Origin of the sequence: Acinetobacter sp. CFCC 11171 (assembly GCF_003268405.1) — a bacterium.
Classification (GTDB): Bacteria; Pseudomonadota; Gammaproteobacteria; order Pseudomonadales; family Moraxellaceae; genus Acinetobacter; species Acinetobacter amyesii.
In genome coordinates this window covers 1-45210 of record NZ_LQXP01000031.1, presented here as the reverse complement: position 1 = coordinate 45210, position 45210 = coordinate 1, and the positions used below count along the sequence as shown (strand labels likewise).

Here is a 45210-nt window from a genome sequence, read left to right as displayed (position 1 = left end):
GGAAGATCAATTGGTACCAGCCGCACCAGTAATTACAATCGGTTATGATGATGTAGGGGCTACAACAGGATTGATTAACTCAGGCGCTACAACAGATGATTCGACTCCAACATTGTATGGAACGGCTGAAGCGGGTAGTGTTGTTTCTGTCTATGTTGACGGAGGTGCAACAGCAGATGGGACGGTTACTGCAAATGCAGATGGAACTTGGGTATATACGTTGTCAACACCGTTGGCAATTGGTTCACACTCAATTCAGGCAAAAGCAGCAGATCAAGCTGATAACGAGAGTGAACTTTCAAATAGCTTTGCAATTACGGTAAATGCTCAGCAAACAGTTAATGTTGCCCCTGTAGTTGCGCTCAAAGATTCAAGCTTATTAGGATTGATTGGCGCAGATATTGCAGGATTAATTGTACTTGATCAGCAACCGTTATTAGCAGCCGATGCTAATAATAATATTACGAAGTTAACACTTAGTACGAGTAATGGGGTAACACTGTTAAGCACTCTAAAATTTGTATGGGGTGGAGACAGTTATGCTGCTACAACAACTGGTGGATCATTTCCTATTCCTGTGGCTGATGCAGCTAATGGTCCTAACGGTTCAGCTTTGTTAGAAGAGCTAGGTCTTAAAATCAGTACTGGAAGTACAAATACTTCGTCGGGATTAATGCAACTGCAAACCTAGTCATTGAGTCAGCATCTGGCGGTACGATCAGTAATGATGTGTTGAATGAATTCTTGGCAGCAGTACAGATCCAAAGTGGAGGATTGGGAACACTTCTTGATTTATCAGTGCTAGGATCATTATCAATTAGTGCAACAGATTCAAATGGGTTAACTGGAACGGCGAATCAAGCCCAGCTGGTGAGTTTGGGTGTGTTGCCAGGATTGTTGGATGGAGGGAATACCTTTATCAATTATGGTTCATCTTCTGGTGATATTATTGACAAGTCTGGAGTATTGACTAATCAGCGTCTGTATGGTTTTGACGGTGATGATACGTTGAAGGGGGGAGCTGCTGGCGACATTATTCGAGGTGGTGATGGTAACGACACACTTCAGGGTAATGGTGGAAATGATCAGCTCTACGGTGGTTCTGGTTCAGATACTGCAATATATACATTGTTAAATAATGCAGATAAAACTGGTGGAAATGGTATGGATACATGGGAAGATTTCCATTTTGGAAATGTAACCACTGATCAGCAGGCTGATAAAATAGATGTATCTAGTTTGTTAGCTAACCAAAATGTAACATCGGCGAATATCAGTCAGTATGTATCTGTACTTTATGATGCTAATAATAAGGTGGCAATAATAAGTATTGATAAAGATGGTACGGGTAATACTTTTGAAACAACACCTTTGTTGGTTTTAACTAATCAGCCAAGTACAATGACTTTGGATGATTTAATCCAAAATCAGCAACTTATTTTCAAGTAAAATCAGTTTGTAAATAAAAAAGAGCCTCCTCGGAGGCTCTTTTTTTATTTCCTTCATAAACACCACTAGATCAAAATAAAATGTGAAACTCATCAAAATAAATCATACAACCTTTATTTATATCTCAAAACTACACAATATAAGTGATTAAATTTATAAAAATAATGAATTAAATCAAAGTTATAAATTTGAGAATAAAGTTGAATTACGCTATTTTTTAATAGTAAATTTTTTGAGATTTTTTGCTGTGAATTTAAAGGCATTTTTATGGGTGGGGAGTATGGGACTCGCACTGCAAGGCTGTGCAACCATGCAAGGACTAAATCCAATATCATTAAAAAATTATTCATCACCACAAGAATGATCGATCAAAAAAATCTAAATGATAATAACGGTCGTGCACGTGAATATGTATACGATTGGGGGCCGCAAAAGAAAAATAGCGCACCTGAATCATTAACGCCCAAGCAGTACATGAGTGCTTACTGTCAAGCAAAAGATGGACGTTTTACACAGCTTAATACCAGTAACTTTAGTCAAGTGAAAAACACTTGGAGTAAAAAGTTACTTGCGACTTATAGCAGTGTGAAACAGGGTATCGGCGCATATCAATGTACCCAAGCCGATGGTCAAAAGTGGATGGTTTCAATTGAACCGACTGCGGAACGTAAAGCTGACCATGCTGAAACACGCTTGGTTAGTTTACAAACCAAAATTATAGGTCCAGAAGAGCGCCGAAAAATGTATGGAGTAGCCAATGAAAATACTTCAAAAAAATCTGAAACTAATAGAACCAAGTCATCGGCTGCTAAAAATACCAAAAAAGAGCTAGAAAATAAAAAAGAACCCGAGCCAAAAAAAGAAAAAAAAGCTGTAGAACCTGAGCAAAAACCTCAACCTAAAGCTGTTGCTGAAACACCGCAACAATTACAGATGCGCCTGTATGTAAATGCACGACGTGACCTAAATGCCGGAAAAAACCAAGTCGCGGCTTGTAATAACGCTCAGCGTGCTTACAGCTACGGTAAATTAAATGGTGCGAATGCCAATAGAGCCTATGCCGAGTCAGGGATGCTAGTAGCACGCTGCTTAACCTCGGTATCTGCCTATAGTAAAAGTTACCCGAATGCTAAAGCGCGAGCTAAAGGGATTTTGCAAAATTTAGCGATGAACTATAACCACGCTGGTGCAAAAAATATGTTGAACAATATGAAATAAGTTCATGCAGGAGAAAAGTTTTTGGGGAAATACTTTTATCCTGCTTAAATATTTCAAAAGCAAAAAATTAAATAATAATAAGGAAAAATATGAGCACGGTAAAAGATGTCTATTTTGATGCGCCTTTGTTTGATAGCGAATTAGCAGAAATCACTGTCAATATTTCAGAGACACCATTTTATTTTAATGATCAAGGTCAAGCACGTTATGTGAAGACATTGGACGCACACACCCAACTAATTGTTGAATCAAAAACCAGTGCACATTTCAGCAAGGGGAATGTGTATGAGGTTCCATCTGAAATAGCAACGCGTTACACAGTATGGGGTGAACAAACAGAACTTGAGTTTGCAGGACAGCATTTCGAATTTAAACCTTTGATTGCCACAAAAGAAACTGCGGCTGCTTTTGGCATGACACTTGTCCATGCAGGTGAGGCCATTGAAATACTTTCAGAGAAGAAAATTTTGTCTGAAATTCACTATGAATATGGAATGATGGCAGGGCATTATTTGCCTTATCAAAATGCAACATCAAATAAAAACGGCGCTAAGTCTTTAACGCCATTTGTTATCACAGATTTAGAACACCATGACTTTCCACACATTTTCACATCCAGCGATCAAGATCAGTTGCCACTGGTTATATCTGTAGGCCGGTATTTCCCCAATTTAGGCAAAATATATTTAGCGGATTTATGGGTGAAACCTAGTGATGCACTTTATATTCCTGCCAATCCTAAGCAATCAAATCCTGAATATATTGATTTACATAATAATCGTAGTGCAGCACTTGCCTGTTGGCGAGGCGAAAGCGCGAAAACAACCTTAACCACGCATAGCCTACTGGATACCAATGGTTATTTTTATTGGTATTGGAATCGTCAACCTACGACTCATCCATTGCTGTATGACCTTTAACCAATAATGTGAATGAAGATACAGTTTCGTTTTACACAGTTCTAACAGGTGATGGTCTGCTTCATGTGATACAACAGGGACAAATTCATGTTGGAAGATACGATGTATAAATTACAAATGTCAGCGCTAGGTCGCTGCACGAAAAAATCTCACAAGCTGCATTACTTACAACCGCTTTATTTGGTGCTTCGCAAATGACAATGGCGGGGCCAGCAGTAGATCAGCTCAGTCAATGTTTAGTTAAATCGACGACAGCAACGGATAAAACAGCGGTGCTGCAATGGACGTTCGTCGCGCTATCTTCACATCCTGACTTAAAAGCTTATAGCAATGTTAGTGCAGCGCAAAAAGAAGCCTTAGATAAAAACTTAGCGACCGTACTGCAACGGATATTGGTGGAACAGTGCTCGAGTCAAACCAAAGCGGTTGTACAAGCTGAAGGCTTACAAACAGTTGGAGAAAGTTTTCAGGAACTTGGAAGTATTACGGGTGAGGAAATTTTAAAAACACCTGAAGTGAAAGATCAACTCAAAGGCGTAGTGCGCTATATCGATTTAAACAAATTAGTGACTACATTTTTAACACCAGAGCTATGGAATAAGTTGGGTTCAATGCGTGGGAAATAATGTTCTTGAGTTTGAATGATCAAGCCTGTTTTTCTAGCTCAATTATTATTTCGATGAGTAATGGATATCTCGAGGAACTGCTATATAGACAGGCATTGTATTCGTAGATTTTTGAACAATCTATCTCGCTTTAATTATTGATATATCATAAATATCAAAAAAGTCTCGAAGGCTCGAGACTTTTTAAATTTCAAACTGGAATGATTTTGCTCTGAGAATACTCAAACTCGTAGTAAGTGGTTCTTAAATATAACAACCATTTAGATTGTAATCGTTGCACCTAATGCTTTCACAAATTGTGCCATCCATGCTGGATGTGCCGGCCATGCTGGGGCAGTAACTAAGTGTCCGTCGGTGACAGCATCTGTAACTGCAATATCGGCATAATTACCGCCTGCCAGTTTCACTTCCGCAGCACATGCAGGGTAGGCAGAACAGGTTTTACCTTTAAGCACATCGGCCGCGGCAAGCAGCTGAGCGCCGTGACATACGGCTGCAATCGGTTTTTGAACAGCATCAAACTCACACACAATCTCGACAACACGTGCATTCATGCGTAAGTATTCAGGTGCACGTCCGCCCGGAATCACCAGACCTACATAATTTTCAGTATTGACCGCATTAAAATCATAATTAATGGCAAAGTTATGACCACGCTTTTCGCTATAGGTTTGCTCGCCCTCAAAGTCATGAATGGCTGTAGCGATGCTGTCACCGGCTTTTTTATCCGGACAGACCGCGTGTACTGTATAGCCCAGACCTGTTAGAAACTGGAATGGCACCATCGTTTCATAGTCTTCAGCATAGTCGCCAACGAGCATCAAGATTTGTTTAGCCATGATTTTTCCCTCTGTTTGGATATGATTTATATAAAGTTTTGTTTTCATTTACCATAACATAATCAGATGTCAGTTTTAAGAATGAGGTGGCTTTCTTTAGTCGAAGCCATCAACCGTATACAAAATCATCAGGGGGAGATAGGCTGAAAAGAGATTTTATTTTTACAGAGCCATAACAGGCCGCACCCGGTAATTTATGATAAAAAGACAGCAGTTCAGAATGGAAATTCGAGTTATGTTGCACAATATTTTTACTGGTTTTAATCGTAGATTCTCCCGAATTGGTGGCTCTCTTTTGATGGCAGCTACCATTATGGGAACAACACAAGTCGCGGTGGCTGGGCCAACAGTGGATCAGCTGAGTAACTGTCTGATTAAATCTACCACGGCAGCAGATAAAACCGCCGTATTGCAATGGACTTTTGCAGCTTTGTCTGCACACCCAGATTTGAAGAAATTCAGCAATGTAAATGATGAGCAGAAAACTCAGTTAGATAAGAACTTGGCCACTGTGTTGCAACGTATATTGGTTGAGCAATGTTCAGCTCAGACCAAAGCAGTGATTCAGGCCGAAGGCATGCAGGCTGTGGGTGATAGTTTTCAGGAACTCGGCAGTATTACGGGTGAAGAAATTTTAAAAACGCCAGAAGTGAAAGACCAACTGAAAGGCGTGGTGCACTATGTAGATTTAAATAAATTGGTGATGACTTTTTTGACGCCGGATATTTGGAATAAGTTGGGTGAGATTCGTAAGTGATTTTTTCGGAGATGTTCTTCTTGTTTAGGAAGAACATCCCTTGTTTAATTGCAGCTACCTACAATATCTTGTTGTGTAGTTTCAACACTTGTGACGACTGCCTCAAAACTAACTTTTGGGTCGCTATATTCAGGGTTAGCATCTGCAAATGATTTTAGGCTATAGGCCATCATTGGTAGTTCTAAACACATAATCCGATATTTAGTATCAGCATCTTGTTCATAGATGGTTGACAATTTATCTTGAACCAACTGAATAATGTGGTGTGTTTCTTTATTATATTCTTCCTGTGAATTTACTTTGAAAGGAATTTCTTCTTGCTCGACTGATTGATCGGATGTTGAGTCTGAATGAGTTGTTTCCAGTTTAGCTAAATCAGCTGCTTGAGATGCTTCTTCTGTTGCGTGTTGTACTGACGAGTCGTCTGAAGTGGATGAAGAATTTGTACATGCAAATAAAAATGTAATTGCAATCATGCTTGCAAGCAAAGTAATTGATTTCCCGAAATTCATAATTTATGAACCGTATTTAAACAAAAAAACTAATTTAGCGTATTCTTTATAAATTTAATTAAATCATTTGCTTATGTGTTTTTAATTTAGCCATTTAGTTTTAAATTAGATCAGGATAAAACTTTTCATACTCCGCATTTACTGCTTCACCGCGTATTAAATAGCCTTTGGGTTGAATATAACTATAAATTTCCCGAGCAGGTTGTTCATGCCAACCAATATTGAATGCACACAGTTTTGGGAAAAATTGTAGGTGGCTGTAATTCAGACTGTTATGAATCCAATAGGCAAGCTGTTGCCAATTGGCTTGGTCTTTTTGATACAGTTCTAAAAATGATGGAATGACAATACACGCCGTTGCGCCATAACCTTTTGCATCGGGATAGTCCCCAATATGGCTTGCAAAGTTTTTCTCATTGCTGGCGCAGTTATGTCCTTTTTCATTGCCGAGTTGGTTCACGCTTGGAGAGCGATAAGCCGAGCGAATGGTGATGCGTCCAAATTTTTCTTGGAGTGGTTCGAGTAGTTGCTCGCACAGTTGTGTGCCTGTGTAGATGGCTTTTTCAGGATGGTCGGGGAAGTTGGGTACACCGTACCAATTGGCGATTTCACTATATAGGAAATCACGCATAAAAAAGGACTTAGATAGTTGAATGCGTCCTAAGTCTTCGAGTTTGGCGATGGAGGATACTTTTTTAATGGTCATGTTGTTTTTAGTGTGAAGTGTTTGATTGATTGTATTATTAAATTTTGAAAATTAAATGATTTACCTCTTATTTGTATTTTAAGACGTCTCCCTAACCCTCTCCTGAGAGGAGAGGGAACTTTCACTATAAACTTTATAGTGGAGTGAGATTCGCAATGATTTTTACTTTTCTCATTTTAGTGGATTGGCTTGTTCTTATTATCCTCAATAATATAAACCATTGGATAAGCCATAAATTCCACACCCAATGTATCTCTAACGTTGGCAATGCATAAATTTTCCGGATTTTTAATATATTTAAAGTTAACGTTGAATGGGCTAATCACTCCCCATTTTTTACCTGAGATTTTTTCACATCTAACTTGTAATTCTAAATCTTGCTGTGAAAAATCAAGAATCCCGCTTAGATCAGTAAATAGAAGATCAAAAATACGATCAAATGCATAAGTTGACACTTCATCAAAGCTATCTTCATCGATTTCAGTTATAGCTGAAAAGTGTTCACTTCTATAACGATACATTCGAGTTTTTTTATTAATATCCATTGCAATGGTGAAATCGATATAAAATTTAGTTTTATCCGATGAAACAAAAACATAAGGTATTAATTGAATATCTGTTTTCTCATTATTATTAAAAACAAAAGATGGGTTAGAAGTCATCAGTTTTATTTTTAATTTTTCAGTAACAAGTTGATCAAATTTTTTTTGTTGTAGGAACAACCCTCTATTAGCAGTTTTAGAATTGCTCACATTGTTATGTGCTATGGTTAATCCGATGACCTCGGCAAATGGTAAACCCATTGTTCCACCAACAGTTGGAGGAAGTCCAATTAAAACTTGAGCATTAGGTAATGATTTATCTCGCATCGCACCATAACGAAATTTAGAGATAGAATCACTAGAAACGCTAATCGTCATTTCATTATTAAGTTGAGGAAGTTTTGTTAAAGGACTCATGGCATAAGTTAGAGGAACAAAGCTTAGAAGTGATACAGAAAGTAAGATTTTTTTAAGCATTACAGTTCTCAATCAAAGTATAAATCAACGAAAAATTAAATAAATTGTGCAAGATTACCTTAAATATTTTAGTAAGTTTATGATCTAAAATTTAGGTGAATAAAAAACCCGCTCTAAAGCGGGTTTTCTTTATAAAAAAGATCAGATCAACCAATCAATTTCTTCATCAATTCATTTACTTGAGCAGGGTTCGCTTTACCCTTAGCCGCTTTCATCACTTGACCAACAAGACCGTTGAACGCTTTCTCTTTACCAGATTTATACTCTTCAACCATCTTCTCGTTCGCAGCAAGAACATCTTTAATGATTGCTTCAATTGCGCCTGTATCAGTTTCCTGTTTCAAGCCTTTCTCAGCAATAATTTCATCCGCAGTTTTGCCTTCATCCCACATAAAGCCGAACACTTGCTTCGCGATCTTACCGTTAATTGTGTTGTCCACAATACGTGCAATCATGCCACCAAGTTTTTGAGCCGATACAGGAGAGTCATGAAGCTCTAGGCCAGCTTTGTTTAAAGCACCAGAGAATTCACCCATCACCCAGTTTGCAGACACTTTACCTTGCGCAGCACCGCCCGCAGCCTTCACTACATCTTCATAAAACTCGGACATTTCACGCGTCAGTGTAAGCACATGAGCATCGTACTCAGTTACGCTAAAGTCCGCTACAAATCGAGCACGACGTGCAGCAGGAAGCTCAGGCAGGGCAGCACGTGCCGCTTCAATTTGCGCATCTGCAATGACTACAGGCAACAAGTCAGGGTCAGGGAAGTAGCGGTAATCGTTCGCTTCTTCTTTAGAACGCATAGAGCGCGTTTCCATCTTCACAGGGTCGAACAAACGCGTTTCTTGGTCAATCGTGCCATCCCAATCCAAGATTTCCATTTGACGTTCAATTTCAACATTGATCGCTTGCTCAATGAAACGGAATGAGTTCAAGTTTTTCAACTCGCAACGCGTACCAAACGGTTGACCCGGACGGCGCAGTGACACGTTACAGTCCGCACGGAACGAACCTTCTGCCATGTTACCGTCAGAAATGCCTAACCAACGCACAAGCGTGTGAATCGCTTTAATATAAGCAACCGCTTCTTCAACTGAACGCATATCTGGTTCAGATACGATTTCAAGTAAAGGCGTACCTGCACGGTTTAAGTCAATGCCTGACATGCCTTCAAATTGGTCATGGATTGATTTACCTGCATCTTCCTCAAGGTGCGCACGTGTTACGCCAATGCGTTTAACCGTGCCATCTTCAAGTTGAATGTCAATATGACCCAAGCCCACAATCGGGTTGTCCATTTGGCTGATTTGATAGCCTTTTGGAGAGTCAGGGTAGAAATAGTTTTTACGTGCAAACACAGATGCTTGGTCGATGTAAGCATCGATACCCAAACCAAAGCGAATCGCAAGATCAACCACTTCTTTGTTCAATACTGGCAATACACCCGGCATCGCCAAATCTACAAGGCTGGCTTGTGTATTTGGGTCTTGACCAAAAGTCGTTGAAGAACCTGAGAAAATTTTAGTGTTCGTGGCAAGCTGAGTGTGAATCTCAATACCAATCACTACTTCCCAACCATCAATCAGGTTAGATTTAGGTTTCGCAGCGTTTTTAGCCATTATACGTTCTCCTCAGCAATTGCAGCGCGTTTTGTATGCCAATCGGTTGCTTGCTGGTACTGATGCACCACAGACAACAATTGAGATTCTGACCAGTAGTTACCAATCAGCTGTAAGCCAACAGGCAAGTTGTCTTTGTCAAAACCAACAGGCGCGTTAATTGCAGGTAGACCTGCCAAGTTCACCGCGATGGTGTAAATGTCACCCAAGTACATTTCAACTGGAGACAGGTTTGCACCAATCTTGTAAGCCGTTGTTGGTGCAGCAGGGGCAGCAATCACGTCTACAGATTCAAATGCTTTTAAGAAATCTTGTTGAATTAAACGACGTACTTTTTGTGCTTTCACGTAGTATGCATCGTAATAACCAGCAGAAAGCGCGTATGTACCAATCAAGATACGACGTTGAACTTCTGCACCAAAACCTTCAGAACGTGAACGTTTGTACAAGTCCATTAAGTCCACAGGGTTTTCACAGCGGTAGCCATAACGCACGCCGTCAAAACGCTGTAAGTTTGAAGATGCTTCAGCAGGAGCAATCAGGTAGTAAGTCGGAACATAAGCATCAGTCATGGTGAGATCAATCTCAACCAAAGTTGCGCCCATTTCTTCTAACTTTTTCAGTGATTCTTCAACGCGTGCTTTTACGTCTGCATCTAAACCAGCAACATTAAAGTACTGCTTAGGAATACCAATACGTAAACCTTTTACAGAAGTACCGTTTAAGTTTGCTACGTAGTTGTCGACGTCTTTTTCAACCGAAGTCGAATCTTTTGCATCATGACCTGCCATCACGTTCATAAGATAAGCACAGTCTTCAGCCGAACGTGCCATTGGGCCGCCTTGGTCTAAAGATGATGCATAGGCAATCATACCGAAACGAGATACACGGCCGTATGTTGGCTTAAGACCAGTTAAACCACAAAAAGATGCAGGCTGACGAATAGAACCGCCTGTGTCTGTACCTGTAGCAAATGGTGCAAGGTCAGCAGCAACTGCCGCAGCAGAACCACCTGATGAACCACCCGGTACATGACTTAAATTCCACGGGTTAGCTGTTGCGCCGTAGTAAGAGTTCTCAGAAGTTGAACCCATGGCAAATTCGTCCATGTTCACTTTACCTAAAGTGACAAGGCCCGCAGCTTTACCTTTCGCTACAACGGTCGCGTCGTAAGGAGAGATAAAATTGTCCAGTATTTTAGAACCAGCAGTGGTCTTAATACCTTGGGTACAAAAAATGTCTTTATGTGCAATCGGCACACCCGTCAATGGAGTCGCATTACCGGCTTTTAGTGCCGCGTCAGCCGCATCAGCTTGTGCAAGTGCTTGTTCTGCTGTAACGGTCACATACGATTTTACTTGTGCATCGATTTTTTCAATGCGTTTTAAATAGTGTTCAGTCAATTCGCGAGAAGAAAATTTAGCACTAGCCAAACCTTCAGACAGTTCACGAATGGATAAGCGATGTAAATCAGTCATAAGAAATATTTCTTTACGTTTAATTTGAATAAATGGTTTATCTGAATGAAAATTATTCAATCACACGAGGAACAAGGTACAAACCGTCCTGAGTCGCAGGAGCAACTGCTTGATATTCTTCACGATGATTGCTTTCAGATACGCGGTCTTCACGTAAAGGCTGTGGATTGTCGAATGGGCTTTTGAGCGGTTCAACACCGTCGGTATTGATGCCTTTCAGGGTTTCCATCATGCCTAAAATTTTATTTAAACTTTGAGCATATTCAGCAGATTGCGTCTCATTCAGCGATAAACGTGCGAGATGTGCAATCCCTGAAACTGTTTGTGCATTTAGATCTGCAGAATGCTGTGCATCCGATGTAGACATAACATTACCTAATCAGTATTAAAAAAAATCAAAATATAGTGGCTTATAATAAGCGATTGACTTGTTCAAATCATCACATTTAGTTAAAGTTGCCACCTTGCGTCCATATAAAAGTTTAACTGAGAACGTCCCCGTGATTCTAAAACGACTAATTGGCTTGTTTTCGCCGGATCTTGCCATTGATTTAGGCACTGCAAATACACTTATTTATGCGCCAGGACGAGGCATTATATTAAATGAACCGACGGTGGTGGCAATTCGCCACAGTGGTTCACAAAAAATCGTTGCCGCAGTAGGTCTTGACGCGAAACAAATGCTAGGTCGTACACCTGCAAATATTTCTGCGATTCGCCCAATGAAAGATGGTGTGATTGCAGATTTTGAAGTCACTGAAACTATGTTGAATCAGTTTATTGGCAAAGTGCACGAAAAACGTCTATTTCCACCAGCGCCACGTGTTGTGGTATGCGTTCCTTGCAAATCAACATTGGTAGAACGTCGTGCGATTCGCGAAGCGGTTTATAACGCTGGCGCACGCGAAGTTCGCTTAATTGAAGAGCCAATGGCTGCTGCAATTGGAGCAGGTATGCCTGTTGAGCAAGCATGTGGTTCGATGGTTGTCGATGTCGGTGGTGGTACAACTGAAATCGCGATCATTTCATTACAAGGCTGTGTCTATGCAGATTCGCTACGTATTGGTGGTGATGTGTTTGATGAACAAATCATTAACTATGTACGTAAAGCACATGGCTGTGTGATTGGTGAAACCACTGCAGAAACCATTAAGAAAGAAGTGGGTATGGCGCTTCCAGATGAGGGTGCGAAAGCACTTGAAATCGAAGTCCGTGGTCGAAACCTTGCAGAAGGTGTTCCGCGTGCCATTACAGTAACGTCGGACGAAGTAACTCAAGCAATTTCTGATCCATTACAAAACATCGTATCTGCAGTGAAATCAGCACTTGAACAAACACCGCCTGAATTGTCTTCTGACATCGCAGAGCGCGGTATTGTGTTGACTGGTGGTGGTGCATTACTTCGTAACTTAGATAAGCTTCTAGCGAAAGAAACAGGCCTTCCTGTTGTAGTTGCAGAAGATCCTCTATCTTGTGTGACACGTGGTGGTGGAAAGGTTCTCGAATTTTTCGATAACCCAAATCATGACATGTTATTTGTAGGCTAAGAAAAGGACTCGGCGGGTGCAAACGCAACTGTTTTCAAGACAACCGCCATCTTTTCGCTCATTTATCATTGCGGTGATTACATGCTTGGTCGTGCTGTTCTTCGACTGGCGCATGCCACATGTAATTCAACCGGCAAGAGACGTCTTGTATGCGGCATATAATCCAATATATGCCCTTGCAAGCTATCCAGTGTTATCGCGAGAATGGCTAAATCAACAAACCAAGTCTGAAGCTCAATTGCGCCGTGAAAATACCGCGATGCAAGCTGAGTTATTACAGGCTCAAGTCCGCTTACAAAAACTTTCTGAATTATCTGCTGAAAATACCCGTTTACGCGGTTTACTTGATACACCTTTAATCATTGATGGTCGTATGGAAATTGCGGAAGTGATCGGTACAGATGCCGACCCATTGCGCCATATTATTGTGATTAACCGTGGTGCAAGCAGCCAGTTAAAAGTGGGGCAGACCGTACTCGATGACAAAGGCATCATGGGGCAGATTATTAACGTCTATCCACATAGTAGCCGTGTCATGTTACTTTCAGACAAAGAACATTCTTTATCAGTACGTATGGAGCATACCGGTATGCGCGCCATCGTAACGGGTACAGGTGATCTGGGTCGTTTAAAAATGGAATATGTACCAACCAGCGCCAACATTAAAGTGGGTGAAAAAGTATATAGCTCAGGTTTGGGGGCACATTTTCCAGCGGGTTATTTAGTCGGTACTGTGTCAAAAGTCAGCCGACACAATTCGGGTGAATTCGCACAAATTGATATCAATCCTGCTGCCCAATTGGCAGGTGGTCATCATGTGGTTGTGCTATTTTCCGATTCTTTAGCGATGGAGCAACCGCATGTCACTCGCTAAGCTTAGTCGTCATACAGAGCGCGACCCATTATTTCCGATTATCTTTTCCATCATTTTGGCATCCGTGCTGATGGTGTATCCGCTTTCTTATGACCTATCGGGTTGGCGCCCATTATTCATGATGATGATCATGCTATTTTGGGTACTTTGTCAGCCGACATGGTGCGGTGTTTGGTTTGCATTTGCCACAGGTCTCTTTACAGACTTATTGACTGATGCGCCATTTGGCATGAACGCACTGAGTTTTGTGGTCATTGCATTTGTGACACGCTTTTTGACCCGTGAACGTCGTATTCTCACTTTTGGTAATTTATGGATTATTGCTGCAATGGCAATTTTCGCGCATTTACTGTTTGTGTGGATTGTTCAAGTGATGGGGGGGGCACAGTTTTCATTTGCTCGCCATTGGCAGCCAATTGTTACTAGCTTAATCATTTGGCCAATGATGTATTACTTCCTGAGAAAATGGCGCATATAATTTTAGCTTCGAGTTCTCCTCGACGACGCGAACTTTTGCAACAATTAGGTCTGGAATTTGACATTTTCAGTCCAGATATTGATGAGTCCGTGTTGGAAGGAGAGCCTATAGCGGATTATGTAGAGCGTTTAGCACGTGCCAAAGCTTCCGCAGTACAACAACAATTCCCTGATGCTATCGTTATTGCCGCCGATACCAGTTTAGGCGTAGATGAGCAAATTTTAGGAAAGCCAGCGTCGAAAGCACATGCTTTTTCTATGTGGGAAATGATCTCTGGACGAAAACATGATGTGTTTTCAGGTGTTTGTGTCAGTACAAAAGATCAAATATACAGTATAGTAGTGCGTACACAGGTTGAATTTCAAACGCTGAGTCTAGCTGACATGGAAAGCTACTGGGCAACAGGTGAACCAATCGGCAAGGCGGGAGCCTATGCTATTCAAGGAATTGCTGCGCGCTATATTCCTTGTATTGAAGGGAGTTACAGCAATGTCGTTGGGCTGCCTTTGCATGAAACCGTACAGTTATTACAGACAGTTAAGGCATTAAATTAACTGCTGCAACACAAGAATTTTTATAATGTTTTGAGTTTTGATATGTCTGACGAGTTGTTGATTAACGTCACACCGATGGAATGTCGTGTGGCGTTGATTCAAAACGGTACGGTCAATGAATTATTTGTTGAACGCACCGTGAAGCGTGGGTTAGTGGGCAATATTTATAAAGGGAAAGTTGTTCGCGTACTTCCGGGTATGCAGGCTGCTTTTATTGATATTGGATTGTCGAGAACGGCTTTTTTACATATCAATGATATGGTCTGGCAGCGCAATCAACCGACCCCGAACGTTTTTGAGCTGTTACAACCGGGGCAAGTACTCACCGTACAAGTCATGAAAGATATGTTGGGTACCAAAGGTGCACGATTATCGACTGATCTTTCAATTCCTTCCCGTTACCTCGTTTTAATGCCATATGGCAGTCATACCGGTGTTTCACAGCGCATTGAGTCTGAAGAAGAACGTGATCGCTTGCGTAGCATGATTGAACGCATTCAAAAAGAACACAACTTACCGGGTTCAGTCATCGTTCGTACTGCTGCTGAAGGTATTCCTGAATGTGAAATTGCGCAGGACATGGCTTATTTAGCAAAACTGTGGGAATATATTCAACGTAAACAACGCAGTATTGTCGTACCTTCTCTGATTTTTGAAGAGCTGCCTTTACCGCAACGCGTCATCCGTGATTTGGCTAATGAAGAGACGTCTAAAATTCAGGTCGACTCACGAGAAGTACATGGCAAATTGCAAGAGTTTGTCCAAGAATTTGTACCAAGTATGCAAAATCGCTTACTGCATTATCCGGGTGAGCGTCCAATTTTTGACTTGTACAATGTCGAAGAAGATATTCAGAAAGCCTTACAGACACGTGTAGCACTTAAGTCTGGCGGTTATCTGATGATCGATCAAACTGAAGCAATGACCACGATTGATGTCAATACTGGCTCCTATGTTGGTGGTCGTTCACTTGAAGACACTGTATTTAAAACCAATATGGAAGCCACACAGGTCATTGCACGTCAGCTCCGTCTACGTAACTTGGGCGGGATTATCATTATTGACTTCATTGATATGCAAGAAGCACATCATCGAGAAGAAGTGATGAGCCAGTTTGAGAAAATGCTCGAGCGCGATCATGCCAAAACCAAGATCACTCAAGTGTCTGAGCTGGGCTTGGTGGAAATGACGCGTAAACGCACCCGTGAATCTCTGGAGCATCTCCTTTGTGATTCTTGCCCGACTTGTCAGGGGCGCGGTTATGTGAAAACGGCTGAAACAGTTTGCTATGAAATTTTCCGTGAAATCTTGAGATATGCACGTGCCTATGAATCACAAAGTGGTTTCACTGTGGTGGCACATCCATCGGTGATTGACCGATTATTAACTGCTGAAGCACCTGCAGTGGCTGATTTAGAGCACTTTATTAGCCGTGTGATCAAGTTCCAAGTGGAAAATTTATATACGCAAGAGCAATACGATATCATTCTGAGTTGAAATTGTAACAGAATATCGTTAAACACTTGTTACAACTGAGATTTTACTTTTGAACTGTTATTTTGAATACTAGACACATCAAATAGCCAAAGCCATTTTCCCGTAATGAACTTGAAAATGGCTTAGCAAAAAGAGGTGTATTATGGGTGTTAGTAAAACAGTAATGAAAAGTGGTCTTAAAACTGTTGTTGAAGCAAAAGCGATCCATTCAGGTTATATCGTGGATGAGCGTGGTAATGAAGTTCAAATTACAGCGTCTATGATTCGTTCTGCTTGTCATCAGTTACTTAAACAGTGCCGAGCTATTAAAGCTTAAATATTGAAATATAAATAATGTAATCCAGAGGGTTAAAGCACTAACGCGCAATTCTAAAATATTTAATGCGCTAAAATTTTATAAATAATGGAAAATAAACTTAATTATCAGTGTGTATCTAGAAGTCATAATTAAACAATAACAACGGATTTGTTCACCTAAATTTTAGCTTATACACATAAATTACTCTAAAAATCAAACAAAGTTCAAATACTACAAATCCGTCTAGATTTTGCAATGTAGACGGGTTTTTATCTTTTTAGATGGTTTAATCTGCTGATGAAATGATACCAAATCTTGAAGCAGGCGGTTAGCTAACCGCCTGTAACTTTGGGGAATCTTGGTTCACAATAGCTTCAAATCGTTGAATTTCTTCTTCCAAATGCGTTAGTAAATTTTGCATTTTTGGAAGCGCATTACGACATGCGGTTAAACCAACTTCAAGCTTATCTAAATAGCTGGTCATGGTGATATTAAGGGCTTGACCATCTAAAACAATGGAAGCAGGGTAGAGCGCTTCTAAACGTGCGCCATTCCAATATAACGGCTCTTGTGGGCCGGGAACATTCGAAATGACCAAGTTAAAGGCCTGACGTTTTGGCATAAAGCCTGATGCAATATTTAAACCTGCTGCACTGTAGACAAAAGCACTGTAGTTTAAAATTTGATTTGAGTTCATCCGCTTAAAGCGCTCTTTGGCATTGAGCACACTACGACGCACAATCTTCAACCGTTCTAGCGGATCTTCTTTATGGGTTCCAAGATTGGCCAAAATCATGGTAATACGGTTTGACATATCTGAGTCATCGGTACGAACCGATGCAGGCACCATGGCGATCAATGGCTTTTTAGGTAAAGCATTTTGTGTAATTAAATACTCACGTAATGCGCCTGAACAAATTGCGAGCACAATATCGTTAATTGTTACGCCGAGTGACTTGGCAATATGTGACAAACGTGAAAATTCAAAAGACTGTGCAGCGAAACGACGAGAAGAACTAACCCGTTGGTTTAATATTGAACTCGGCGCTTGGAAACTAGATACATAATCTGGGTTACGCCCCATATCTTTCATTACAGTCTGTGATAGTTCATACAAAACTCGTGGTGTTGAGTCAAGTTGTCCCTTAATGGTCGATAACAGACCTTTCATACGACTGACTTTAGGCTGCTTCAGGCGTTTTGCACGAGGGCCCTCAACACACCAGGGTGGCACAATACTTTTAGCATCCGGATCATGTGAAAGTGATTTTTCAACTAAACGCATACCTGCAATGCCATCGACCATCGCGTGGTGGATTTTGAAGTACATAGCAAAACGATTGCCTTCAATACCTTCAATAATGTGGCAAGTCCAAAGGGGTTTTGCACGGTCAATCAGCGCACTGTGTTCTTGCGAAATATAAGTCAGAAGTTCACGGATACGACCGGGATGCGGCAGTGCGATATGGCGGAAGTGATGATCTAAATCAAACTCTTCGTCTTCATCCCAAAAGAAGCCGTTGAGTTTATTGTTAAAAGGAGGAATAGGAATGGATTTTGAATTACGAATATCTGCGACTAAATCTTGAATAAAAGTATCAGGTGCATTGTCAGGGATCTGAAATAAAAATAGACCACCTACGTGCATCGGTTGTTGCCGTTTCTCTAAATTTAAGAATATGAAATCAATAGGATGTAATGGACGCATAGCGTTGATTGCCTCACTGCAATTTCTACAGCTGCTCATGTATGAGTAGCATTGTTAGAATTATTAAATTGTCATTTGCAGTATAGCGTTTTTACGTTGAAATGATACGGAATTATGTGTATCGATGCGTTGAAAAAACCACTGCTATGCAGTGGTTTTGTGCTCTTTATTTTTTCATGTTGCCTGCGTGTAAGCCGCATTCTTTATGGGTTGCATCTTCCCACCACCAGCGACCTTCACGTTCATGTTGATTCGGTAAAACAGGTCGAGTGCATGGTTCACAGCCAATCGAGATAAAGCCACGTTCGTGTAGTGGATTATATGGAATTTCCATTAGACGGATATAGTTCCATACATCAGCGCTAGACCAGTTTGCCAAAGGATTGTATTTAATTAATTGCTTGCCCGGACCTGAAAAACCTGGGTCAGCTTGTACCACTGGAATTTCATTACGTGTGCCTGGGCTTTGGTCCTTACGTTGACCTGTGATCCAGCCATCTAAAGTCGCTAATTTTTTACGCAAAGGTTGTACTTTGCGGATACCACAGCATTCTTTATGTTCATCTTGATAGAAGCTAAAAAAGCCCTTTTCTGTCACCAGTTTTTGTACGGCATCACTTTCTGGAAAACAGATTTCGATATCAATTTTATAATGTTTACGGACAGTATCTAAAAATTGGTAAGTTTCAGGGTGTAAGCGACCGGTATCTAAACTAAATACACGAAATGGAATCCCTAAGTTCGATGCAAGATCAATCAGTACAACATCTTCTGCACCAGAAAAGGAAATCGCAACTTCACCTTGCTGGCTAAGCGCAAGTTTCATAATCTCAGAAGGTGATTTATCTGCATATTCAGATGCAAGTGCATCGACAAGGTCAATAGTAGGGATGATAGTCATGAATGTCCTGGCTATAGGCTTGGAACGTTAAAACCTATATTAATTTATTTCAGAACTATTTTAATTGAAATGCTAAAACACACTTATCACTAAAAAATAGATACTTATGAAAAAAATAGATTTAAAAAAGAACAATGCATTTTTTTATTCTTCAGCTATGATATTGAAAAATTTTTTTCACATAACAGAGGGTAGAGTGCATGGAAGTCGTTTGTTTAGATCTAGAAGGGGTTTTAGTACCTGAAATTTGGATTAATTTTGCGAAAAAAACAGGCATTAAAGAACTTGAAGCAACGACTCGTGACATTCCAGATTACGATGTGTTGATGACTCAGCGTTTAAATATCTTAAAACAACACGGTTTGGGTTTAAACGATATTCAAGACGTAATTGCAGATATGGGGCCATTTGAGGGTGCAAAAGAGTTTGTAGAATGGGTACGTACTCATTTTCAATTGATTATTCTTTCAGATACCTTCTATGAGTTTGCACATCCATTAATGCAACAACTTGGTTGGCCAACGATTTTCTGCCACAAATTAGAAACTGATGGCAATGGTATGATCTCAGCTTATAAGCTTCGTCAACCTGATCAAAAACGTAAAGCCGTACAAGCATTGCATGGATTGAACTTCGTGTGATTGCAGCAGGTGATTCTTATAACGATACGACGATGCTTGGTGAAGCAGATGCGGGTTTCTTATTCGATGCGCCTGACAATGTGATTGCGGAGTTTCCACAGTTCCCACCAATTCATGGCTATGCAGCACTAAAAGAAGCGATTCGTAATGCTTCTGTTCGGGATATTCCAGCTTAATTCTGAATAGTAAGTTATAGAAAAGGGCGCTTATAGCGCCCTTTCTTGTTTAATCCAAAGTTTTTAAAGCAACTTAGAAACGGTAACCGATTTTTAAGCTGTAACCGATTGCATCGTTGTCTTTAAAGTTAGCAACATTTGCAGCTGTTTCATTACCAGGGACAGAGTGTGAACCAGATTGTGCAGTCGCATCACCCAACCAGAAGTATTTAACACCGGCTTGTACAAATGTTTGAGGTGTTGGACTAAATTGTCCACCTAAGCCAGCGCTCCAGTAACCTTCGGTTGGGCCTAAAGTTGACACTGGGTTACCTGCACCAGAGTCCCAACCAACCATGACTGTACCAGCCCATTGATCATTAAATTTACGGCCAACGCCTGCATTTACAGACCATTGATCCTTAGAATAGTCGACTAAGTTAAAACCATCTGTGTAGCCAACGATACCGTTAGAACCAGCAACTAAAGAACCTAAAATATCTGCTTTAATGCCAAACTCATGAGGTTTAATTGCAAATTTAGACCAATCTACCCAACGTACATTTGCGAAGGCAACAGTGTTTTCCATGATGCCAGATTGCAAATCTAAATTTACCGATTGTGGCGTGGTAACTTTTGTTTTACCTTGTGGAAGTGAATTAGATGCAACTAATGCATTTCTTACTGCAATTACAGCATCACGCTGCTCTTTCGGTAATTTGGCACCCAATGGACCAAGCATAATGTTAAGAACAGGTGCAGCAAGACCAGTGAAGTTGTCAATCGATTGGAATGATTCAGTCGCTTCAACATCATGATCAATTTCAGAGCGATAAGTCAAAGATGCTTTTAATGCGATTTCAGGAATTTGATAGGCAAAACCTGCTAACCAACCAAAATCACCTTCTTCTTTAATGTTGGCATCGTAGCCAGACATCATGCTATAAGCTTCACCGCGCAGACTTACTTTACCTTGAACTGTTTGATAAACAGGACCTGCATAGAAGTTCCAGTGTTCATTTGGCTGGAAACCTACCAATAACGATAAGTTTTGTGTTTTAACTTCAACACTTGTTTCACCAGTAACTTCGGTGGCTTTACCATTGAATTTAGCAATGGTTTGATGATCTAAAGCACCTAATACTGAGTCAGTCGCTTTTGCTGAAAAAACGCTATTTTTATTGTATTCAGCATCTGCACCAAATGGTTGGTCATAGATCAAACCAAATGAAAGTTTGTCGTGCAATTGAATTTTTAATGCAGCTGCTGGGAAGTAATAGTCTTCAGCCATATCACCGGTTTTTTGTCCTTTAATATCAACACCTGAGACATTTGGATCTAAAACTGAAATACCTGCTTCAAAATAATTACCTGGCTGTAAGAAGGCTTGAATCGATTGACCAGAGCGATCCAGAGCAGCAGCGAAGACCCCAGTGGTTGGTAAACTTGCTAATAAAATGGCACTTGTTAATGCTTTTAAGTTCATTCTTCTACTTTCCTAGTATAAAAAACGCGTCAATGCGTTAATAAAAATATGAGATATGTAAATTATTTTTAATCATATCCATATGCGAAAAATATCATAAATTAAAAAAGAGTAAAGACTCTAAAATTGAACTGATGGTAAATAAAAGCTGTTGATTTATATAAAGTAGAGTAAAAATACTAAAAAATTATTTTAAGTTATTGTTATTCAAGATGACTTTTTATATAAAGGTTTAAGTATATGAAATATTGATTGTTTGTTAATTAACCAGATTTTTATGGCTATAAAATTAATAAAGTGATTTACGTCACAATAGAAAAATAAAAAAGCCTCACAAAGAGGCTTTTTTACAGATTATTTATTAGAAACGGTAACCGATTTTTAGACCATAACCTAAAGCGTGGTTGTCAGTAAATTCACCTTTGACTTTACCGCCAGTTTGAGCTTGAGCATCGCCTAGCCAGAAGTATTTAACCCCAGCTTGAATAAAGTAGTTTTCTGCAGGACTGTATTGTCCACCTAGACCCACACTCCAGTTTCCTTCAACTGGACCTAAAGTAGTTACAGGGTTGCCTGCGCCAGAGTCATAACCTACTGCAGCAGTACCAGCCCATTTGCTATTGAATTTATGAGATAGACCAGTTGTGATCGAGTATTGATCATCTGAGTACGAGATCAAATCTTGATTAATCATTGGATGCTTTAAAAGTGTAGGACTGACTGTAAATTGATCCCAATGTACCCAACGCAAATTTGCAAAAGCTAAAGTATTTTTTGCAATTCCGGTTTGGAAATCAAGATTGACCGATTGTGGTGTAACAACTTCAGCTTGGCTTGAAACAGAGCGTAAGTCGATGCCACTTGGTAAAGTAGGCAAATAGTTAGGCGGAATATAAACATTTGAAGTTTCAGTAGTGTTTAACTCGTGTTTAATGTCAGAACGGTAAGTGATTGCTGCTTTCAACGCAATTTCAGGAATAGAATATGCAGCACCTGCAAGCCAGCCATAAGCTTCATCTTCTTTTAGTTCAATGTTATAACCAGAAAGTGATGAATAAGCAGTACCACGTAAAGAGACATTACCTTTAACTGTTTGATAAACAGGACCAGCGTAGAAATTCCAGTTTTCTGTTGGTTGATAGCCAATAAGAGCCGTTAAATTATTTGTACGAACTTTAACGCCTGTACCTTCAACACTATTAGCAAAATCAGAACCATCCACTTGATAAGTGGCATCAGCACCAAAAGGTTGATCGTATAAAAGACCGAGAGAAATTTTGTCAGTCGCTTGAACTTTTACAGCTGCAGAAGGGAAGTAATAGTCATCACCCATGTCACCCACTAGATGACCTTTATTATCTTTACCTTTTACAGTTGGATCTAATACAGAAATACCTGCTTCTGCATAGTTGCCAGGTTGTAAGAATGCGGAAATAGACTGACCTGAACGATCTAGACCAGCAGCAAATGATGCAGTAGGTAATGCTGTTAATAAAATAGCGTAACTAAGGTGATTTAAGCGCATACTTTTCCCTGTTTGTAACTTTTGATGTTATTTCAATGTGTGGAAAGTAACATAAATAGAAAAACAGTAAATAAGAGTTGCTACTCTAAAAATGAACTGTATAAGTTAAAAAATAAGCAATGCTAGAGTAATTATTCTAGAAGGTGTTATTTATGTTTATGATTTATAAATAAAAAAATAGAGTATTTAACTTAATGTTTATCTTTGAACTTAAAAAATTCAAATGCTCAATCTATGAACATTTGAATTAAATTATTTTTACAATAGTAGATTGGATATATTTCCAATCTACTGATATCGAGAATTAGAAGCGGTAACCGATTTTTAAACCGTATGCCCAAGCATCGTTATCCTCAAATTCACCAACAATACGGCTATCTTCACCAAATTGAGCAGCTGTTTGAGATTTTGCATCACCGAGCATGAAGTATTTCACGCCACCAGCAATGAAGTAATTCGGTGCTGGACTAAATTGTAAACCTAAGCCGACATTCCAGTAACCTTCAGTAGGGCCAAGTGTTGATACAGGGTTACCAGCGCCTGAGTCCCAACCTACGGATACGTTACCAGCCCATTGTTCACTGAGTTTGCGACCAACACCAACTGTTGCAGAAATTTGGTCTTCAGAATATTCAACTAAGTTAAAGCCGTTCGGACGGTTAACTGCTGGTAATTGTCCAACTGCTTCAGACATTAAACCGAATTGGTATGGACGAATTGCGAAATTTGACCATTCAACCCAACGCACGTTTGCAAATGCAACGGTGTCAGCCATGATACCAGATTGGAAATCAAGGTTTACAGACTGAGGTGTAGTAATCGTCGAAGTGCTCTTAGCTCCAACTACATCTGCAGGGTTTTGACCAAGTAGCGTTAACGCGCCAGCAGTTGGAATTGTTTCGCGAATTGTCGTTTCATGGTCAATTTCAGAACGATATGTTAAAGAAGCTTTAAGTGCAATTTCTGGAATTTGGTAAGCAACACCTGCCAACCAACCAAGATCACCAGTTTCTTTAATGTTTGAGTCATAGCCATTAAAAATGCTATAGCCTTGACCACGTAGACTTACGCTACCTTTAACTGTTTGATAAACAGGACCAGCATAGATGTTCCAATTTGGCGTAGGTTGGAAGCCAAAAACAAAAGCTAAGTTCTGAGTGTCTACAGAAACTTTTGTATTTCCTTGACCTAGAGCAACACCTGCATTATCTAAACGTTGTTGTAATTGCTGTTGACCTTGAGTAAATGCCCCAGCTTCAACTTGTGGACGTACTGCAGCAGCAGCTGTATCAACATTACCACCTGCTTGAGTGATAATACCTGTCACTGTTGCTTGTAAAGTAGCATTATAAGCTGGGTTAGTTGGAGACATACCTTGTTGTGCAAGCAAGCCTTGCGCTGCTAAACCTACAATTTGTGTACTTGTAAGTTGATTTAAAGTTTGAGTAACTTCATTTCGAACCATGCTGTCTAATAGTGGTTGAGGTAATACCGTGTCAGAAGCTTGTGAAACAAAAGCATTGTTACCTTTATATTCAGCAGCGGCACCAAATGGTTGGTCATATAGAAGACCGAATGAAAACTTATCAGTTAATTGTAGTTTTAATGCGGCTGAAGGGAAGTAATAATCATCAGCCATGTCTTCAATATTACGACGTGTAGCTGTTTCACCAGCTTCTTTACCAGATACTGTCGGATCTAGAACTGAAATACCTGCTTCAAAATAATTTCCTGGTTGTAAGAATGCAGACATAGATTGGCCTGAACGGTCCATTGCTGCTGCAAAAGCACCTGTCATTGGAACTGAAGCAAGAATCATGGCTGTAGCTAAAGTTTTTAATTTCATTCTTCGTCATTCCTTGAGATACGAATTTGATTTTTATGGTTACTGCACATATTCGTTATGGAAAACTTTTTAATACTCTTGGGCTTAATTGTTACTCCATGTGACAAAAATAGCACAATTAAAATAAGAGTAAATGCTCTAGATTAAAAAATATGATTGAAAATTACCCAATTTAGAGTAATTGTACTAATTAATATATATAACATTTTGATTATTAAGTATTATTTTTATTTAATGCTTTATTTTCTAAACCTAGAAAAATTTAAAAATATTTTGATATAGGCAGTTATAAATTGACTTTTTGGCTTTATCGACCATGCCGTGTGTCGTTTTTTGCATTGACAAATAGATGGTTAGGGAATTTAAAAATGCTATTCAATTCTTCTTAAAAACAATCTTTCAAGAGTAATATCAGTAAAAACAAAGATTAAGTTAAAAAAAGTTCATCGATGAATTTTGAATTTGTAATGTAAATTTAGATTTAAGAATTCTGAATTTAGTTTTATTGATAAATGTGAGTTGAAAAAAATCAGAGAGGTGAGGTGTCCAAAAAATTGTGCGCTCTGCGGGACTCGAACCCACGTCGGTCGCTTAGGAGGCAACTGCTCTATCCAGTTAAGCTAAGAGCGCATGACGGAGGCTAATGTACTCCTATTTTAGCTAAAAAAAAAGTTATTGCCGAAACAATAACTTTTTAAATTACTTAGTCTTTATGAACTTCATTGGGGTCAATGTCGCTCAAATCTTTAGGATTAAGATAGTTAAACATTAATAACATGACTGTAATCCAAACAGGGATCATCAGAACAGATTCCATAAAGCCCTGAGTCCACATAATAAATAGAACTAAAGCAATAAAGATCAGAACGATGTAGTTGCTGACTGGTGCCCAAAGTGCAGGATATGAGGTTTTAAAATTCAAAATACGTTTTGCACGACGGAACTGTAAGTGAGTCATGGTAATCATCGCCCAGTTCAGGACAAGCGCACCAACAACAACATACATTAAGTGACCAAGTGCATCTTCGGGTACGAAGTAGTTTAAGAGTACACAGCCGAAAATCAGTACTGCAGAAAGTAATACTGCTGGAATTGGCACGCCACTTTTGTTGGTTTTTGCGAAAACTTTTGGGGCATTACCTTGTTTCGCCAAGCTGTAAAGCATACGGCTATTGGCATACATACCGCTGTTATAAACAGACAGTGCTGCAGTTAGGATAATGAAGTTCAGTAAATGTGCAGCCCAATCAATTCCTAGTTGGCTAAAGATCATCACAAATGGGCTTTTGTCTAGACCACCTAGTTCAAGCTGATTCCATGGCACAAGTGACAATAGAATAGTTAAAGAACCCACGTAGAAAATCAAAATACGAAATACAACTTGGTTAATCGCTTTAGGAATAGTTTCTTTTGGATTTTCAGCTTCTGCTGCCGCCATACCAATCAGTTCAATACCGCCGAAGGCGAACATCAAGAAAGCCAGCATGAAGAATAAACCTTCAAAACCATTTGGGAAGAAGCCGCCCTGACTCCATAAGTTGGTAAATGATGCTGTTGAATTGGCATCTGCAGTCAGTAGCAAATACAAACCAAATACGATCATCGAAATAACCGCAGTGACTTTAATAATCGACAGCCAAAACTCAGATTCACCATAAAACTTCACATTACCTAAGTTTACTAAAGTAATGATCACGAAGAAGAACAGTACAGATGCCCACGCTGGAATATGAGGCCACCAGTAGTTGATGTATTTCGCAACAGCGGTGAGTTCTGTCATTGCCACTAAAATATAGAGAATCCAGTAGTTCCAACCTGTTAAGAAACCTGGAAATTTCCCCCAATATTTATATGCAAAATGGCTAAATGAACCCGCTACAGGTTCATGGACGATCATTTCACCCAACTGACGCATAATTAGAAAGGCGATCAGACCGCCAATGGCGTAGCCGAGAATAATGGATGGTCCAGCAGATTGAATCACATGCGCTGAGCCCAAGAATAAGCCTGTACCAATTGCACCACCCATGGCAATCAATTGAATATGACGATTCTTTAAGCCACGCTTGAGTTCGGAGGAATTGGTAGTCAAGTTACTCTTCCCGAGAATGGTTTAATTTTGGTAATTGTAATGTATAGAGAATGAATAGCCTAGTAGCTCAAAATTTATGAAAAATATTTATATATTTAATAACCTATTTTTCGTTTTAAATGCTGAATTAAAAATTTATGAATCAATAGATTAATTTTATTTTAATTGAAATTCTGATGCTTGGCTTTATATGGAAAAGGTATCGAATGTTGTTTTTTTATACTTAAGTCATGTGATTGTTAAAAATTCAATTAAACATTGTATGATGCAAAAGCGCAGAAAAGAACGCTCTGCCAAAACACAATGATAAAGATTAAGGATTCAATAAAAATGAGTTTTGCTCCCCAAATTAAGATTGCAGCGACTTATATGCGTGGTGGTACTAGTAAAGGTGTATTTTTCAAGCTAGATGATTTGCCGCTTGCAGCACAACAAGCTGGAAAAGTTCGCGACCAACTTTTATTACGTGTGATTGGCAGTCCAGATCCTTATGGCAAACAAATTGATGGGATGGGTGGAGCGACATCAAGTACCAGTAAAACCGTGATTTTGGCAAAAAGTTCACAGCCTGAGCATGATGTAGATTATCTATTTGGACAAGTGTCGATTGATAAAGCATTTGTCGACTGGAGTGGTAACTGCGGAAACTTAACGGCAGCGGTTGGTGCATTTGCCATTTCAAATGGTCTGGTTGAGGCATCACGTATTCCTGAAAATGGTTTGTGTACGGTTCGTATTTGGCAAGCCAATATTCAAAAAACCATTATTGCGCATGTACCTATTACTGATGGTGCAGTACAAGAAACTGGTGATTTTGAACTAGATGGTGTGACCTTCCCAGCAGCCGAAGTTCAAATTGAATTTTTAGACCCCGCAGATGATGGTGAAGATGGCGGCGCTATGTTCCCTACAGGGAATTTGGTCGATACCTTAACCGTACCCGATGAAGGCAGTTTCCCTGCAACATTTATTAATGCAGGCATTCCAACCATTTTCTTAAATGCAGAAGATATTGGTTATGTCGGCACTGAACTGCAAGATGCGATCAATGGTGATGCCAAGGCATTGGCCCGTTTTGAAAAAATCCGTGCTTATGGTGCGCAGCAAATGGGTTTGATTTCAGATATTGCTGAAGCAGAACAGCGTCAACATACCCCAAAGATTGCATTTGTTTCAAAGCCGAAAGCCTATACATCTTCGAGTTCTAAACATATTTCAGAACAAGATACGGACTTATTGGTTCGTGCCTTATCAATGGGGAAACTGCATCATGCCATGATGGGTACAGCGGCAGTTGCCATTGGTACAGCTGCGGCGATACCGGGGACGCTTGTGAACTTAGCCGCGGGTGGTGGGGAGCGAGAAGCTGTGCGTTTTGGACATCCATCTGGGACGCTACGTGTAGGTGCGCAAGCAATTTATGAAAATGGTCAGTGGGTCGTTAAAAAAGCCGTGATGAGCCGAAGTGCGCGTGTCTTAATGGAAGGCTGGGTGCGTATTCCTGGGGATAGTTTAGATTAAGCATTTAACATCGAATTAGAAATCAGCCTCTGCTTTGCAGGGGCTTTTTTTTTGCCTTTATCTTTTATATGAATAAGCAAATCATGAATTGGTATATATTTTTATATAATATGAACTGCATTTAATATTAGAAAGTTTCTGTGATTTATGTCAGATTAATTTTGTTAGCATTTTGCGTAGCTTTACCCTGAAAAAAAGTAGCGAAACCATGCTTAAAAAAGACTTAATAAAATCGGACCTACCTACTGAACAATTGGCTGTATTAGAAGCGTTGCCAATGCCTGCTGCGTTATTTTCTGCGACAGCTGAGCTGATATGCGCCAATCAAATATTTAAACATCGATTTCAGTCAGACTTACAAGAGATCGTATTAAATCACGTGTCTGTGATGCAGCAAAAGACCAAAGCCACAAGTTCTGAGTTTGATTTACGCTGTTTAGAGAACGATAGCATTGAACCCTTTATGTATAGTGAAAATGAACGGCATTATTGGTTCACGCTCAAACCAAAGTTTCAACAAAGTGGGGATTTGGAACATGTACTGTTGTGCTGTGCGGACATTACAAATTTAAAGCAAGTCGAATTATCACTGTTGAAACATAACCAACAACTCGAACAACAAGTTTATTTTGATTATCTGACAGGGATAAAAAATCGACGAGGTTTTGATTTAGATCTTTCTCAGTGGCAAAAAAGCTTCGCGGTTGAACAAGCCAATGAAATTTGTTTGATGATGCTCGACTTAGACAATTTTAAGCAAATCAATGATATCTACGGTCATGCGTTTGGCGATGAAGTTTTAAGAAAAAGTGCGCAGCTTTTAAGGATGCAAATTAGTCAACATGCAGATGCACAAATATATCGCATGGGTGGGGAAGAGTTTGCAATGATTTTGCCACGCACGGCTATATCGACTGCATGTTCGATTGCACAACAATGTTGTGAGCAAATCTATGCTTCTTCGATGAATTATGCGGATAAGGCTCTACAACTGTCTATCTCATGCGGAGTGGCTTTGTGGGGTGGTACGGAGTCATTTTTTGAAACATTGGCACGTGCCGATCAGGCTTTATATCAAGCCAAGAAAGGCTCGAAAAATTGTACCTGTTTTAATGATGGACAAAATGTGGCGCTATTTGAGGAAACGACATTTAAAAAACCATCAAATTGTGAGAAAAACACATAGATTTAGGCCGTAACATAGAGAAAGATCTGAGAAAGCAGTATGATGCAACAGGTCAAAATTGACAGAAAACATTGGCAATCAATTTGCTAATGAACGAAGCAGTTAAATATTTAAAGTATTTGAGGTGAATGTGTCTTCTTTAACAGACGTTTCCACACATGCCCTGACAGAAGCGCAGCAGCGTATTCAGCAGGATTTACTGACAGCGCTTGATGCATTTTCAATTCCAGAACCCTTAAAAGGGGCGGTGTATCATGCTGTGATGTTGGGTGGAAAACGTGTTCGACCGGCACTTTGTTATGCAACAGCAGCGTTAAAACCCAATACAAATTTTGCAGCCGTACGCCGTGCTGCAGTGGCGATCGAATTTATTCATTGCTATTCATTGGCACACGATGATTTGCCGTGTATGGACAACGATTTACTCCGTCGTGGTCAACCAACCTGTCATGTGGCTTTTGGTGAAGATACGGCTTTACTTGCTGGCGATATTTTACAATCGATGGCTTTTGAAGTTTTAGGCAGCCGTCTCTTTGATCAAGGCCCAGCCGTTGAAGCGCCGATCATCTTAAAGCAAATGCAAATTTTAGCGACTGCAACTTCCAAAATGGTCAATGGCCAAGTTCTAGACTTACAAGCGGAAGGCAAGCATGTCAGTCAGGATGAACTGGAAAATATTCATCGAAATAAAACTGGTGCTTTAATTTCTGCTGCAATCATGATGGCTGCAGTGACAATATTTAATGGCACAGATCAAGCCATTCCTAAACTCCGTGAATTTGGTCTCGCGATTGGTTTAGCGTTCCAAGTTCAAGATGATATTTTAGATATTATTGCTGACACTGAAGCATTGGGTAAAACAGCGGGTAAAGATCAACAAGTGGATAAATCCACATATCCTGCGTTAATGGGTCTCGAGCAAGCGCAAGCTTATGCAGAAGAATTACATGCACAAGCACTTCAAGCTTTGGATTATTTTGCAGAAGATGCGGCAGAATTACACAAGATCACGCAGTTTTTATTAAAACGTCAAAGTTAATATGACGTAGTAAAGACATTAGCCCACACATTTAACATGTTGTGGGCTTTTTTTATATCAAGTACATTTGGAACAGAAGTCAAGAAACCTCTAAGTAATATCTAAATGGATGACATGATAAAAAACAAAAAAGGACGCTAGGCGTCCTTTTTTGCAGATATTAAAATTTAGAACTTAAATTTAAGTGCTATTGGTCTTAAATACTTTCTTTATAGATACGATCTGCTTCTTCAAATTTTTCAGTGACTTCAGCAGATGGTGCTTTGCCCATTAAGCTCACAATGATGATTGCAATGAGTGAGCAGATGAAGCCCGGTATAATTTCATAAACGCCTGTATCGCCCCAGAGGTTTTTCCATAGAATAACCATAACAGCACCAACCACCATACCTGCTAAAGCACCATTGAGTGTCATGCGTTTCCAGAACAATGACATGATAATCAGTGGGCCAAATGCAGCACCAAAGCCTGCCCATGCATATGCGACGAGACCAAGGACTTTAGAGTCAGGATTAGCCGCCATATAGATCGCTAGCAACGCAATCATTAACACCATGATACGGCCGACCCAAACCAATTCTTTTTGTGAAGCATTTTTGCGTAAGAATGATTTATAAAAGTCTTCAGTTAATGTACTTGAGCAGACTAAAAGCTGACAGCTGAGGGTACTCATGATCGCAGCTAAAATCGCAGCCAATACGATACCTGCCACCCATGGGTTAAATAGAATTTTAGTCAATTCCATAAAGACCGTTTCAGGGTTTGCTGTAACGACACTTGACAGTTCTGGATGCTGTTGGAAATAAGCAATACCGAAGAAGCCTGCTGCAACTGCGCCACCGAGGCAGAGCGTCATCCATGTCATACCAATACGGCGTGCATTGGGAATCGATTTAACAGAATCAGCTGCCATGAAGCGGACTAAGATATGCGGTTGACCAAAATAGCCTAAGCCCCATGCCAATAAAGACATGATTGCGACAAAACTTAAGTCAGCAAATACATTCATCGCTTGAGGGCGTGCCGCTTCTAGTGCCAGAGTGAACTGGCTTAAATCAGAGAATGACAACATGACCACGATAGGGGTAAGTAGCAAGGCAAAAATCATAAAGCCCGCTTGAATGGTATCGGTCCAACTGACAGCAAGGAAGCCACCAATAAACACATAGCTCACCGTTGCAATGGCACTGATCCAAAGCGCAGTGCTATACGACATACCAAACATACTTTCAAATAATCGAGCGCCTGCAACCATGCCTGAAGCACAGTAAATTGCGAAGAAAATCAAAATAATCACAGCAGACACGATACGTAAGATTTTCTTTTGATCGTTAAAACGATTTGAGAAATAGTCAGGTAGGGTCAAGGCATTATTTTGAACTTCGGTATGTACACGGAGACGACCTGCAACAAGTAACCAGTTGAGCCAAGCACCGATGATCAGACCAATTGCAATCCACATTTCAGATAAACCTGAAAGGTAAATCGCACCCGGAAGACCCATGAGCAACCAACCACTCATATCCGATGCACCTGCAGAAAGGGCAGTGACAAAGCTCCCTAATCGGCGGCCACCTAAAATGTAGTCAGAAAAGTTACTGGTCGCACGGTATGCAAGTAAACCGATCACGACCATGGCGACAATATAAAAGAGAAAGGTAATTAGGGTGGGATTCAGGGAGCTCATACGGTATCCGCTTTGGCGTTGGACAATTGCGTTTAATTAGGGGACTCAATGGGATTTGCCTAAGCCAAGTAGGTGAAATCGAACGATAAGTCCTAAAACGTCAAAAAAATAACGTGAAATTTAAACATAAATTCACAAACTTTGCCTTCTTTTTTGTTTTGGGCATAAAAATGGGCCGTATGTCACGACCCATTTTAATTAATGTGAAGATTTAGTTATTACGGCCCATCACACCACGAATCGTATTCAGTACATCTGCAGGTAATACCACAGTTTTGGCATTATTAGATTTAGCCATATCTTGCATGGCTTTGACGTATTGTTCACCCAGTAAGTACGCAACTGGAATTTCTTTATCGCCGACGGCTGAACTCACCATTTCAATTGCACGTTGAGAAGACTCTGCCAGTACCACTTGAGCTTCTGCATCACGACGAGAGGCTTCCAAACGACCATCTGCTTCTAAAATAGCCGCTTGTTTTTCACCGTCTGCCTTGGTGACTGTTGCACGACGTTGACGTTCAGCGGCCGCTTGCTCTTCCATCGCAGCTTGCATGGTATGAGAAGGTTTAATATCTTGAATTTCTACAGTTTTAAGCGTAATACCCCAGTCAGAGATATCATCAGAAATAGCAGCTTTAAGTTTAGCCTTAATATGATCACGCGATGATAGTGCATCATCGAGGTCCATTTCACCAACAATAGACCGCAAAGAGGTTTGAACTAAGTTTTGAATCGCCCATGTGTAGTTTTCAATACCATAAACTGCTTTTTCAGGCGTGGTTAAGTTGATATAAGCCACAGCATTCATCAGCAGTACCGCATTGTCACGTGTGATCACTTCCTGAGAGGGAATATCTAACACGATATCTTTGGTTGTGACTTTATAAGCCACTTCATCGACATACGGAATCACAAAGTTCAGCCCCGGATTGAGCGTTGTATGGTATTTACCTAAACGCTGAACAATCCATTTATAACCTTGGGGAACAATACGGACACCTTTAAAAATGGTGACGGCTACAAAAACTAAGAGCGCTAAAAAAACAATAGAAACACCAGACATGTCATTTCTCACTTATTTATGGATTGTCAGTGGGGTGGTTGCTGCTGTGCAGTTGGACGACTAAATCATTGCCTAAAATATCGGTCACGCGAACACGGTCGCCGACTTGAAGTGCATCTTGGGTACGGCAATGCCATTCGTCTGAACCTAAAACAGGCATCGGGAAGCGAACTTTAACGCTGCCATGATTGAGCTGGGTTTGAATCACCATACCCACTTGGCCAATCGTCGCTTCACGGGACAGACCTGCTTTGGTTTTATCAATGGATAAAGGTTTAATAAATTTGAACCACAAAAATGTGCAGAGCACAGCAAAAATAATCCAAACCACAATTTGGACATTAAAGTCCATGGATGGAAAGATCCAATATAAGATCCCAACCAAAATTGCAGAAACGCCAAACCATAGCGCAGCAAAAGACGGCAAAATCAGTTCAAAAAGCATCAAAACGACGCCCAATACAAACCAGTGCCAAGGTTCTAAAATAAATTCCATACATCTACTCTTATATAAGGGTGAATTGATATAGATGAACCAGTATCTATATCAATGTAGCAGATGTATAACTCAATGAATATAAAAAAAATCGTTGAATTATATTTTCGCTTTTGGTGCTGGTTTAAAGGCCGCAGGGGACTGTTTAAAGTTATCGATCGCCTTAATAATGCTATTCACTTTGAGCTGTGCGGCTTTTTCACCTTCTAAAATCGTCGCATTGCTCGACTTCAAATCGAGTGTGCCGATATGTCCCACTTTAGGTTGAATCACGAAATTGGCATTTTTTAGTTCTTCATTAATACTTTGTTGTCCCATGATGTTAATGGTTTGATCGAGTAAACCAAACATGCTTACGGCTTTGCTACCATCAGGACGCGCAGAGATATCAACTGCAATCACGATATCTGCACCCATATCACGTGCGGTTTTCACTGGAATTGGGCTGACTAAGCCACCATCGACATATTTCACCCCTGCAATGGTTGCAGGTACAAATACATTCGGAATGCTGCACGATGCACGTACCGCTTGGCCGGCATTACCACGGTTAAATTCAGTTTTACTGCCATTATCCAAACGGGTGGCTACAGCAGCAAAGCGCTTTGGAAACTGTTCAATTGATTTATTGCCGACGTTTTTATTAACAAAGTCTTGCAGTTTTTGCCCTTGAATAATGCCTTGGCTATTTAAGGTTAAATCACGAATATCGGACTCTTTAAAGTTCAAGGCCAATTGCTGCATTTGATATGGTGTTTTACCGCTGGCGTACAAGCTACCGACAAAACTACCTGCACTGGTCCCAGTCACAATTTTAGGTTTAATACCATGTGATTCGAGTACTTTAAGCACGCCAATATGAGAAAAACCTTTGGCACCGCCGCCACCGAGCGCAATCGCGATCACCGGTTCACGTGCTTTGGCAGGTGTAGGTGTCGTGGTTGCAGGCGTTTTGGTTGCAGAATCACAGCCAGTGAGTGCCAATACAAAGAGGCTAGGAATCAGGTAATGCAAAAGTTTCATGGGTGAAATCTGATGGTTAAATATACAAAGTGCACATCACATCAAAAAAATAGCCATTTGACTAGGGCTTTTTCCAGTGCTTTTGTAACGGCAAGGCCAACCATTCGGGATTTTTCGGGGAAAATTTGCCATCATAAATCTTCAAAATTTTTCCGATATCAGTTTCAAAATCTCCACTCGGTTCAAAAACACCCAAGCAATGAATGGTTTTCTTTACATAATCAAAGCTAAACATCACGATAGGAATCTGTGCTTCATAGGCAATATAGTAAAAACCACTGCGGATTTTATCGGCTTTTTTTCGTGTTCCCTCAGGTGCCATTCCAATCCAAATTTGATCTGTCGCTTGGACAATTTCAGTAATTTCACGCGTCAGTCCATGTGGATTTTCACGTTGCACAGGGATCACGCCGACCCAATCCAAAAGTGGTTTTAAGGGGGTATCAAAAAGGGTGTTTTTACCAAAAATGGTTATTTTTATCCCGATTCCAAGCAAGGCAAGAAAACCATGCCATGCATCTATATTAGAAGTATGCGGAGAAATGATCGCTACAGCTTTGGCAAGGTTGGGAAATTCGCCGTCAAATTTCCATCCTTGTGCCAAAAAAAGTGTTTTAAATATTGCGCGGCTCAGGGGGGAGCCGCGTGATGGAACTTGATCGGGCAAAACTGGAAATAATTGAGTCTTTTGATTCATTGCATATTCTTATATAGGTGAAATCCATTTTTGATGTGATGCACATTTAAAAGTATGGCATCAGCATTGACCTTATCTTAGGTTGATGATTTTTTTAGATCATTGGCAAAATAGCCGTATTTTGACTACTCTAAATGTAACTTCAGCGCATTCAACATTTAGGAACTTATGATCCAGCTTCGTCAGCTCTATCTTTTACTGTTTTCCTTATATTGGGCGCAAGGGTTACCTGTCGGTTTTATGACGCATGCTTTACCAGTGATTTTAAGAGCGCAAGGTGTATCTTTGGCACATATTGGTGGCTTTGGATTACTCATGCTGCCATGGTCGATCAAAGTTTTTTGGGCACCGTGGATTGATCGACATGGTTCAAGGTCCAAAGGGCACTATCGGAGTTGGATTATTCCAATGCAGTTGTTGTCCGTGGTGGTCTTGGTCTTCCTGTCCTTTTTGCCGATCCAAAGTTTGAATGAACCAATGTATTTGCTGCTGTTTTTTGTGGCTTTACTCAGTATGAATTTGGTTGGTGCGACTCAAGATGTCGCAACCGATGGCTTGGCTGTCAATATTTTAAAAACTGACCAACAGCACTGGGGCAATACTTTTCAGGTGATTGGTTCACGACTCGGCTTTATTGTCGGTGGTGGTGCTGTGCTTTGGGCCTTGGATTGGTGGGATTGGCAAGCCACCTTTCTATTTTTAGCGGCATTGGTGTTCATCAATACCATCCCTATTTTTCTGTATCGAGAACCTTTAAAGCCACAGCTCAACATAAAATCTAGTCCAGAGAATGATAACAACCATAAGCATACTTCAGGCTTGTTCTACGCTATACGCCAGTATTTGACTTATTTTACCCAAACCAAAACCCTCACACTGTGGCTCATGATCTTATTGAGTTTTAAGCTTGCAGATGGTCTAGCAGGTCCTTTACTCAAGCCGCTGATGGTGGATTTAGGATTGAGTTTTAGTCAAATTGGTCTGTATGTCACCATGCTAGGTGCAGTGGCTGCTTTAATTGGGGCAGGGCTTGCTGGTCTTAGCTTGAAGTATATTTCTCGGGCGCAAGCCTTGGTTTTCTATTCGGTATTGAAAATATTCAGTTTATTGGCCTATGTATGGCTGGCTTTGCAGTTCGAGGCAAAACGGCCCGTCCATGAGTGGCTGATCTATGGGATCAATGCTGCCGAAGACATGATTTCAGCCATGCTGCTCGTGATCATGCTAACTTTGGTGATGCAATATAGTCGTAAAGCATTTGCAGCAACGGACTTTACATTTCAGGTTGCCATTATGGCGACGGTGAGTGGGGGGCTGTATAGCATCAGTGGCATAGTGGCCGATCAGTTGGGTTATAGCACTTATTTATTTTGGATCACAGGTTTGGCTGCATTGAGCTTAGTCCCGATTCTATTTTGGGGAAGGCATCAAAAAATGACCAAAATCACTTCTAAATCATGATTTTGGTTGTTTTTTATCAGCTAAAGCACTAAAAGAGCAATGCAAATATTATTTTAATAATTTTGTAATATGTTTCCCGTGTGTAATATCTGTTACAAAATAATTTAAGGAAAATTTTTTGATGAAAACTAAGTTAGCAGCGGCTATCGCATTGAGCCTTTTGGCTGGCTCAACCTTTGCAGCACCAACCTTCTACGGTGAAATTGATGCGTCTGTTGATTATTTACCTGAAGATAATAAAACGGGTGTTTCAGACAAAGATGTCGTTGAAATCAGTTCAAACAGTTCTTTCTTGGGTTTAAAGGGCGATGAAAAACTGACTGACCGTTTAAGCGCAGTTTATGCAATTGAATGGGCATTTAACTCAGACGGCGAAGGCGATGACTGGTCTAAGCGTAACCGCTTCGTTGGTTTGAAAGATGCGAAACTTGGTACATTGAAAGTCGGTGCACACGATACACCATTAAAACAATTGTCTAGTCCGGTTGATACATTCAACAACTACGTGGGTAACCGTGCTGATGTTACAGGCATCATGACGGGTGAAAATCGTGTAGATAACGTTGTTGTTTATGAATCACCAGCATTTAAAATTGCTGAAGGTGCAATTAAAGTTAATGCATTGCTTGCTACAGGTGAATCTTCAGGAATTAAGAGCGACAATGGTGTAGTAAAAACCGCGGGTCGTGGTCTTGGTGATGCTTGGTCGGCTTCTGTTGTTTATGACAGCCCCGTTGTTGTTGCAGGTTTAGCCTATGACAAAGCCATTCCATCAAATTTTGGTGGCATAGGGATCCTAAATGCTCAAATTCCTGAAGTTACAGGTACGAAAGTTTTTGCGGCAGCCAATACCGTTCGTGCGATCGGTCGTGTAAATCTTGAAGGTGGTTTAGCACTGAAAGCTTTATATCAAACGTCTGAAGTTGAAGAATCATCATATTCTAGCGAAGAGGATGCGATTAAGAATTCATCAAAAGCAGCAAATATTGATGATGCTCAAGGTTGGTTAGTCGGCGCAGAATACAATTTACCATCTGCAAAAGCTTGGACAGTAAAAGCACAATATAGTCAAAATACTACGACCTATAAAGTGGGTGATGATTACGAAGCTCAGCAACTCATTGCAGGTGCAGATTATGCATTTAGCAAACAAGTGAAAGCTTATGGTTATGCAGGTTACTTAGCACTTGAACAAGGTTCGAATGAAAGCGAACAACCTGTTCTAGGTACTGGTCTAGAATTTAAATTCTAAGACCTTGATTTAAGTTGTTCAAAAGGCGATGTTTTACATCGCCTTTTTTGATTTTTCTTGCTTGGTTTTGATCAGTTTTAAGTGATTTTTAAGTTTGAATTTTTAGATTAGGGCATCAAAGATCAATAATTGATGCCAATATGCTTCAGGTCATAGCTAAATTACAGCAAAAAATTCCAAGACTTAGTTTAAGTCAATTTAACCTCGTGCTTGCCTTATGGCTTGGGGTGGTTTTGAACCTCGCGTTTTATCAGCAAATCCAGCAGCTCACACCTTATACGGGATTGAAGGCCGGACTATTTTTAGCGGCAACAGTACTGGTGGTAGTGGCACTTTATAATGTGCTGATGCAACTACTGCAATGGCGATGGAATTCAAAACTTTTGGCGATTGTTTTGCTGATCATTGGTGGCTTGAGTGCTTATTTCGTCAATAGTTTAGGCGTGACCATTACATCTGACCAAGTGCAGAACATGATGCAAACAGATGTAAAGGAAGTGCAGGATTTAATCTCGCCACAATTTTTTATCTGGGTCTTTGGACTGGTTATTTTGCCAGTGCTATTGATCTGGCTTTTGCCACTGCATAAAGAAGCCCTAAGCACGGTGGTAGCCAAAAAGGGTCTACATATAGTGCTATCGCTCATCCTTTTGGGTGCTTTGCTGTTTGTTTATTTTGTCGATTATGCTGCGATCTTTCGTGAGCATCGTGACTTAAAAGGCATGCTCTCACCACAAAACACTATCGCTTCGACATTTTCCTATTATCACAAAAAAGCACCGAAACAGAATTTGCCATTGCTGAACTATGGTGAAGATGCACATATGGTTGAAAACGTAAGCGCCAAAAGCTTACCAAAATTGATGGTCTTAGTAGTCGGTGAAACTGCGCGCGCGGAAAGTTTTTCACTCAATGGCTATGCTAAAAATACCAATCCTGAACTCAGTCAGCAAAATATTATCAATTTTAGTCAAGTCAGTTCATGTGGCACGGCAACCGCTGTGTCTGTTCCTTGTATGTTCTCGGGTATGCCGAGAACCGAATATGACGAACAGCTTGCAAGTCATCGTGAAGGTTTACTCGATATTGCACAGCGTGCAGGCTATAAGGTGACGTGGCTAGATAATAATTCAGGCTGTAAGGGAACATGTACACGTGTTGAAAAATATGAATTTCCTGACGCGCTGAAGAAAAAGTGGTGTGATGCCGATGGCGAATGTCATGATGAAATCTTAGTGGATGGTTTGAAAGCATATTTGGCTTTGATCCCCAAAGCAGATCCAACTCCCCGTTTAGTTGTGTTACACCAAATGGGCAGTCATGGCCCTGCTTATTTCAAACGAAGTACCGCAGCGTTTCAAAAATTTAAGCCAACCTGTAATAGCAATGCCATACAGGGATGTAGCTCGACAGAGTTAATAAATAGTTATGACAACAGTATTATCTATACCGACCATGTGCTGAGTGAATTGATTAACACCTTAAAAGTGACTAACAACTATCAAACAGGACTGTGGTATTTGTCCGATCATGGTGAGTCGACCGGTGAGCATGGTTTGTATTTACACGGTTCTCCATACGCAATTGCACCGTCACAGCAAACTCATGTGCCGATGTTGATGTGGTTTTCACCGGCTTGGCAAAAAAATAATTCAGCGCAATATACTTGTTTAATGGCACAAAAAAGCCAAAAATTAAGTCAGGATAATCTATTTCCATCGCTATTGAGTTTGCTTGATGTGCAGACTCAAGTGATTGATGAAAAAAACAATATGTTGCAACAATGTACTTCAGTACAGCGCAGGACTTAAGCCATGCACAAAATACTTATTATTGAAGATGATTTCATGATTGCCGAATCGACCAAAACTTTGTTGAACTATCAACAGTTTGAAGTCGAGTGGGTGAATAATGGCATCGATGGCTTAAAGCTCATTATGCAAGGGGGAATTGATATCGTCTTGCTGGATCTGGGTTTGCCGATGATGGATGGTATGAAAGTCCTGAAACAAATTCGTCAAATGCAGCCCAAATTGCCGGTATTAATCATCTCGGCACGTGATCAATTACAAAATCGTGTAGATGGCTTAAACCATGGGGCAGATGACTATCTGATTAAGCCTTATGAGTTTGATGAATTACTTGCACGGATTCATGCGCTCCTTCGACGCACAGGGCAGAGTTCACTCGAAGCACCACAGAAAATTTTAAAACATGGTGAATTGATTTTAGATATTGAGCAGCATCTTGCACGCTATAAGGGTCAATATGTCGATTTATCTAACCGTGAATGGGCCATATTGATTCCATTGGTGACGCATCCGAATAAGATTTTTTCGAAAGCCAATTTAGAAGATAAGCTTTATGATTTTGATAGTGATATCAGTAGTAATACCATAGAAGTGTATGTGCATCATCTCAGAACAAAATTAGACAAAGATTTTATTCGCACCATTCGTGGTTTAGGTTATCGACTCGGTTAAGGCAAAGGAATTATCAACCATGCAGCAGCCTTATTCTCTGAAAAAGAGACTAATTATTTATGTGTCTGTTTTCAGTATGCTTTTGGGCTGTCTTTTGGTGTTTTCAGCTTATCGAATTGCACTTGAAGAAATTAATGAAATTTTAGATGCACAAATGCAAAATTTGGCGGAACGTGTTGCAGAGCATGATCCGCAGCCCATTCGCAGCGAATTTGATCAACATAAGCGTTATCACGAAGAAGATTTATTTGTCGATGTATGGACTTATCAATCCAATGCGCATCAAACCCATCAATTAAAATTATTGGTCGCGCCTCAGCCCAAAGCCGGTTTTTATAACCACAGAACCCAACAGGATGAGTGGCATACCTATATTTTGCCACTCGCAGATCGGCAAATTCAGGTCAGTCAGCAAGAATCGGTTCGACAGCATCTTGCTGCTGAATTGGCTAGTAGTATGTTTATTCCCTATTTGGTTTTCATACCTTTTGCATTAATCGCTTTGGGATGGTTGATTCAACGCAGCTTAAACCCACTGGAAAAATTTAAAAAAGAATTGGCAAAACGGGATGCCTTTGAACTTTCTCCAATCTCTCAAACGCCGTATCCAGAGGAAATTGCGCCGACCATTATTGAAATGAACCAGTTGTTTGAACGGATTTCATTGTCACAGCAGGAACAGCGCCAGTTTATTGCTGACGCAGCGCATGAGTTACGGACCCCGATTACCGCACTGAATTTGCAAATGCAGATTTTGCTACAAAAATTTCCACAAGATGACGCTCTACAAAATTTGAGTAAAGGTTTAATTCGTATTCAGCATTTGGTGAGTCAATTATTGAGTTTGGCAAAACAAGACGCCTCGGTCTTTGAACTTGAGCGCAAACAACATTTTGATCTTAAGCAAGTCGCAACCAATTGCGTGGAGCAACTGGTGCATTTGGCCATGCAAAAAGATATTGACCTTGGCATGGAGCAACAACAAAGCATTGCCTTATATAGTCTTGAGCCAACGGTACATTCAATCATTTTTAATTTGATTGATAACGCCATCAAATATACGCCTGCACAGGGCATGATTAATGTCTCCGTCTTTGAACATGCGGGGCAGGCGGTTGTACAGGTTGAAGATAGTGGGCCTGGCATCGACCCAGCTTTATATGAGCAAATTCGAAAACGCTTTTATCGAATTTATAATCATGAAGAAATTGGAAGTGGTTTAGGGCTAGCGATCGTGGATAAAGCCGCAAAACATATCGGTGCGGATTTGGAATTTTCTAAAAGTGAAACATTGGGTGGTCTGAAAGTGAGTTTACAGATCCCATTTAGTGAATCATGAGTGACTCAATCATTTTCAGATCAAGCTCAATTCAGGGACTTAATTAGATCCATGTAAAAGGTTTGCTGTTTTGCTGCGTAGTCGATGCAGTGAAATGGCGAGAAAACAATAGATACATGACACAATTAAATGCCCAAATGATCCATACGGTCCAAAGGTTATGACTCAGAAAATGCGCACCCCGCATCATTTGCGCCCAGCCAAAAGCAAAGCCTAAAATCAGCCCAGCAGATAAAAAGAAATAGGCACGGGCAGGTCGATGTATTCGATAAACAAAATAGCCCGTGATCAGGGCAAAACCAGTCGCAGCATGACCACCGGGAAAACAGTGTCCTTGGCGTGCTGAAAAATCCCAAGAAAAGCCGTGGGCTGTAGCGACTGTCATATTCCAAGGGCAGGCATGCGCAGATTGTGATTTGAGCAACCCAATGATTGCCGTGCTGAGTAGAGCCACTACGATAAAATAACCGAATTCAAACTTGCGTGCTTTCAGATGAGGATATTTAAAACTGCATATCCATGCTGCGATATACAGGACATACACACCTATGACGATATTCTTGATATAGCGATGGTTCAGCACCGCAAGTGCCCAATCATTACGATGAGGAAAACCACCATGTAGGTCGACCCAAGGCTGAATAAAAGTTTGGTCGAGCGAACCACCGACGGGAAAAACATAAAGGAGGCCAACCAAACTGAGTGTGAGCAGCAGGGTTTGTCGCAATAAAAAGGTACGGTTCGAGAGCATAAGTCGTGTGATGTGCTGAAATTATTTTGTTTGAATGCTGCTATTTGAAACCACAAAACTTAAATCAGACTTAATCGGCTATTTGAACTGTATTGATATCGATAGTGAAGAAGGTGCATAAAGCAAAACGGGCATTGTGTTAAAGTTTTTGAAAACTCAGTAATAAAGATTTATGAGCATACGTGCAGTCCTTTTTGATTTAGATAATACTTTGACTCATCGAGATCACAGCGTTCAGGCCTATACGCAGTATTTAGCCGAGTCTTATCAGTCGACGCTGGTGGAGGTAGACCTTGTACAGATTAAACGTATTATTAATCGTATAGATAATGGGGGATATCCGAAAAAAGAACTCCTTACTCATCCGAGTATTGGGGCATCTGTCGCTTATGCTCTACAAACGGAGCTGGATTGGATACATCAACCCGATTTTGATGAGCTCACACAATTTTGGTTTCAGCACTTTGGTCAGTTCGCCGTGGCGATGCCGGGAGCATTGACCTTGCTGCAGCAACTAAAACAGCAGCAGTATAAACTGGCGGTGGTGTCGAATGGTGGACATGCCACACGCCTGAATATTTTGAATGGACTAGGTTTTGCATCGTATTTTGATCAGATCATCAGCTCGGAAAGTGCAGGCATCAGTAAGCCCAAAGTTGAAATATTTCAGTACAGTTGTCGTGAGTTGGGCGTGAAGGAAACCGAGTGTTTATTTATTGGTGATCATCCTGTCAATGATATTTATGGTGCGAGCCAAGCAGGGATGTCTGCTGTTTTATTAGAAGGCTTTCATGCTTTAAGTGTAGAACAACAGCACAGCATTCCGAATAAAATTCAGCATTTGGATCAGGTCTTAGATTTTCTAAAATAAGGTGATTTAGACTCAAGCTTTAAGCGAAGTTCAGGGTAAAAAAAGCGGCATAAATGCCGCTTTAGATTGTGTTGTTTAGAACATGTTTTCTTCAGAGTTTGCCGAAATACGGTGAATACTTAAGTCTGCACCACGGAATTCTTCTTCTTGATCTAGGCGAATGCCCATCGTTACTTTGAGTAGACCATAAATGATGAATCCACCAGCCAATGCAATCACGATCGCGAGCAGCGTACCGATACATTGAGAGATCATTGAAATACCGCCTAAACCGCCCAACCATTTTTGTCCAAATACACCCACTGCAATACCACCGAAAGCACCACAAACACCGTGTAGTGGCCATACGCCAAGTACATCATCGACTTTGAGTTTGTTTTGAGTGTATGTAAATAGTTTGACAAAGATCAGACCTGCGATAGCGCCGATAATTAACGCACCGACAGGATGAACTACATCTGAGCCTGCACAGATTGCAACCAAACCTGCTAAGGGACCGTTATGTAAGAAACCGGGGTCATTTTTACCCATGAAGTTTGCCGCCAATGTGCCACCGACCATTGCCATGAGAGAGTTAATTGCAACCAGTCCTGAAATGGCATCCAAACGTTGCGCACTCATCACGTTAAAGCCAAACCAGCCAACGATTAAAATCCAAGAACCTAAGGCAAGGAATGGAATACTTGAAGGGGGGTGAGCGCTGATACGACCGTCTTTTTTATAGCGTCCATGACGTGCGCCAAGTAAAAGTATTGCAGCTAAAGCGATCCAACCGCCCATCGCATGTACCACGACCGAACCTGCAAAATCATGAAATGCTGCGCCAAATGTGCGTTCTAACCATGCTTGTAGCCCAAAATTACCATTCCATGCCATGCCTTCAAAGAATGGATAGACCAAAGCGACCAATAATAATGTGGCAATCGCTTGAGTCCGCATTTTTGCACGTTCAGCAATACCACCTGAAATAATCACTGGAATGGCTGCGGCAAAAGTCAGCAGGAAGAAACAACGCATTAAGTTGTAGCCATGATCGGCTGCTAAAGTGTCCCCAATATGAAAAAAGTGCTGACCATAAGAGATGTAATAACCCACAAAAAAGTATGCAATTGCGGAAATAGAAAAGTCAGTCAAAATTTTACTCAGCGCATTGACCTGATTTTTATGTCGTACTGTACCTAATTCTAAAAATGCAAAGCCAGCATGCATGGCAAGAACCAAGACTGCACCAAGAAGGAGAAAGAGGAGATCTATATTTTGCATAAGGTGTTCCAGTTTAGTGCGCTAGTTCACGAAAATAAGTTCAGTATATCGAGCGGAATAATTTCGAAATGAGGAGTGAGAGAGGGAAATTTTGATTAAAAAAACTAAAAGATGTAGAAGACTCGATATAAAGCAAAGACTTGCATGAGTATGACAATAATGCACTAAAATAGTGCAATGGTGATTTTCAATGAGAAAATTAAATGAATGATTATTAAGTGAAAAACTATGTTTTTTGAATCTGTTTAAAAAATGAAAAACAAATAGCGCCATTTCTGAGTTAATTCAGGGCAATTCATTATTTTGTATTTTTATCAAATGGAGCGT

General features: G+C 40.4%; 41 protein-coding genes, 1 tRNA gene and 1 pseudogene. 22 read left to right on the top strand and 21 right to left on the bottom strand.

The genetic code is table 11. The annotated features are described in order from the left end of the window. Positions 1-10: 10 nt before the first annotated feature. The 5 genes from AVJ20_RS13715 (at position 11) to AVJ20_RS13695 (ending at position 4213) form a co-directional block, all read left to right on the top strand. Positions 11-691 carry an Ig-like domain-containing protein gene (locus AVJ20_RS13715; protein WP_162689771.1) on the top strand — a complete coding sequence of 227 codons (681 nt, stop codon included), beginning with the start codon at positions 11-13 and terminating at the stop codon, positions 689-691. Between the two features lie 53 nt (positions 692-744). Next, complete coding sequence (locus tag AVJ20_RS18510; protein ID WP_213066193.1) at positions 745-1449, top strand: calcium-binding protein; 705 nt, start codon at positions 745-747, stop codon at positions 1447-1449. A 360-nt stretch (positions 1450-1809) separates the two neighbouring features. Then, positions 1810-2667 (top strand): hypothetical protein, encoded by an 858-nt coding sequence (locus AVJ20_RS13705; RefSeq protein WP_322872485.1) that lies wholly within the window; start codon positions 1810-1812, stop codon positions 2665-2667. Between the two features lie 89 nt (positions 2668-2756). Continuing rightward, the gene (locus AVJ20_RS13700; protein WP_111885614.1) at positions 2757-3587 is read left to right on the top strand and encodes a hypothetical protein; all 831 of its coding nucleotides are present in this window, start codon (positions 2757-2759) and stop codon (positions 3585-3587) included. Positions 3588-3721: 134 nt separating this feature from the next. Continuing rightward, a complete protein-coding gene (locus AVJ20_RS13695; protein WP_111885613.1) occupies positions 3722-4213 on the top strand; it encodes a hypothetical protein in 492 nt (163 codons plus the stop codon). A gap of 260 nt (positions 4214-4473) precedes the next feature. On the opposite strand, the gene AVJ20_RS13690 is transcribed toward AVJ20_RS13695, so the two are convergent. After that, positions 4474-5052 carry a DJ-1/PfpI family protein gene (locus tag AVJ20_RS13690; RefSeq protein WP_111885612.1) on the bottom strand — a complete coding sequence of 193 codons (579 nt, stop codon included), beginning with the start codon at positions 5050-5052 and terminating at the stop codon, positions 4474-4476. 298 nt (positions 5053-5350) lie between these two features. Here AVJ20_RS13690 and AVJ20_RS13685 point away from each other — a divergent pair, with 298 nt between their 5' ends. Next, the gene (locus AVJ20_RS13685) at positions 5351-5809 is read left to right on the top strand and encodes a hypothetical protein (protein ID WP_416240551.1); all 459 of its coding nucleotides are present in this window, start codon (positions 5351-5353) and stop codon (positions 5807-5809) included. A 44-nt stretch (positions 5810-5853) separates the two neighbouring features. Here the strand turns inward: AVJ20_RS13685 and AVJ20_RS13680 are convergent, their stop codons facing one another. The 6 genes from AVJ20_RS13680 to gatC all read right to left on the bottom strand — a co-directional run bounded on the left by AVJ20_RS13680 (position 5854) and on the right by gatC (position 11513). Beyond that, positions 5854-6321, bottom strand: a complete 468-nt coding sequence (locus tag AVJ20_RS13680; protein ID WP_111885610.1) for a hypothetical protein — start codon at positions 6319-6321, stop codon at positions 5854-5856. Positions 6322-6421: 100 nt separating this feature from the next. Beyond that, positions 6422-7027 carry a hypothetical protein gene (locus tag AVJ20_RS13675; RefSeq protein ID WP_111885609.1) on the bottom strand — a complete coding sequence of 202 codons (606 nt, stop codon included), beginning with the start codon at positions 7025-7027 and terminating at the stop codon, positions 6422-6424. A 176-nt stretch (positions 7028-7203) separates the two neighbouring features. After that, positions 7204-8046: a hypothetical protein gene (locus AVJ20_RS13670; protein ID WP_111885608.1), complete on the bottom strand. Its 843-nt coding sequence runs from the start codon at positions 8044-8046 to the stop codon at positions 7204-7206. Between the two features lie 146 nt (positions 8047-8192). Then, a complete protein-coding gene (gene gatB / locus AVJ20_RS13665; RefSeq protein ID WP_111885607.1) occupies positions 8193-9668 on the bottom strand; it encodes an Asp-tRNA(Asn)/Glu-tRNA(Gln) amidotransferase subunit GatB in 1476 nt (491 codons plus the stop codon). Then, positions 9668-11146, bottom strand: a complete 1479-nt coding sequence (gene gatA / locus AVJ20_RS13660; RefSeq protein ID WP_111885616.1) for an Asp-tRNA(Asn)/Glu-tRNA(Gln) amidotransferase subunit GatA — start codon at positions 11144-11146, stop codon at positions 9668-9670. Before gatA ends, gatB begins: the two co-directional genes overlap by 1 nt. A gap of 52 nt (positions 11147-11198) precedes the next feature. After that, the gene (gatC, locus tag AVJ20_RS13655; RefSeq protein WP_067762698.1) at positions 11199-11513 is read right to left on the bottom strand and encodes an Asp-tRNA(Asn)/Glu-tRNA(Gln) amidotransferase subunit GatC; all 315 of its coding nucleotides are present in this window, start codon (positions 11511-11513) and stop codon (positions 11199-11201) included. A gap of 133 nt (positions 11514-11646) precedes the next feature. Here gatC and AVJ20_RS13650 point away from each other — a divergent pair, with 133 nt between their 5' ends. The 6 genes from AVJ20_RS13650 to AVJ20_RS18440 all read left to right on the top strand — a co-directional run bounded on the left by AVJ20_RS13650 (position 11647) and on the right by AVJ20_RS18440 (position 16412). Next, positions 11647-12693, top strand: coding sequence for a rod shape-determining protein (locus tag AVJ20_RS13650; protein ID WP_067762711.1), 1047 nt, complete (start codon positions 11647-11649; stop codon positions 12691-12693). A gap of 16 nt (positions 12694-12709) precedes the next feature. After that, on the top strand, positions 12710-13567 hold the full coding sequence (gene mreC, locus AVJ20_RS13645; RefSeq protein ID WP_111885606.1) for a rod shape-determining protein MreC: 858 nt from the start codon (positions 12710-12712) through the stop codon (positions 13565-13567). Further along, the gene (gene mreD / locus AVJ20_RS13640) at positions 13554-14045 is read left to right on the top strand and encodes a rod shape-determining protein MreD (RefSeq protein WP_111885605.1); all 492 of its coding nucleotides are present in this window, start codon (positions 13554-13556) and stop codon (positions 14043-14045) included. Before mreC ends, mreD begins: the two co-directional genes overlap by 14 nt. Beyond that, positions 14033-14599, top strand: a complete 567-nt coding sequence (locus AVJ20_RS13635) for a Maf-like protein (protein ID WP_111885604.1) — start codon at positions 14033-14035, stop codon at positions 14597-14599. Before mreD ends, AVJ20_RS13635 begins: the two co-directional genes overlap by 13 nt. Before the next feature lie 42 nt (positions 14600-14641). Continuing rightward, positions 14642-16096, top strand: coding sequence for a ribonuclease G (gene rng, locus AVJ20_RS13630; RefSeq protein ID WP_111885603.1), 1455 nt, complete (start codon positions 14642-14644; stop codon positions 16094-16096). A gap of 142 nt (positions 16097-16238) precedes the next feature. After that, the gene (locus tag AVJ20_RS18440; protein ID WP_168379036.1) at positions 16239-16412 is read left to right on the top strand and encodes a PA1571 family protein; all 174 of its coding nucleotides are present in this window, start codon (positions 16239-16241) and stop codon (positions 16410-16412) included. Positions 16413-16722: 310 nt separating this feature from the next. On the opposite strand, the gene AVJ20_RS13625 is transcribed toward AVJ20_RS18440, so the two are convergent. Together AVJ20_RS13625 and AVJ20_RS13620 are read right to left on the bottom strand one after the other, a co-directional pair. Next, the gene (locus AVJ20_RS13625) at positions 16723-18102 is read right to left on the bottom strand and encodes a WS/DGAT/MGAT family O-acyltransferase (protein ID WP_111885602.1); all 1380 of its coding nucleotides are present in this window, start codon (positions 18100-18102) and stop codon (positions 16723-16725) included. A gap of 166 nt (positions 18103-18268) precedes the next feature. Then, on the bottom strand, positions 18269-19003 hold the full coding sequence (locus AVJ20_RS13620; RefSeq protein WP_111885601.1) for a phosphoadenylyl-sulfate reductase: 735 nt from the start codon (positions 19001-19003) through the stop codon (positions 18269-18271). A 200-nt stretch (positions 19004-19203) separates the two neighbouring features. Between AVJ20_RS13620 and thrH the strand changes: the two are divergent. Next, a pseudogene (gene thrH / locus AVJ20_RS13615) lies at positions 19204-19820 on the top strand (bifunctional phosphoserine phosphatase/homoserine phosphotransferase ThrH). A 73-nt stretch (positions 19821-19893) separates the two neighbouring features. On the opposite strand, the gene AVJ20_RS13610 reads toward thrH, so the two are convergent. The 5 genes from AVJ20_RS13610 to AVJ20_RS13590 form a co-directional block, all read right to left on the bottom strand. After that, positions 19894-21285: an OmpP1/FadL family transporter gene (locus AVJ20_RS13610; protein ID WP_111885600.1), complete on the bottom strand. Its 1392-nt coding sequence runs from the start codon at positions 21283-21285 to the stop codon at positions 19894-19896. Positions 21286-21646: 361 nt separating this feature from the next. Further along, positions 21647-22810 (bottom strand): OmpP1/FadL family transporter, encoded by a 1164-nt coding sequence (locus AVJ20_RS13605; RefSeq protein WP_111885599.1) that lies wholly within the window; start codon positions 22808-22810, stop codon positions 21647-21649. 304 nt (positions 22811-23114) lie between these two features. Further along, on the bottom strand, positions 23115-24656 hold the full coding sequence (locus AVJ20_RS13600) for an outer membrane protein transport protein (protein WP_111885598.1): 1542 nt from the start codon (positions 24654-24656) through the stop codon (positions 23115-23117). A 557-nt stretch (positions 24657-25213) separates the two neighbouring features. Continuing rightward, a tRNA-Arg gene (locus AVJ20_RS13595) sits at positions 25214-25286 on the bottom strand. A gap of 73 nt (positions 25287-25359) precedes the next feature. Further along, positions 25360-26748: an amino acid permease gene (locus AVJ20_RS13590; RefSeq protein ID WP_111885597.1), complete on the bottom strand. Its 1389-nt coding sequence runs from the start codon at positions 26746-26748 to the stop codon at positions 25360-25362. 330 nt (positions 26749-27078) lie between these two features. Here AVJ20_RS13590 and prpF point away from each other — a divergent pair, with 330 nt between their 5' ends. The 3 genes from prpF to AVJ20_RS13575 all read left to right on the top strand — a co-directional run bounded on the left by prpF (position 27079) and on the right by AVJ20_RS13575 (position 30494). Further along, positions 27079-28269 (top strand): 2-methylaconitate cis-trans isomerase PrpF, encoded by a 1191-nt coding sequence (gene prpF, locus AVJ20_RS13585; protein WP_111885596.1) that lies wholly within the window; start codon positions 27079-27081, stop codon positions 28267-28269. 208 nt (positions 28270-28477) lie between these two features. Further along, positions 28478-29455: a GGDEF domain-containing protein gene (locus AVJ20_RS13580; protein ID WP_162689770.1), complete on the top strand. Its 978-nt coding sequence runs from the start codon at positions 28478-28480 to the stop codon at positions 29453-29455. Between the two features lie 130 nt (positions 29456-29585). Then, entirely contained in the window at positions 29586-30494 is a 909-nt protein-coding gene (locus tag AVJ20_RS13575) for a polyprenyl synthetase family protein (RefSeq protein ID WP_078193048.1), read from the top strand. A gap of 196 nt (positions 30495-30690) precedes the next feature. On the opposite strand, the gene putP is transcribed toward AVJ20_RS13575, so the two are convergent. From putP to AVJ20_RS13550, 5 genes are all read right to left on the bottom strand, one after another. Continuing rightward, the gene (gene putP / locus AVJ20_RS13570) at positions 30691-32181 is read right to left on the bottom strand and encodes a sodium/proline symporter PutP (RefSeq protein ID WP_111885594.1); all 1491 of its coding nucleotides are present in this window, start codon (positions 32179-32181) and stop codon (positions 30691-30693) included. A gap of 211 nt (positions 32182-32392) precedes the next feature. Beyond that, positions 32393-33247, bottom strand: coding sequence for an SPFH domain-containing protein (locus AVJ20_RS13565; protein ID WP_078189969.1), 855 nt, complete (start codon positions 33245-33247; stop codon positions 32393-32395). Positions 33248-33263: 16 nt separating this feature from the next. After that, positions 33264-33743, bottom strand: coding sequence for an NfeD family protein (locus AVJ20_RS13560; protein ID WP_111885593.1), 480 nt, complete (start codon positions 33741-33743; stop codon positions 33264-33266). A gap of 99 nt (positions 33744-33842) precedes the next feature. After that, the gene (locus AVJ20_RS13555; protein ID WP_111885592.1) at positions 33843-34766 is read right to left on the bottom strand and encodes a patatin-like phospholipase family protein; all 924 of its coding nucleotides are present in this window, start codon (positions 34764-34766) and stop codon (positions 33843-33845) included. Positions 34767-34827: 61 nt separating this feature from the next. Beyond that, positions 34828-35463, bottom strand: coding sequence for a 1-acyl-sn-glycerol-3-phosphate acyltransferase (locus AVJ20_RS13550; RefSeq protein ID WP_111885591.1), 636 nt, complete (start codon positions 35461-35463; stop codon positions 34828-34830). Between the two features lie 168 nt (positions 35464-35631). On the opposite strand from AVJ20_RS13550, the gene AVJ20_RS13545 reads away from it, so the two are divergent. The 5 genes from AVJ20_RS13545 (at position 35632) to AVJ20_RS13525 (ending at position 41998) form a co-directional block, all read left to right on the top strand. Next, positions 35632-36924, top strand: coding sequence for an MFS transporter (locus tag AVJ20_RS13545; RefSeq protein ID WP_111885590.1), 1293 nt, complete (start codon positions 35632-35634; stop codon positions 36922-36924). Between the two features lie 121 nt (positions 36925-37045). Next, complete coding sequence (locus AVJ20_RS13540) at positions 37046-38176, top strand: porin (RefSeq protein ID WP_111885589.1); 1131 nt, start codon at positions 37046-37048, stop codon at positions 38174-38176. Between the two features lie 140 nt (positions 38177-38316). Further along, positions 38317-39987 (top strand): phosphoethanolamine transferase, encoded by a 1671-nt coding sequence (locus AVJ20_RS13535; protein ID WP_111885588.1) that lies wholly within the window; start codon positions 38317-38319, stop codon positions 39985-39987. Positions 39988-39990: 3 nt separating this feature from the next. After that, positions 39991-40659 carry a response regulator transcription factor gene (locus tag AVJ20_RS13530; protein WP_111885587.1) on the top strand — a complete coding sequence of 223 codons (669 nt, stop codon included), beginning with the start codon at positions 39991-39993 and terminating at the stop codon, positions 40657-40659. Positions 40660-40678: 19 nt separating this feature from the next. After that, entirely contained in the window at positions 40679-41998 is a 1320-nt protein-coding gene (locus AVJ20_RS13525) for an ATP-binding protein (RefSeq protein WP_111885586.1), read from the top strand. A 43-nt stretch (positions 41999-42041) separates the two neighbouring features. On the opposite strand, the gene AVJ20_RS13520 is transcribed toward AVJ20_RS13525, so the two are convergent. After that, on the bottom strand, positions 42042-42749 hold the full coding sequence (locus AVJ20_RS13520; RefSeq protein WP_111885585.1) for a phosphatase PAP2 family protein: 708 nt from the start codon (positions 42747-42749) through the stop codon (positions 42042-42044). 172 nt (positions 42750-42921) lie between these two features. On the opposite strand from AVJ20_RS13520, the gene AVJ20_RS13515 reads away from it, so the two are divergent. Further along, on the top strand, positions 42922-43620 hold the full coding sequence (locus tag AVJ20_RS13515; protein WP_111885584.1) for an HAD family hydrolase: 699 nt from the start codon (positions 42922-42924) through the stop codon (positions 43618-43620). Between the two features lie 75 nt (positions 43621-43695). Here the strand turns inward: AVJ20_RS13515 and AVJ20_RS13510 are convergent, their stop codons facing one another. Next, positions 43696-44883, bottom strand: a complete 1188-nt coding sequence (locus AVJ20_RS13510; protein WP_111885583.1) for an ammonium transporter — start codon at positions 44881-44883, stop codon at positions 43696-43698. Positions 44884-45210: the final 327 nt, after the last annotated feature.

Bases quoted from the DNA above. Each gene is read 5' to 3' on its own strand.
- AVJ20_RS13705 (WP_322872485.1), top strand. From the start codon at position 1,810: ATGATCGATCAAAAAAATCTAAATGATAATAACGGTCGTGCACGTGAA.
- AVJ20_RS13700 (WP_111885614.1), top strand. From the start codon at position 2,757: ATGAGCACGGTAAAAGATGTCTATTTTGATGCGCCTTTGTTTGATAGC.
- AVJ20_RS13690 (WP_111885612.1), bottom strand. From the start codon at position 5,052: ATGGCTAAACAAATCTTGATGCTCGTTGGCGACTATGCTGAAGACTAT.
- AVJ20_RS13685 (WP_416240551.1), top strand. From the start codon at position 5,351: ATGGCAGCTACCATTATGGGAACAACACAAGTCGCGGTGGCTGGGCCA.
- AVJ20_RS13680 (WP_111885610.1), bottom strand. From the start codon at position 6,321: ATGAATTTCGGGAAATCAATTACTTTGCTTGCAAGCATGATTGCAATT.
- AVJ20_RS13675 (WP_111885609.1), bottom strand. From the start codon at position 7,027: ATGACCATTAAAAAAGTATCCTCCATCGCCAAACTCGAAGACTTAGGA.
- AVJ20_RS13670 (WP_111885608.1), bottom strand. From the start codon at position 8,046: ATGCTTAAAAAAATCTTACTTTCTGTATCACTTCTAAGCTTTGTTCCT.
- gatB (WP_111885607.1), bottom strand. From the start codon at position 9,668: ATGGCTAAAAACGCTGCGAAACCTAAATCTAACCTGATTGATGGTTGG.
- gatA (WP_111885616.1), bottom strand. From the start codon at position 11,146: ATGACTGATTTACATCGCTTATCCATTCGTGAACTGTCTGAAGGTTTG.
- gatC (WP_067762698.1), bottom strand. From the start codon at position 11,513: ATGTCTACATCGGATGCACAGCATTCTGCAGATCTAAATGCACAAACA.
- mreD (WP_111885605.1), top strand. From the start codon at position 13,554: ATGTCACTCGCTAAGCTTAGTCGTCATACAGAGCGCGACCCATTATTT.
- AVJ20_RS13635 (WP_111885604.1), top strand. From the start codon at position 14,033: ATGGCGCATATAATTTTAGCTTCGAGTTCTCCTCGACGACGCGAACTT.
- rng (WP_111885603.1), top strand. From the start codon at position 14,642: ATGTCTGACGAGTTGTTGATTAACGTCACACCGATGGAATGTCGTGTG.
- AVJ20_RS18440 (WP_168379036.1), top strand. From the start codon at position 16,239: ATGGGTGTTAGTAAAACAGTAATGAAAAGTGGTCTTAAAACTGTTGTT.
- AVJ20_RS13625 (WP_111885602.1), bottom strand. From the start codon at position 18,102: ATGCGTCCATTACATCCTATTGATTTCATATTCTTAAATTTAGAGAAA.
- AVJ20_RS13620 (WP_111885601.1), bottom strand. From the start codon at position 19,003: ATGACTATCATCCCTACTATTGACCTTGTCGATGCACTTGCATCTGAA.
- AVJ20_RS13610 (WP_111885600.1), bottom strand. From the start codon at position 21,285: ATGAACTTAAAAGCATTAACAAGTGCCATTTTATTAGCAAGTTTACCA.
- AVJ20_RS13605 (WP_111885599.1), bottom strand. From the start codon at position 22,810: ATGCGCTTAAATCACCTTAGTTACGCTATTTTATTAACAGCATTACCT.
- AVJ20_RS13600 (WP_111885598.1), bottom strand. From the start codon at position 24,656: ATGAAATTAAAAACTTTAGCTACAGCCATGATTCTTGCTTCAGTTCCA.
- prpF (WP_111885596.1), top strand. From the start codon at position 27,079: ATGAGTTTTGCTCCCCAAATTAAGATTGCAGCGACTTATATGCGTGGT.
- AVJ20_RS13580 (WP_162689770.1), top strand. From the start codon at position 28,478: ATGCTTAAAAAAGACTTAATAAAATCGGACCTACCTACTGAACAATTG.
- putP (WP_111885594.1), bottom strand. From the start codon at position 32,181: ATGAGCTCCCTGAATCCCACCCTAATTACCTTTCTCTTTTATATTGTC.
- AVJ20_RS13565 (WP_078189969.1), bottom strand. From the start codon at position 33,247: ATGTCTGGTGTTTCTATTGTTTTTTTAGCGCTCTTAGTTTTTGTAGCC.
- AVJ20_RS13560 (WP_111885593.1), bottom strand. From the start codon at position 33,743: ATGGAATTTATTTTAGAACCTTGGCACTGGTTTGTATTGGGCGTCGTT.
- AVJ20_RS13555 (WP_111885592.1), bottom strand. From the start codon at position 34,766: ATGAAACTTTTGCATTACCTGATTCCTAGCCTCTTTGTATTGGCACTC.
- AVJ20_RS13550 (WP_111885591.1), bottom strand. From the start codon at position 35,463: ATGAATCAAAAGACTCAATTATTTCCAGTTTTGCCCGATCAAGTTCCA.
- AVJ20_RS13545 (WP_111885590.1), top strand. From the start codon at position 35,632: ATGATCCAGCTTCGTCAGCTCTATCTTTTACTGTTTTCCTTATATTGG.
- AVJ20_RS13540 (WP_111885589.1), top strand. From the start codon at position 37,046: ATGAAAACTAAGTTAGCAGCGGCTATCGCATTGAGCCTTTTGGCTGGC.
- AVJ20_RS13535 (WP_111885588.1), top strand. From the start codon at position 38,317: ATGCTTCAGGTCATAGCTAAATTACAGCAAAAAATTCCAAGACTTAGT.
- AVJ20_RS13530 (WP_111885587.1), top strand. From the start codon at position 39,991: ATGCACAAAATACTTATTATTGAAGATGATTTCATGATTGCCGAATCG.
- AVJ20_RS13525 (WP_111885586.1), top strand. From the start codon at position 40,679: ATGCAGCAGCCTTATTCTCTGAAAAAGAGACTAATTATTTATGTGTCT.
- AVJ20_RS13520 (WP_111885585.1), bottom strand. From the start codon at position 42,749: ATGCTCTCGAACCGTACCTTTTTATTGCGACAAACCCTGCTGCTCACA.
- AVJ20_RS13515 (WP_111885584.1), top strand. From the start codon at position 42,922: ATGAGCATACGTGCAGTCCTTTTTGATTTAGATAATACTTTGACTCAT.
- AVJ20_RS13510 (WP_111885583.1), bottom strand. From the start codon at position 44,883: ATGCAAAATATAGATCTCCTCTTTCTCCTTCTTGGTGCAGTCTTGGTT.